The sequence below is a fragment of the Streptomyces sp. NPDC002698 genome (assembly GCF_042888945.1).
Lineage (GTDB): Bacteria > Actinomycetota > Actinomycetes > Streptomycetales > Streptomycetaceae > Streptomyces.
The window spans coordinates 42,102-99,229 of record NZ_JBIAQM010000029.1 but is presented as its reverse complement, the minus strand read 5'-3'; the positions used below and the strand labels follow the sequence as shown (position 1 = coordinate 99,229).

Annotated in this window: 46 protein-coding genes and 1 pseudogene (1 of these 47 only partly in view); 15 read left to right on the top strand and 32 right to left on the bottom strand. The window is 71.9% G+C overall.

Translation table 11 applies throughout. The features are described 5' to 3' along the window. From ACFYW9_RS30875 to ACFYW9_RS30840, 8 genes are all read right to left on the bottom strand, one after another. Positions 1-491, bottom strand: partial view of a 4-carboxy-4-hydroxy-2-oxoadipate aldolase/oxaloacetate decarboxylase gene (locus ACFYW9_RS30875; protein WP_389157208.1) — the 5' portion only. The gene continues 220 nt to the left of window position 1, outside the view; the window shows 491 of its 711 coding nt (coding positions 1-491); it begins with the start codon at positions 489-491; the stop codon falls past the left edge of the window. Continuing rightward, positions 488-1,276 carry a PIG-L deacetylase family protein gene (locus ACFYW9_RS30870; protein ID WP_351865224.1) on the bottom strand — a complete coding sequence of 263 codons (789 nt, stop codon included), beginning with the start codon at positions 1,274-1,276 and terminating at the stop codon, positions 488-490. The genes ACFYW9_RS30875 and ACFYW9_RS30870 overlap by 4 nt, the downstream gene beginning before the upstream one ends. A gap of 75 nt (positions 1,277-1,351) precedes the next feature. Next, the gene (locus ACFYW9_RS30865) at positions 1,352-2,002 is read right to left on the bottom strand and encodes a GntR family transcriptional regulator (RefSeq protein ID WP_389157205.1); all 651 of its coding nucleotides are present in this window, start codon (positions 2,000-2,002) and stop codon (positions 1,352-1,354) included. A gap of 341 nt (positions 2,003-2,343) precedes the next feature. After that, on the bottom strand, positions 2,344-3,417 hold the full coding sequence (locus tag ACFYW9_RS30860; protein WP_389157202.1) for an Ldh family oxidoreductase: 1,074 nt from the start codon (positions 3,415-3,417) through the stop codon (positions 2,344-2,346). Positions 3,418-3,437: 20 nt separating this feature from the next. Then, positions 3,438-5,171 carry a thiamine pyrophosphate-dependent enzyme gene (locus tag ACFYW9_RS30855; RefSeq protein WP_389157199.1) on the bottom strand — a complete coding sequence of 578 codons (1,734 nt, stop codon included), beginning with the start codon at positions 5,169-5,171 and terminating at the stop codon, positions 3,438-3,440. A gap of 13 nt (positions 5,172-5,184) precedes the next feature. Continuing rightward, positions 5,185-6,045, bottom strand: coding sequence for an amidohydrolase family protein (locus tag ACFYW9_RS30850; protein ID WP_326789632.1), 861 nt, complete (start codon positions 6,043-6,045; stop codon positions 5,185-5,187). A gap of 130 nt (positions 6,046-6,175) precedes the next feature. After that, positions 6,176-7,387 (bottom strand): L-2-hydroxyglutarate oxidase, encoded by a 1,212-nt coding sequence (gene lhgO, locus ACFYW9_RS30845; RefSeq protein WP_389157196.1) that lies wholly within the window; start codon positions 7,385-7,387, stop codon positions 6,176-6,178. 32 nt (positions 7,388-7,419) lie between these two features. Next, positions 7,420-8,868 (bottom strand): aldehyde dehydrogenase family protein, encoded by a 1,449-nt coding sequence (locus ACFYW9_RS30840; protein WP_389157193.1) that lies wholly within the window; start codon positions 8,866-8,868, stop codon positions 7,420-7,422. Between the two features lie 208 nt (positions 8,869-9,076). Between ACFYW9_RS30840 and ACFYW9_RS30835 the strand changes: the two genes are divergently transcribed. Then, positions 9,077-9,364, top strand: coding sequence for a putative quinol monooxygenase (locus ACFYW9_RS30835; protein WP_389157190.1), 288 nt, complete (start codon positions 9,077-9,079; stop codon positions 9,362-9,364). A 102-nt stretch (positions 9,365-9,466) separates the two neighbouring features. Here ACFYW9_RS30835 and ACFYW9_RS30830 read toward each other — a convergent pair whose 3' ends face one another. From ACFYW9_RS30830 to ACFYW9_RS30775, 12 genes are all read right to left on the bottom strand, one after another. Next, positions 9,467-10,489, bottom strand: a complete 1,023-nt coding sequence (locus tag ACFYW9_RS30830) for a methionine synthase II (cobalamin-independent)-like protein (protein WP_389157187.1) — start codon at positions 10,487-10,489, stop codon at positions 9,467-9,469. A 3-nt stretch (positions 10,490-10,492) separates the two neighbouring features. Further along, positions 10,493-11,116, bottom strand: coding sequence for a heme-binding protein (locus ACFYW9_RS30825; RefSeq protein ID WP_389157184.1), 624 nt, complete (start codon positions 11,114-11,116; stop codon positions 10,493-10,495). After that, entirely contained in the window at positions 11,113-11,895 is a 783-nt protein-coding gene (locus ACFYW9_RS30820) for an alpha/beta hydrolase (RefSeq protein ID WP_351865248.1), read from the bottom strand. The genes ACFYW9_RS30825 and ACFYW9_RS30820 overlap by 4 nt, the downstream gene beginning before the upstream one ends. A 50-nt stretch (positions 11,896-11,945) precedes the next feature. Then, the gene (locus ACFYW9_RS30815) at positions 11,946-12,317 is read right to left on the bottom strand and encodes a VOC family protein (protein ID WP_351865251.1); all 372 of its coding nucleotides are present in this window, start codon (positions 12,315-12,317) and stop codon (positions 11,946-11,948) included. Continuing rightward, the gene (locus tag ACFYW9_RS30810; protein WP_389157179.1) at positions 12,314-13,111 is read right to left on the bottom strand and encodes a fumarylacetoacetate hydrolase family protein; all 798 of its coding nucleotides are present in this window, start codon (positions 13,109-13,111) and stop codon (positions 12,314-12,316) included. Before ACFYW9_RS30810 ends, ACFYW9_RS30815 begins: the two co-directional genes overlap by 4 nt. Before the next feature lie 5 nt (positions 13,112-13,116). Next, on the bottom strand, positions 13,117-14,565 hold the full coding sequence (locus ACFYW9_RS30805) for an NAD-dependent succinate-semialdehyde dehydrogenase (protein ID WP_351865256.1): 1,449 nt from the start codon (positions 14,563-14,565) through the stop codon (positions 13,117-13,119). 88 nt (positions 14,566-14,653) lie between these two features. Continuing rightward, entirely contained in the window at positions 14,654-15,577 is a 924-nt protein-coding gene (locus ACFYW9_RS30800) for a VOC family protein (protein ID WP_389157175.1), read from the bottom strand. 179 nt (positions 15,578-15,756) lie between these two features. Continuing rightward, the gene (locus ACFYW9_RS30795; protein WP_389157172.1) at positions 15,757-16,668 is read right to left on the bottom strand and encodes a LysR family transcriptional regulator; all 912 of its coding nucleotides are present in this window, start codon (positions 16,666-16,668) and stop codon (positions 15,757-15,759) included. A gap of 226 nt (positions 16,669-16,894) precedes the next feature. Continuing rightward, the gene (locus ACFYW9_RS30790; RefSeq protein WP_389157169.1) at positions 16,895-17,860 is read right to left on the bottom strand and encodes a sugar ABC transporter substrate-binding protein; all 966 of its coding nucleotides are present in this window, start codon (positions 17,858-17,860) and stop codon (positions 16,895-16,897) included. Positions 17,861-17,969: 109 nt separating this feature from the next. Next, on the bottom strand, positions 17,970-18,983 hold the full coding sequence (locus tag ACFYW9_RS30785; RefSeq protein WP_389157166.1) for an ABC transporter permease: 1,014 nt from the start codon (positions 18,981-18,983) through the stop codon (positions 17,970-17,972). After that, positions 18,980-20,518 (bottom strand): sugar ABC transporter ATP-binding protein, encoded by a 1,539-nt coding sequence (locus ACFYW9_RS30780; RefSeq protein ID WP_389157162.1) that lies wholly within the window; start codon positions 20,516-20,518, stop codon positions 18,980-18,982. Before ACFYW9_RS30780 ends, ACFYW9_RS30785 begins: the two co-directional genes overlap by 4 nt. A gap of 38 nt (positions 20,519-20,556) precedes the next feature. Next, a complete protein-coding gene (locus tag ACFYW9_RS30775) occupies positions 20,557-21,114 on the bottom strand; it encodes a carboxymuconolactone decarboxylase family protein (RefSeq protein ID WP_389157233.1) in 558 nt (185 codons plus the stop codon). A 233-nt stretch (positions 21,115-21,347) separates the two neighbouring features. On the opposite strand from ACFYW9_RS30775, the gene ACFYW9_RS30770 reads away from it, so the two are divergent. Next, positions 21,348-21,752, top strand: a complete 405-nt coding sequence (locus ACFYW9_RS30770; RefSeq protein WP_351865270.1) for a cupin domain-containing protein — start codon at positions 21,348-21,350, stop codon at positions 21,750-21,752. A gap of 122 nt (positions 21,753-21,874) precedes the next feature. On the opposite strand, the gene fusA is transcribed toward ACFYW9_RS30770, so the two are convergent. Both fusA and ACFYW9_RS30760 read right to left on the bottom strand, forming a co-directional pair. Then, on the bottom strand, positions 21,875-23,977 hold the full coding sequence (gene fusA / locus ACFYW9_RS30765; RefSeq protein ID WP_389157159.1) for an elongation factor G: 2,103 nt from the start codon (positions 23,975-23,977) through the stop codon (positions 21,875-21,877). A gap of 397 nt (positions 23,978-24,374) precedes the next feature. Beyond that, on the bottom strand, positions 24,375-24,884 hold the full coding sequence (locus tag ACFYW9_RS30760) for a lectin (RefSeq protein ID WP_389157230.1): 510 nt from the start codon (positions 24,882-24,884) through the stop codon (positions 24,375-24,377). Between the two features lie 41 nt (positions 24,885-24,925). On the opposite strand from ACFYW9_RS30760, the gene ACFYW9_RS30755 reads away from it, so the two are divergent. Then, complete coding sequence (locus tag ACFYW9_RS30755; RefSeq protein ID WP_389157156.1) at positions 24,926-25,675, top strand: MBL fold metallo-hydrolase; 750 nt, start codon at positions 24,926-24,928, stop codon at positions 25,673-25,675. Between the two features lie 286 nt (positions 25,676-25,961). Beyond that, positions 25,962-27,017, top strand: a complete 1,056-nt coding sequence (galE, locus tag ACFYW9_RS30750) for a UDP-glucose 4-epimerase GalE (RefSeq protein WP_389157153.1) — start codon at positions 25,962-25,964, stop codon at positions 27,015-27,017. Between the two features lie 183 nt (positions 27,018-27,200). Here galE and ACFYW9_RS30745 read toward each other — a convergent pair whose 3' ends face one another. The 4 genes from ACFYW9_RS30745 to ACFYW9_RS30730 all read right to left on the bottom strand — a co-directional run bounded on the left by ACFYW9_RS30745 (position 27,201) and on the right by ACFYW9_RS30730 (position 32,875). Further along, positions 27,201-28,994, bottom strand: coding sequence for a glycoside hydrolase family 15 protein (locus ACFYW9_RS30745; protein ID WP_389157150.1), 1,794 nt, complete (start codon positions 28,992-28,994; stop codon positions 27,201-27,203). Positions 28,995-29,113: 119 nt separating this feature from the next. After that, positions 29,114-30,091, bottom strand: a complete 978-nt coding sequence (locus ACFYW9_RS30740) for a UDP-glucuronic acid decarboxylase family protein (RefSeq protein ID WP_389157147.1) — start codon at positions 30,089-30,091, stop codon at positions 29,114-29,116. A gap of 17 nt (positions 30,092-30,108) precedes the next feature. Then, positions 30,109-31,494 (bottom strand): UDP-glucose dehydrogenase family protein, encoded by a 1,386-nt coding sequence (locus tag ACFYW9_RS30735; protein ID WP_389157144.1) that lies wholly within the window; start codon positions 31,492-31,494, stop codon positions 30,109-30,111. A 70-nt stretch (positions 31,495-31,564) separates the two neighbouring features. Then, a complete protein-coding gene (locus tag ACFYW9_RS30730; protein ID WP_389157141.1) occupies positions 31,565-32,875 on the bottom strand; it encodes a glycosyltransferase family 4 protein in 1,311 nt (436 codons plus the stop codon). Between the two features lie 334 nt (positions 32,876-33,209). Here ACFYW9_RS30730 and ACFYW9_RS30725 point away from each other — a divergent pair, with 334 nt between their 5' ends. The 3 genes from ACFYW9_RS30725 to ACFYW9_RS30715 all read left to right on the top strand — a co-directional run bounded on the left by ACFYW9_RS30725 (position 33,210) and on the right by ACFYW9_RS30715 (position 39,487). Next, entirely contained in the window at positions 33,210-33,968 is a 759-nt protein-coding gene (locus tag ACFYW9_RS30725; protein WP_389157138.1) for a TetR/AcrR family transcriptional regulator, read from the top strand. A 373-nt stretch (positions 33,969-34,341) separates the two neighbouring features. After that, positions 34,342-38,763 carry an aminotransferase class I/II-fold pyridoxal phosphate-dependent enzyme gene (locus ACFYW9_RS30720; RefSeq protein WP_389157227.1) on the top strand — a complete coding sequence of 1,474 codons (4,422 nt, stop codon included), beginning with the start codon at positions 34,342-34,344 and terminating at the stop codon, positions 38,761-38,763. Next, complete coding sequence (locus ACFYW9_RS30715) at positions 38,747-39,487, top strand: class I SAM-dependent methyltransferase (protein WP_389157135.1); 741 nt, start codon at positions 38,747-38,749, stop codon at positions 39,485-39,487. The genes ACFYW9_RS30720 and ACFYW9_RS30715 overlap by 17 nt, the downstream gene beginning before the upstream one ends. Before the next feature lie 75 nt (positions 39,488-39,562). Here the strand turns inward: ACFYW9_RS30715 and ACFYW9_RS30710 are convergent, their stop codons facing one another. After that, a complete protein-coding gene (locus ACFYW9_RS30710; protein ID WP_389157133.1) occupies positions 39,563-40,420 on the bottom strand; it encodes a GNAT family N-acetyltransferase in 858 nt (285 codons plus the stop codon). 362 nt (positions 40,421-40,782) lie between these two features. Next, positions 40,783-41,538, bottom strand: coding sequence for a chaplin family protein (locus ACFYW9_RS30705; protein WP_389157130.1), 756 nt, complete (start codon positions 41,536-41,538; stop codon positions 40,783-40,785). A 260-nt stretch (positions 41,539-41,798) separates the two neighbouring features. Between ACFYW9_RS30705 and ACFYW9_RS30700 the strand changes: the two genes are divergently transcribed. Both ACFYW9_RS30700 and ACFYW9_RS30695 read left to right on the top strand, forming a co-directional pair. After that, a complete protein-coding gene (locus ACFYW9_RS30700) occupies positions 41,799-43,376 on the top strand; it encodes an alpha/beta hydrolase (protein ID WP_389157127.1) in 1,578 nt (525 codons plus the stop codon). 93 nt (positions 43,377-43,469) lie between these two features. Further along, a complete protein-coding gene (locus tag ACFYW9_RS30695) occupies positions 43,470-45,038 on the top strand; it encodes an FMN-binding glutamate synthase family protein (protein ID WP_389157124.1) in 1,569 nt (522 codons plus the stop codon). Between the two features lie 29 nt (positions 45,039-45,067). Here the strand turns inward: ACFYW9_RS30695 and ACFYW9_RS30690 are convergent, their stop codons facing one another. Together ACFYW9_RS30690 and ACFYW9_RS30685 are read right to left on the bottom strand one after the other, a co-directional pair. Further along, on the bottom strand, positions 45,068-46,330 hold the full coding sequence (locus tag ACFYW9_RS30690) for an arginine deiminase (protein ID WP_389157121.1): 1,263 nt from the start codon (positions 46,328-46,330) through the stop codon (positions 45,068-45,070). A 78-nt stretch (positions 46,331-46,408) separates the two neighbouring features. Continuing rightward, a pseudogene (locus ACFYW9_RS30685) lies at positions 46,409-47,315 on the bottom strand (amino acid permease); the annotation flags it as partial. A gap of 201 nt (positions 47,316-47,516) precedes the next feature. On the opposite strand from ACFYW9_RS30685, the gene ACFYW9_RS30680 reads away from it, so the two are divergent. The 3 genes from ACFYW9_RS30680 (at position 47,517) to ACFYW9_RS30670 (ending at position 51,189) form a co-directional block, all read left to right on the top strand. Further along, positions 47,517-48,530, top strand: a complete 1,014-nt coding sequence (locus ACFYW9_RS30680; RefSeq protein ID WP_389157118.1) for a Gfo/Idh/MocA family protein — start codon at positions 47,517-47,519, stop codon at positions 48,528-48,530. A 227-nt stretch (positions 48,531-48,757) separates the two neighbouring features. Then, the gene (locus tag ACFYW9_RS30675) at positions 48,758-49,441 is read left to right on the top strand and encodes a TetR/AcrR family transcriptional regulator (RefSeq protein ID WP_389157115.1); all 684 of its coding nucleotides are present in this window, start codon (positions 48,758-48,760) and stop codon (positions 49,439-49,441) included. A 281-nt stretch (positions 49,442-49,722) separates the two neighbouring features. Then, positions 49,723-51,189 (top strand): PP2C family protein-serine/threonine phosphatase, encoded by a 1,467-nt coding sequence (locus ACFYW9_RS30670; protein WP_389157112.1) that lies wholly within the window; start codon positions 49,723-49,725, stop codon positions 51,187-51,189. A gap of 242 nt (positions 51,190-51,431) precedes the next feature. Here ACFYW9_RS30670 and ACFYW9_RS30665 read toward each other — a convergent pair whose 3' ends face one another. Next, complete coding sequence (locus tag ACFYW9_RS30665; protein ID WP_389157109.1) at positions 51,432-52,934, bottom strand: hypothetical protein; 1,503 nt, start codon at positions 52,932-52,934, stop codon at positions 51,432-51,434. 59 nt (positions 52,935-52,993) lie between these two features. Continuing rightward, entirely contained in the window at positions 52,994-53,167 is a 174-nt protein-coding gene (locus tag ACFYW9_RS30660) for a hypothetical protein (protein ID WP_326789599.1), read from the bottom strand. On the opposite strand from ACFYW9_RS30660, the gene ACFYW9_RS30655 reads away from it, so the two are divergent. The 3 genes from ACFYW9_RS30655 to ACFYW9_RS30645 all read left to right on the top strand — a co-directional run. Beyond that, a complete protein-coding gene (locus ACFYW9_RS30655; protein ID WP_389157106.1) occupies positions 53,166-54,305 on the top strand; it encodes an aminoglycoside phosphotransferase family protein in 1,140 nt (379 codons plus the stop codon). The two genes, ACFYW9_RS30660 and ACFYW9_RS30655, sit on opposite strands and share 2 nt — an antisense overlap. A gap of 262 nt (positions 54,306-54,567) precedes the next feature. Continuing rightward, the gene (locus ACFYW9_RS30650; RefSeq protein WP_389157103.1) at positions 54,568-56,544 is read left to right on the top strand and encodes an N-acetylmuramoyl-L-alanine amidase; all 1,977 of its coding nucleotides are present in this window, start codon (positions 54,568-54,570) and stop codon (positions 56,542-56,544) included. A 358-nt stretch (positions 56,545-56,902) separates the two neighbouring features. Continuing rightward, the coding region (locus tag ACFYW9_RS30645; protein ID WP_389157100.1) for a PAS domain S-box protein at positions 56,903-57,128 on the top strand (226 nt) is incomplete at its 3' end.

Here is a 57,128-nt window from a genome sequence, read left to right as displayed (position 1 = left end):
ATCACGTCGCCGGGCCGGACGATCTGGCCGCCGATGGCCACCGGCACGTTCACGGAGCCGCCGGTCGCCTTCACGGTGCCCTGCGGGCTGACGGCGGCGGACCAGGCGGCGAAGCCCATCTCCCGCAGTTCGGCGGTGTCCCGGATGCCGGCGTTGATGACCAGACCGCGCACACCGCGGCGCTGGAGCGCGGTGGCGAACAGTTCGCCGAACATGCCGTCGGTGGAGGGCGAGGTGGTGGTGACGACGAGGACGTCGCCCTCTGCGCACTGCTCCACAGCGGCGTGGATCATGAGGTTGTCGCCGGGCCAGGACAGGACGGTGACCGCGGTGCCCGCGACCCGGACGCCCTGCTGGACGGGGCGCAGACGCGTGCCGAGCAGGCCGGTGCGGCCCATGGCCTCGTGCACGGTCGCGGTGCCGTATCCGGCGATCGCCTCGACGTCCTTCGCGTCCGCCTTCGGCGGGCCGGTGACGATCACGCCGCTCATGCCAGCTCCTTCGCGATCTGCGGGTAGGGACGCATGAACGCCTCGGCCATGGTCTTGTGGGCCAGGCCCAGGTTGGGGCCGGCGTTGCGCTTGAGCTGGACGCCTCGGCGCACGGCGAGGTCGGTGTAGTAGTCCCACAGGTGCTGCTGGGCGCCGAGGCACTCCATCGCCTTGCGCTTGGTCTCCCACACCTCGGTGATGTCGAGGAGGACCTCGGGCCTGAAGCCGCTCATCTCGGGCTGGTGGGGCTCGAAGCAGAAGACGGGCGGGGCGCCGATGATCTCGCCGTCGCCGGGGTAGCCGATGGCCTGGGCGAGGACCCGGGCCTCCAGCGCCATGCGGTTGGCGGCGGGGTGGTCGCCGTTGTACGGGTCCTCGGCCGGGTGGGTGAGCACGACGTCCGGCTGGGTCTCGCGGTAGACCGCCACCAGGCGGTCGGTGAGCTCGGCGGTGGCGGTCAGCGGGTAGTCGCCGGCGTCGAAGAAGCGGACCGCGGCGCCGAGCGTGGCGGCGGCCTTCTCGGCCTCCTCGCGGCGTATCGCCTTGATCTCGTCGAGCTTCTTGCCCTCGCGCCAGGCCTTGGCGGACTCACCGCGCTCGCCGAAGGTCAGACACGCGATGGTGACCTTCTCCCCGCGGGACGCGGCCAGGGCGATCGCGCCCCCTGCCCGCCACACGAAGTCTCCGGCGTGCGCGGTGACGACGAGCGTCGATCGTGACGGGCTCCCCCCGGGCTCGGGCGGGGCCGGGGGCTCGGGGGTGGCGGGCGCGTAGCCGTGCGTCATTGCAGCAATCTCCTTGGTGGACAGGTGGGCGCCCGCCTCGGCTGTCCGTCGCACCGCGCGGCGACACGCGGTGCGTCAGTCGCGCAGCGCTTCGATCACACTGCCGAGGTGAGCGCGGACGGCCGCTTCGGCCGCCTGCGGGTCCCTGGCCTCGATCGCCTCGATCATGGCCAGGTGTTCACTCAGGGACTGCTGCGCACGACCGGGACGCAAAGCCAGCTGGAAGCGGTGGCGAACCAGCTGGGCGTTGAGCCGTTCCAGGAGTTCCACGGCCGTCCGCTGGCCGGAGAACTCCCTGATCCGGGCGTGTACTTCGTGGTTCAGTTCGGAGTAGGTGATGGGTTCACCGTCGCCGACCGCCTTGACCATGGCGGCGCCCAGGCCGGCCAGCTCGGCGAGCTGGTCGTCGGTGGCCAGGACGGCCGCCTTGGCGGCGCAGAGGCCTTCGAGGGCCATACGGCACTCGGTGATGGCGACCGCTTCCTCCACGGTCACCACCCGGACGCGTGATCCGCGGTTGCGGATCCGTTCGACCAGTCCCTCCGATTCCAGCTCGATCAACGCCGCCCGCGCGCTGGCCCGGGTGACACCGAACTGCTCGGCGAGTTCGTTCTCCACCAGCCGCTGGGCCGGTGCCATCTCTCCGCGCAGAATCGCCTGCCGCAGCTGCACCAACGCGTGCTGCTTGGCCTGCTCGCCGGTGCCTGGACGGGCTTCCGTCTGCATTGCGCCCTCCCTGAGTGAGTGCCTGTCGAACGTAAATCTAGACCAACAAGATTGTCAACAATTTTGTTCGGCATGTTGCCGACCGTGCGGCGGCGGAACCCACGGGTCCGCCGCCGCTCCGGGAGACGCGGGGGCCCGTGCCGGGAGCCGGGGCGGACCCGGGGCCGGCCAAAGGGGCGCTCGTCTCGTGCGACGCGACCGGGCGGGCCCGCCGCGTTCACGTACAGGCCCGCGCGTTCACGGCACCGGCCGGGCGGCGACAGCGGAGCGGCCCGGTGCCGCGGCAGACCCTGTCCGTCTGCCGCGGCACCGGGCCGCCTGGGTGAGAAGTCGTCCGGGAGCTACCCCTGGACCTCGGGCACGGCGATGCCGAACCCGGCCGCGCTCTCGGTCAGTTCGCGCCACACCTTGGCAGCCACGGGCACCCCCTCCCCCGCGCGCCGCGCCGCGACCGAGGCGCTGCGCTCCCCCGGATAGAACACGCCCTGCGCTCCGTCCGCCGGAGTCAGCGCCTTGAGCGTGGCGAGCGTGGCGTCGACGGCCGCGGTGAACTCTCCGGCGTCACCGAAGGCCGCCGGGTCGATGGCGACGATCAGCGCGTTCTGGCGGTGTCTGCGGCCTTCGGGATCGTCGGAGTGGAAGGCGGCGAAGATGGGAGCGCCGACGAGGACGCTGGTCAGCAGCTCGAAGGCGAGCGACATGCCGGACCCCTTGGCGCCGCCCAGCGGCAGCGGCATGACCGCCTTGTCCGGATCGGTGGTGGGGGTGCCGTCCCCGGTGGCGGCGGCGCCCTCGGGCAGCGCGGTCCCGTTCGCCCTGGCCTGCCTGATCCGGCCCAGGGCGATGGTGGCGGTGGCCATGTCCAGAAGCAGTGGGGCATGACTGTTCGCGGGTACGGCGACGGCGAGCGGGCTGGTCGCGACCGCCGCGCCCTTGACTCCGGTGTAGCCCATGTTGGGCATGCCGGCGACGAACGCGATGCCGATCAGGCCCTGTTCGGCGATCTTCGAGACGTAGTAGCCGATGGCACCGGTGTGCACGGTGCGGCGCACCCCGACGGCCGCGATTCCACTCGTCCTGGCCCGGGCGACCGCCTCCTCGGCGGCGGCGGTGAGGGCCACCGGGCCCGGCGCGCGGTCGGCGTCGAGGACGGCGACGGCCGGGGTGCTCGACTCGACCGTGATCTCGGGACGGGCGTTGGCCACCCCCTTGGAGAGCAGTTCCAGGTAGGCGGGGACACGCGCGGTGCCGTGGGAGTCGACGCCGCGCAGTGCGGCCCAGACGAACACGTCGGCGGTGGTACGGGCGTGCTCGGCGCCGAGGCCGCCCTTCTCGAGGAGGGCCGCGGCGAATCCGCGGAGCTCCTCGGCGGGGACGAGCACCTTGCCCGGCTCGGGCGTTGGGGTGTCGGTCATGGTGGCGGGTGCCTCCTGGGTCAGCGGGTGACGAGGACGTCGACGACGGCGGTGGTGCCCTCCGCCACGGCCTTGAGCGCGCGCTCCAGGGCGGGGGCGAGCGCGTCCGGCGCGTCGACGGTCTCGGTGTGCATGCCGAACGGCTCGGCGAACCGGGCGAGCCGGGGCAGCCGGCGCAGGTCGGTGCCGAGCCACTCGCCGGTCTCGGCCGCCGCACCCTCGGGGTAGAACCGGCGATGGTTGAGGTTCATCGACTTGTAGACACGGTTGTTGAAGACCACGATCAGCAGCGGCAGTCCGTACGCGTTCGAGGCGTCGTACGACGGGATGACCGGGTTGTACGTGAAGGCGCCGTCGCCGATCGTGAGGACCACGGGCCGTTCCCGCGCGGCGAGTTTGACGCCGAGCGCGACCGCGATGCCCTGGCCGAGTCCGCCCTGGACGTAGAAGTACGCGTCGGGCTCGGAGGTCCGCAGATGGCGTTTGACGACACGGCTGTGCGTGATCGTCTCGTCGACGACGATCGCGTCCTGGCCCTCCAGGAGCCCGCGCAGGGTGGCGGCGACGTGCACGGGGTCGACGCCCTCGGATCGCGCCGCCTTCGCCTCGGCGGCCGCGATGGCGGACTGTTCGTCCGCGTGCCGCTCCTCGTGCTCCGCCCGGCGCGCGGTGAGGGCGGCCGTGGCCTCGGGGTCCGGCGGCCGTGCGTGCGCCCGCTTGGCGAGCTGGCGCAGGGTGTTGGTGACGTTTCCCTCCAGATAGCGGTCGGCGAAGAGGACTTGGTAGGCGACGTGCGGGCGTTGCGGCACCTCGTCGATGACCACGATCCGCGCCTTGGACGGGCGGCGCGACGGCGGATAGAAGGGGGCGCGGCAGTTGACGAGGAGGATGAGATCGGCCTCGTCCATCCAGGGGCCGATGTCCGAGCCCGCGTGCAGCGGGTGGGTGCGCGGGAAGTTGCCGCACACCGCCGAGTCGGGTTCGACGACCGGGAGGTTCCAGGCCTCGGCGAAGGCGACCAGGGCCTCGAAGCCGCCCGCCTCGCGGCCCGCCGTCTCGGTGACGATCACCGGGACGGCCGCTTCGCGGATCAACTCGGCGACGAGGTCGGCCTCTTCGGGGGAGCTGTGGGTCGAACCCGGTGGGACGACGGGCTTGGCCTCGCGGCCGTCCCACTCCTCCAGCAGGATCTCCAGCGGGATGTCGAGGTAGACCGGTCCGGCCGGTGCCCGCCAGGCCAGCTCGGCCGCCCGCGTGACCATGGAGGGCAGGGTGTGCACCCCGGCGGCCTCGTTGGACCACTTGGTGAACGGCCTTGCGATGCCGTGCGGTCCGCCCACGACGGACAGGTTGCGGTACCACTGACCTCCGGGGTCCTGTCCGGGTCCGTCGCCGTAGGTGGTCGACTCCGAGGAGGCGACCACCATGGGGACGCCGGCCAGCAGGGCTCCGTGGACGGCCATGGAGCCCTGGAGCAGGCCGGGGGCCGCGTGCAGGAGCACGGCCTGCGGGCGGCGGGCGAGCAGGCCGTAGCCGGTGGCCATCCCGACCGCCACGGTCTCGTGGGTGAGGTCCAGGTATTCCGGTGCGGGCTCGCCGTCGCGGTGGCGCCGGGCCAGGGATTCCCAGACCGGGGCCCATTCCGACCCGGACGAGCAGAAGACGTAGTCGGCGCCGACGGCGTTGAAGGCCGATACGAGCGCTTCACCGCCGTCCTTGCCGCCGGCACCCGGTGTGTTCTCGGTGTCCGTCATCTCCGGTGTGTCCTCAGCCTTCGATCGGCCAGTCGAGGACCTCGGAGATGCCGCGGCCCAGGATCCACTCCAGTTCCTCGGGCGTGAAGTCCCAGTGCTGGGTGAACTGTTCGATGGTGTCGGTGTAGGTGATGCCGTGGCCCAGCAGACGGGTGATGTCGGTGCCGTAGAAGCACCGCTGGGGGCCCAGCTTGTCGACCATCTCGCGCACGTACTTCTCGATGTTCTTGTTCGGGAAGGGCTGCGTCGAGTAGCCGGGGAGCGCCGAGACCTTGACGTAGATGTTCGGGTGCACGGCCAGGTCGGCGGTCTCCTGGACCCAGTAGCCGATCGCGTCGTCCACGCAGCGGGCCATGATGCCCATGTGGTCGATGATGATCTTCAGGCCGGGGTGCTTGGCGGCGATCTCGCCGAGCTCGCGCTTCCAGATCGGGGCGTGGACCATGGTGGGGATGCCGAGTTCCTCGGCGATCGGCCAGTACCAGTCGTTGGTGCCGTCGATCATCCAGTTGCGGTCCTGCGGGCGGTGGAAGGTGAGCCGGGTCCCCTTGATGTGCGGGTTCCGCGCGAAGTCCTTCAGCATCGCGGTGCCCTCGACGGCGTCGTCCTGCGGGACTCGGGCCATGATGCCGAAGCGGTCCGGGTGGGCCTCGCAGGCCTCGAGGGCGTAGTCGATGCGGTTGCCCTCCCAGGACGGGGGCAGGATCAGCGCCCGGTTGACGCCCGCCTCGTCCATCAGCTCGAGGGCCTCCTCGTAGGAGAACGGGTCCTCGCGGTGCCCGTTGAGGCGGATGCGCTCCCGTGCGCCGGGGACCCAGGGGCGGTCCGGGGTCTCTTCCTTCCAGATGTGGATCTGGGTGTCGACAACGAACATGTCATCTGCCGTTTCTCTGCGGAGGGGTGCCGGGTGGTGCGGAGGGAACGCTAGGTCGGCGAAAGGCCTTTGCCGAGCGCTGGGGGCGCAAGCAGTTCTTGCGCGGAAGTGCCCTGCGCACGGGGCATGTTCAGGTTGCGCGGGTGTCGCCGAGGACGGTGTCGGCGATGTGTTCCGCGATCGCCATCGAGGAGGTCGCGGCGGGCGAGGGGGCGTTGCGTACGGCGGTGACGCCACCGGCCTGGTGGATGACGAAGTCGTCCACCAGCGAGCCGTCCCTGCCGAGCGCCTGGGCGCGTACGCCGGCCCCGCCGCGCACCACGTCGCCGGCGTGGAGGGCGGGGACGTACGCCCTGGCGGCGTTCATGTAGGCGTCCACCGACAGTGAGCCGCGTATCTCCTTGACGCCGGTGCGCCAGTGTTCCCTGGCCAGGCGCCACATGCCGGGGAAGCGGGCGATGCGGGCGAGTTCGCGGACGTCGATGTCGGAGCGGCGGTATCCCTCGCGGGCGAGGGCGAGGACCGCGTTGGGTCCCACCTCCACGTCGCCGTTCACGCGGCGGGTGAAGTGCACGCCGAGGAAGGGGTAACGCGGGTCGGGCACGGGGTAGATGAGGCCGCGGACCATGTGCGCCCTGCTCGGTGTGACGGTCATGTACTCGCCGCGGAAGGGGACGATGCGCGGCTCGTCCCCGTCGTCGGCCAGCCGGGCGACACGGTCGCTCTGGAGTCCCGCGCAGAGCACCAGGCGGCCGGCGCGCAGGGTTTCGGCACCGGAGGCGACCTCGATGCCCCCGCCGGTGAGGCGGGTGACGCGGGTGACCGGGAAGCCGAGCCGCACCTCGCCGTCGGAGTCCACGACGTCCCGGGCGAACGACCGGGCGATCGCGGTGTAGTCGGTGATGGCGGTGCGCGGAGAGTGCAGGGCCGCCCGGCCCACGGCGTACGGCTCGATCTCATGGATCTCGTCCGCGTGGACCCGGCGCAGGCCCGGCACCCCGTTCTCCAGGGACTTGGCGTACAGGGCCTGAAGACGCGGCACCTCGTCGTCCGTGACGGCGACGACGAGCTTGCCGCACTCGTCGTAGGGCAGCCGCCGTTCCCGGCAGTACGCGCGGAGCATCGTCATCCCCCGGGTGCACAGGCGGGCCTTGAGGCTGCCGGGCCGGTAGTAGATACCGGCGTGCACCACACCCGAGTTGTGGCCGGTCTGATGGACGGCGACCTCCTGCTCCTTGTCCAGGACCACGACCCGCGTACCGGGCCGGCGCAGGGCGATCTCCCGTGCCGTGGCCAGACCCACGATCCCGGCGCCGACGACGGCGATCGTCTCGTCAGCCATCCGCTCTCCTCCTCTCACCGCTCACGGCACCGTCAGGCACCGAAGTGGATGGCGACGGTCTTGACCCGGGTGTAGAAGCGCAGCCCTTCCTCGCCCTGCTCCTTGAACGGCGAGCCGGAGTCACGGAAACCCCCGAACGGGTGGTGGACGTCCCATCCGGAGGTGGTGGTGTTCACCGCGATCTGGCCGCACTCCACCTCGTCCGCGAACCGGTGGGCGGCGCCCAGGTCCTGGGTGAACACGGCGGCGGCGAGGCCGAAGACCGAGTCGTTGACCGCTTCGACCGCCTCGTCGAAGGAGTCCACCGCGCGCAACGCGACGACCGGTCCGAACACCTCCTCGCGCCAGATGTCGAGGTCCGGGGCCACGTCCGCGAGCACGGTCGGATTGACGTAACAGCCGTGGCTCAGGACCTCGTCCGTGGGCCGGTCGCCGCCGGCGAGGACCGTCGCGCCCTGCTTGACGGCGCGCTCGATGCCGGAGAGGACGCCGTCCCGCTGCCGGGCGCTGACCAGCGGCCCCATCGTGGTGCCCGCGGCGAGTCCCGGTCCGACGCGCAGGGTGGCGGCCTCGGCGAGCAGCAGCGCGGTGAACTCCTCGTACACCGGCCGCTCGACGATCACCCGGCTGGTGGCCGTGCAGCGCTGTCCGGCCTGGGCGAAGCCGGCGGCGGCCACGGCCTCGGCGGCGGCGCCCAGGTCGGCGTCGGCGAGGACCACGGTGGCGTTCTTGCCGCCGAGTTCGCCCTGGAAGCGGACGTTCGTGTGGGCGAGCGCGGCCCGCAGTCCCTCGCCGACCTCGTTGCTGCCGGTGAAGGTGACGGCGGTGAGGCGCGGGTCTCCGAGCAGCGCGTCGGAGATCTCCGCGCCGCGTCCGGTGACCACGCCCAGGACACCGGCGGGCAGCCCCGCGTCGTGCAGGGCACGGGCCAGGTGCAGGGCTGCCTGGGGGGTGTCGGTGGCCGGTTTGAGGATCGCCGCGTTGCCCGCGGCGAGGCACGGGGCCAGCTTGCGGGCCGGGGTGATCAGCGGGTCGTTCCAGGGGGTGATCGCGAGGACGACGCCGACCGGCTCGCGCTGGTGGTGCGTGCGGGTGTCCGGGCGTACGTCGTGCACGAGCGTGCCGTAGCCCTGGCGGGCGAGACCCGCGTAGTACTCCAGGAAGTCGGCGGCCTTGAGGGTCTCCCCGGTCGCCTCGGCACGGGTCTTGCCCATCTCGGTACTGAGGTCCTCGGCGATCTCCGCGACGCGCTCGCGCAGCAGCCGGGCCGCGTCCGTCATGATCCGGGCGCGCTCGAACGGGCTGGTGCGCTTCCAGACGGCGAAGCCCCGCTCGGCGTGGTCGTAGGCGTCGGTGACATCGGCCGCCCTCAGCGCGGGAACGCGGGCCACGGGGGCGCGCAGGTCGGCGGGGTCGTGGACGTCGATCCACGCGCCGGTCGCCACCCACTCCCCACCGATGAGGGTTTCCAGGGTTCGCATCAAGATCACTTCTCTCGTCCGCCGCGGTGCGGGGCCGCGGTCAACCGGATGGGACGGCCGCAGGGGCCGCACCGACAACACACGAGCGGGGACCCGGTCGGCCAGTCCCGCGGCGGCAGACATTGCTTGCGCGCCGCGCGGGTCGCTCATCAGGGGATTCGTGCTGGAATCGGCGGGTCCGACGACCCCGCTCCTACGGAGGAAACACATGGCTCTCGCCGTCGTCGCCCACTACCGCTGCGCGCCCGCCGACGCGGACACCGTGCGCGCGGCGCTGCTGAAGATGCGCGAACTCACCCCCGGCGAGCCGGCGAACCTCGCCTACGAGGTGCACGCCGAGGTGGACCGGCCGGGGTCGTTCGTGCTCTACGAGCGGTACACGGACCGCGCGGGCTTCGAGGCGCACCGGGCGGCGGACCACTTCACGGAGTTCGTCGTGGGCGTCGTCCTGCCGCTGCTCACGGAACGTACGGTGACGTTCGCCGAGGTGCTGTGAACCGCCGGGCCCGGTGTGCGACCGTCGGCCGGGAAGCCACCGATCCCCCGCGTCCGTCGGCCGGGAGACCCCCGTGGCTCCCGGCCGGCGTCGGTCACCGGGTCAGAACTCGTTGCCCCAGCAGTAGCGGGCGAGAGTCTCCACGAGGACCAGTTTGCGGCGCTGGTCCTCGGCGCCGAGGAGCGGTCGCGTCGCGACGTCGGCGAAGCCGCGGGACGGCGAGAGGGCCATGTCCTCGATGTCCTTGATCTCGGCGCCGGCGTCGATGCGGGCCAGCACCGTGTCGATCGCCTCCAGTTCGGGGGTGGCCGCGTCCACGACCCCGAGGCACGCGTCCCGGTCCTCCGGCAGTGCCCTGAGCAGGTCGAGTTCGGCGGCCGTCCCCCGGTCGCACGGGAGGATCCAGCGGTCGGCCGGGATCTCGCCGTACAGCCGCTCGGCCCTGGCCCGGTCCACCGCGTCCGGTGCCCGCCGGCCGGGGCAGACGCCGATCCGTACCCCCTCGGGGCGCTCGTCCAGGCGCACCGCGAGTGCCTCCACGGCGAGCGCGTCCTCGAAGGCCAGCGCGCCGGCGGTGTCCGGCCCGGCCGCGATGTGGCCGAGCAGCAGGGGGTTGTCGAGCTGGATCAGCCGGACTCCGTGGGAGACGAGCAGTCCGATCTCCGCGTGGATGATCTCCGCCAGGGCCTCGCCGAGTTCGCGGGCCGAGGCCGGACCGCCGGAACCCGCGAGAGCGGGGTCGAAGGTGGTGGCGGCGAGGTAGGCCGGGGACGGCAGGGACACCTTGGGCGCGATGACCGTCAGCTCGGCCAGCCGGGCCGCCCGGTCGGCCAGGAGGGGACCGTCGGCCTTGGGCAGGGACTCGGCCACCCAGCGGGCCAGGCCGTCTGGCCCGGTGTCCCCCGTACGGCGGAAACCGGACACGCCGCCGAGGACGGCACCGCGGAAGTCCTCGTACGGGAAGTCGCCGTCCGTGACGACGGTGGAACGCACCCCGCGCTGGAGGGCCACCGCCTCCTTGACGGCGTCGTCCAGTGCCGCGGGGTCGTCGCCCCGGTCCGTGAGGCCGGCCGGGCGGACCAGGCTGCCGTGGTGGTCGATGCGGTAGTTGAACGTGTCCGCCATGGCTCAGGCACCCTTCTCGGTTTTCTCGGCGTTCCGTGCGTTCTCGGCGCTGTCGGCGCTGTCGGCGCTCCGTGCCGTCCCGGCGTGTTCGGAGTCCCGTGCCGTCCCGGCGTGTCCGGCGTTCCGGGGCGCCCCCGCGTGCCCGGTGTCCCGGGGCTTCTCGTGGTCGCCGGACGCCGTGCCCGCGACGCCCCAGGCCGCGAACTCCAGTTCGTAGCCGAGGGATCCGAGGACCTCGTCGGCGACCCGCTGGTCCTCGTCCGCGGTGCCGCCCGCGATGCCGAGTCCGCCGATGATCTCGCCGTCCTTCTTGATGGTGACGCTGCCCTCGGTGGCCATGATGGGCAGGGCGGCGCCCGGCAGTTGGGAGAGCTGGGCGAAGAAGACCGGCTGGCTCTCCTGCCACTTCTTCAGCATCTTTCCGGGGCGCTGCATCACGGCCGCGGTGTACGCCTTGGCGCGGGCGATGTCCGGGGTCAGGGGGCGGGCGCCGTCGCAGCGGCGGACACTGACGACGAAGCCGCCCGCGTCCACCACGGCGACGCTGACCGCCTTCCCGAGCGCCTGGGCCCGCTTCAGCGCGGCGGCGACGATCTCATCGGCGGCGTCGAGGGTGAGGCTGCTCATGCGGCGTCCTTCCGTCCGAGGGTGCGGCGCAGGTGCGCGACGGCCCGGTTGTAGGGGCCGGGTGTCTCCCAGTACATGGAGTGCGGGGCCTCCGGGACGATCTCCAGCCGGGAGCCCGGGAGCAGTTCGTGGGCGCGGGTCACGGTCTTCACGCTGAGCACCGCGTCCTTCTCGCCGAGCAGGAAGGCGATCTCGACGCCCGACTCCTCGATGTCCCGCAGCGAGGGACCGTCCGTGTCGAGGTTGCGCAGGTCGGCCATCCTGGCGACGTTGAAGGTGCCCATCTGCTGGAAGAGGAAGGTGCGGTCGGCGTGTTCCCGCTGGAAGCGCCGGGTGAGCAGCCGGTCGATGACGGGCAGCTTGACGGCCTCGGCGCGGTCGGCCGCGGCCAGTTCGCGCAGTTCGGGGTGGCTGATGCCGCCGAGGGAGTGGCCGAGGACGACGGCCCCGACCCGGTCGGGGCGCAGCAGGCCGGCGCGCAGGGCGGCCACCGAGCCGATGGACTGGCCCACCAGCATCACGTCGGTGAGGTCCTCGGCGTCCAGGACGGCGAGGACGTCGCCGGGGAAGTCCTGGCCGTCGAACTCCGGCATCGAGGAGTCGGACTTGCCGAAGCCGCGCAGGTCCAGGGTGACGACGGTGAACTCCTCGCGCAGGGCGGCCACTTGCTGCCACCAGGCGGCGTGGTTGCCGCCGCTGCCGTGCACGAAGAGGATCACCGGACCGCTGCCGTGGCGCTCGTAGTAGAGGGAGGTGCCGTCGGAGTCGGCGAAAGGCATGGGAGGGAACTCCTGGAACTTCGGGGGAAGGGAATCCGGGCGGCGCGAACTCAGTCGGTGCGCCTGCCGTGGAAGACCAGCTCGATCATGGTGTGGTCGGGGTCGTGGATGTAGCAGAACTTGGACTGGTTCTCGGGGCGTTCGATGGGGCGGGTGTGCCGGATGCCCAGGTCCTTCAGATGGGCGAGGAACTCGTCCCAGTCGTCGACCTCGACGGCGAAGTGGTAGGGCGCCATGCGCTCCATCTCCTCGACCGGGGTGAAGTGGAGGTCGAAGTTGCCGCGGGTCATCAGGACGACCCGGGTGTTGGACTTGGGCATGATCCGCTTCATCCCGAAGACCTTCGTGTACCACTCGGCGGTGCGGTCGGGGTCGGTGGTGGGGAAGTTGACGTGGTGGATGTAGCGCGGGGCCTTGCTCATACGGAATTCCCTTCTGGATGTACGGGGTTGGAGAGCACGCCGATACCGCTGATCTCGATGTCGACGGTGTCCCCGGGCTCGATCCGGCAGGTCGACTCGGCGCCCATCCACAGCACGTCGCCGGGGCGCATGGTGATGTGCCGGGTGATCTCGACGATGTAGTCGTACGGGTCGAAGACCATGTCGCCGGTCGGGAACACGGCCCGTTCCTCGCCGTTGACCCGGAGTGTGGTCGTCTGCGCGAGGGCGTCGACGTCCGTCTGGATCCAGGGACCCATCGGCTTGAACGTGTCGCTGTTCTTGCTGCGCCAGAACGTGCGGTCCCGGTGCTGCCAGTCACGGGCGCTGACGTCGTTGCCGATCGTCCAGCCGAAGACCGAGGCGCGGGCCTGTTCGTACGTGGCGTGCCGCAGCGTACGGCCGATGACGGCGACGAGTTCGGGTTCGGCCTCGAACCGGCCGGACACGTCCGCCGGTTTGACGATGGGCGATCCGTGGCCGGTCAGCGCGCTGTTGGCCCGGTAGCCCACTTCGGGGCGTGCGGGGACCTCGGCTCCGCAATGCGCGATGTGGCGTGGGTAGTTCAGGCCCACGGCGTAGAACACGGGCGGGACGACGACCGGCAGCCAGACGGCCTCGGCCCGGGGCACGGTGCCGATGACGGTGAGGCCGGGATCGTCGTACCCGTGCCGGTCCATGGCCTTCAGGGGGGACCCGGAGAGCAGCTCGATGTCCTGCTCCCCCACGCGGCCCCACACCGCCCGGCCGCCGGCCGACACACGGGTGTACCTCATGGTGTTCAGCCCGCCAGGAGGTGGGAGACGCGCTTGGTGACCAGATAGGCCTCCAGCGCCTCGGGCCCGCCCTCCCTGCCGTAACCGCTCTCCTTGACGCCGCCCGAGGGTGCCTCGGGGACCGAGCCGCCGCAGTGGTTGACCGAGAGGATGCCCGCCTCCAGTTCGCGCACCAGGTGTTCGGCGGTGGCCGCGGACTCGGTGAAGGCGTACGCGGCGAGCCCGTAGGGCAGTTCGTTGGCGGTGCGCAGCGCGTCGTCGAGGTCGCCGAACGCGGTGACGGGCGCGAGCGGCCCGAACGGTTCCTCGCGCATCAGGTCCGCGTCCGGGGGCACGTCGGTGAGGACGGTCGGCGCGAAGAAGTAGCCCGCGCGGTCCAGGCGTTCGCCGCCGGTGCGCACGGTGGCGCCGCGGCGTACGGCGTCGGCGGTCAGCCGCTCCATCGCCCGCAGCCGGCGTTCGTTGGCGAGGGGGCCCATGGTCGTGCCCTCGGCCAGGCCGTCGCCGACGACGACCGCCTCGGCCGCCTTCACGAACTCGGCGGTGAAGTCGTCGACGAGGCTCTCGTGGACGAGGAAGCGGCTCGGCGAGGTGCAGACCTGGCCGGCGTTGGCGAACTTGGCCTGGGCGGCGCGGCGGGCGGCGCGGGCGGGGTCGGCGTCCGCGCACACGATCACGGGGGCGTGGCCGCCGAGCTCCATCAGGGACGGCTTCATGACCTCGCCCGCGGCGGCGGCCAGCAGCTTGCCCACGGGGACCGAGCCGGTGAAGGCGACGAGACGGATGACGGGCGAGGCGATCAGGTGGGCCGACACCTCGGCCGGTTCGCCGAAGACGAGGTTGAGGACGCCGTCCGGCAGTCCGGCGTCCACGAAGCAGCCGACGAGGGCGGCGGCCGTGGCCGGGGTCTCCTCGGACGCCTTGATGACGATGGAGCAGCCCGCGGCGAGGGCCGAGGAGATCTTGCGCATCGGTCCGCCCGCCGGGAAGTTCCAGGGGACGAACGCGGCGACGGGGCCGACCGGTTCACGGCGTACGGACAGCAGGGTGCCCGGGGCGGAGGGGATGATGCGGCCGTAGGCGCGGCGGGCGTCGTCGGCGTGCCAGCGCAGGGTGTCCGCGACGCGGCGGGCCTCCCCGGTGGCCTCGGCCAGGGGCTTGCCCTGTTCGAGGGTCATGATCCGGCCGACCTCGGCGGCCCGCTCGGTGAGCAGGTCGGCGGCGGTGTGCAGGATCGCGGTGCGCCGGGCGACGGGGGTGTCGCGCCAGGTCCGAAATCCCCGCGCGGCGGCGTCGAGGGCGCGGTCCAGGTCGTCGGTGGTGGCGAGGGGGACCTCTCCGATCACCTCTTCGGTGGCCGGGTTGACGATCGGGGCGGTGCGTCCGGTGCCGCCCGGGCACCATTGCCCCGCTATGTACAGGCGGACGGCGGGATAGCCGTGGTCGGTGGTCATGGGTGGGAGCCCTCTCAGGCCGGCGGACGAGACGGTGGGAGCCCACGGCTCGGAGGCCGGGGCGGCGGGGCGGGAGGCGGAGCGCGGGTCAGGTGACGGGGGCGGTGTCCTGCTGGTCGCGGTTGGTGCGCAGGGCCCAGATGTGGTGCGGCGGGGTGACCGGGTGGACGCGCGTCTCGTAGGAGTCGTCGACGCGGTCCATGTCGGCGGCGTACTCGACGCGCCCGCCGCAGGGCGCGTGCACGAAACGGAAGACGTTGGAGCCGACCGTGTGGCGGCCGAGTCTGCGGGCCTCGCGCCAGCCCCGGTCGATCATGTGGTTGCCGCCCTCGACGACGTCGTCGAAGCCGGGGACCTCGTAGGCGACGTGGTTGACGCCCGCCCTGTCGGGGCGGTGGCAGAGCAGCATGGTGTGCTGGTCGTCGTCGCCCGGTGCCTTCATGAAGACGCCCATGGGTTCGACGACGTCGGTCGGCCGGAAGCCGAGGCGGTCCACGTAGAAGGCGACGGCCTCCTCGCGGCCCTCCTTGGGGATGTTGAGCGCGACATGGCACATGCGGAGCGGGTGGACGCGGGTGATCGGCTCCAGCGCGGTGTTCCAGCGGGTGACGCTGCCCAGCGCGTTGGCGGGCCGGGGGGTGACGTCGGCGGGCCGGGGCCGGGCGAGGGTCAGACCGGCTCCGAAGCCCGTCTCGTCCACGGTGTGGAACACGCCCGCGGCGTCCTGCCGGACCGGGCGGTCACGGCCGGCCGCGGCGGCCAGGCGCTCCAGCTCCTGGGGGGTGTCGACGCCCCAGACCACCTCCCGCAGGGTGGGCCCGTCCTCCACCGGGGGCGGGAGCGGTGCGCCCGGTGCGGTGTCGAGGTGGAGGGTCTGGCCGGTGCGGGTCTCGAACACGGCGTGTTCGTCGGTCCGTTCCAGAAGGAAGAGCCCGAAGTCGTCGAAGAACCGGACGCATTCCCCGAGGTCGTCGATGCTGTAGGTGACCGATTCGATTCTCTGGATTCCCATGGGTTCCTCGTTTCGCGGGTCGCCCGGTGAGCGTAGGTTTCGGGCGGCAGCGGGTTCAACGGTCACGGCTCGACCGAATGCGCAATCGTTTCTTGCGGCCGGAGAACGCCGTGCGGACAGCTCCGTGCGGACAGCTCCGTGCGGGCGGCTCGGTACGGACAGTTCCGTGCGGACGTCTTCTAGGAACGGATCACCGGAATGGGATTCTGGGAGAACCAGGTGGTGAGGAAATCCAGGAATACGCTGACCTTGCGCGGAGTTCCCTGACCGGGGCCGTAGATCGCGTACAAGGGGCGGTCGGGGACCGCGAGTTCGGGCAGCAGGACCTGAAGAGCACCGGAGATGAGGTCGTCGTACGCCGGCCGCTGGGGCAGCAGGGCGATACCGCGCCCGTGCACGGCGGCCTTCTGCAGGGCGATGTAGGAGTTCGACGAGAAGGCGACGTTGCGGATCTTGTGGAGGGTGGAGGCGTGGCCGTGGCCGATGCGCCAGACCGGGTCGTTGACGTGCACGAGGCACTCGTGGGCGGCGATCCCGTTCGGCTCGGTGAGCGGGCCGCCGCGTTCGAGGTACTTCTCGGAGGCGCACAGGACGAACGGCAGTGAGGCGATCTTCTTGAGCCGGACGCTGGAGTCCCTGAGGTCCCGGGTGTGGAAGGCCACGTCGAATCCGCTGTCGAGGAAGTCGTAGGTCCGGTCGGACATGCCCCCCAGTTCGAAGCGGACCTGGATCTTCGGGTGGGAGGCGGAGAACGCCGCGATGGCGTCACCGAGATCCAGACTCCCGATCCACTTGGGGCAGATGATGCTGAGCGTGCCCTCGGCACGGTCGTGCAGCTGGGCTATCCCCGCGTCCTCGGCCTCGATCTCCTCCAGGATGCGCGCAGCGAAGTCGGCGTAGCGCTGGCCGGGTTCGGTGAGGCTGACGGAACGGGCCGTGCGGTTGACCAGCCTGACGCCCACCTGCCGTTCCAGTTCGGCGACATGGCGCGACACCAGGGAGCCGGAGGAGCCCAGCTTCTTGGCGGCGCCGTTGAAGCTGCCGACCTGCGCGACGGTGACGAAGCTGTGCATGAGGAGCAAGCGGTCCATGTTTTCCTCCGGAGGCCCACTACGGCCAGGGGTGGGCCCCGGCGGCGGTGCCGGTCGTTCGGGTGTGCGGGCGGTACTTCCTTCCCCGGGGCAGGCCTCACCGCGGTGCGGGCCCGGGTCGCGCCGGTCCGGAATGCCCTGACGAGCGGCTCCGTGAGGACATTCCTGGGACGACGGGACGGCGGCTCGGGACGCGCTGAGGAAGGCGCCGCTCACCGTGCGGGCGCTACGGCGTGGGGCAGTACTGCGGGGCCTTGGTCAGGTTGTCCTTGGTGACCAAGAGAAGTGGAATGTTGGCAATCTTGTCAACCTTTTCTTTGCCCAGCAGACCGATGGCGCTCTTCACCGCCGTCCGGCCGATGACCATGGCCGAGTTGGCCACCGTGGCGGAGAAGCGGCCGTCCTTCACGGCGGCCAGCCCCTCGTCGGTGCCGTTGACGGTCACGATCCGGACGTCCTCGGCGCCGGCCGCGTCGAACGCCTTGCGGACGGCGAAGCCCATCTCCTCGTTGGCGACGAAGGCGTAGTCCAGGTCGGGGTGCGCCTGGATCATGTTCTCGGCGACCTCCTGGGCCTTGACCGGGTTGAACATGCCGGGCTGGTTCGCGACGACCTTCGCGGTGGACGGCAGCTCGTTGGTGAACCCGCCGACGAGAAGGTCGGAGGCGGCACCGGGCGCGCCCGCGATCACACCGACCTTCACGTTCTTGCCGTCGGCGTCCTTGCCGACCCAGTCGGCGTCCAGGGCGCCCACCTTCTGGAGGTCGACGACGGCCGCGCCCAGGATGCCGTTCGCGTCGTTGGGGGCCACCGAGGTCAGGTAGATCGGGATGCCGGAAGCCTTGGCCTTGGCTATGTCGCCGTCGAGCGAGTCGACATTGACGGTCTGCACGATCAGCGCACTGACCTTGCGGGAGATCATGTCCTCGATGTTCGACAGTTCGGTTCCCGCGTTCTGGTGGGAATTGGCCGTGTACACCTTGGCCCCTTCCGACTTCGCCGTCCCCTCGACGGCTTTCTGCAGACACGTGTGGAACGCGGTGTCGGCGCCATTGACGAATCCGATGGTGACGGATCCGGAACTCGACCCGGCCGAACCGGTGTTGTCGTTCTTCGCGCAGCCACTCAGCACCAGGGTGGTGCCGGCGGCCGCGGCGATCAGTGCGCGGCGGGAACGGACGGAAAGTCTCATGGTCGTACGCCTTTCATGACGGGCGAGGGCAGGGGGGAGCGCATGCGGAAAACGGTGAGGGGGAAATCGCCCGCGGAAAACGGGGAGATGGATATGCGGGAGGGGCGCGTCAGTTCCGCGCGGACCGGGACTTGTGGAACTCGTTGGCGACGGCCGCGACGAGCAGCACCCCGCCGACGGAGACCGGCTGGTAGTTGCTGGAGACCTGAAGGAGGTTCAGCGCGTTGGCCACGACGCCGAGGAGCACGACGCCGAGCGCGGTACCGGTCACGGTGCCGTGGCCGCCGGCCAGCGAGGTACCGCCGATGACCACCGCGGCCACGGCGGTGAGCTGGAGGGAGAGACCGCCCGTGCCGGGGCTGCTGGAGCCGAGCCGGGACAGCAGCATCAGGCCGGCCAGACCGGACAGGGCGCCGGTGAGGGCGTACAGCGTGAGCTTGCGCGCGGTGACGTCGATACCGCTGAGCCGGGCGACGTGCTCGTTGCCGCCGATGGCGTAGGCGTCGCGGCCGAACACGGTGAACCGCATGACCAGGGCCGTCGCGACGAGGACCAGGACGGCCAGGACCAGCAGATAGGGGATGCCGAGGATCTTGTCGTTGCCCAGCGGGAACATCCTGGTGCCGATGGAGACGCTGACGCTGTCGAGCACCAGCAGCGCGACGCCGTCGAGCAGGGTGGCCGTGGCCAGGGTGACGACGAACGGGGCGACGTTCGTGAACGTCACCACCAGCCCGTTCACCAGGCCGATCACCGTGGCGAGAACGATCGTGGCGGCCACGGTGAAGACGGTGGAGTGACCGTGCGACAGGAGCTGCGCCCCGAGCGCGGTCGTGACGGAGACGTTGCTGCCCATGGAGAAGTCCATGCCGCCCGCGGTCATGAGCAGGGTCAGACCGGCGGCGATCACGGCGGTGACACTCACCTGCCGCAGGATGTTGATCACGTTCGTGTCGGTGGCGAACGCGTCGGTCCGCAGCACGGTGGCCACCACCACGACGACCAGGACGGCGGTCAGGCCGGTGTGCGGGGCGCGGCGCAGGGCACCGAGCCGGTTCCCCGGCCTCCTCCGGCCGTGCGGGTCGGCGGTCCCCGGGGCATCGGGAAGTGTCTTGACGCTCACTGGGGCTGACCTCCGAGTGCGGTGGCGACGAGTTCGTCGCGGGTGATGGCGGTGATGTCGTGCTCGGCGACCGCGCGGCCCGCGCTGACGACGATCACCCGGTCGGCGAGCCGCATGACCTCCTCGGCGGACGAGGACGCGAGCAGCACGGCCGCGCCGCGGGAGGCGAGGTCGTCGATCAGGGTGTGGATGTCGGCCATGGCGGCGATGTCCACGCCGTTCGTGGGGTCTTCGAGGAAGCAGGCGACCGGCTCGGTCTGGAGCCACTTGGCGAGCAGCACCTTCTGCTGGTTGCCGCCGGACAGGGCGCTCACGGGCGGATTGCCCGCGAGTGAGACGACTCCGTAGCTGCGCCGCAACGGCCTTGCGCGGCGGGCGAGTTCGCCTCGGCGGTGCAGTCGTCTGCGGGCGAAGCGGTCGCCGGCGAGCATCAGGTTCTCGTCCAGGGACATGCCCGGGACCAGTCCGAGCGCCCGCCGGTCGCCCGTGACGCAGCGCAGACCGCCGGCGAGTGAGGCGTTCACCCGGCCGAACGGCACCGGGGCGCCGTCGACGAGGAGTTCCCCGGTGTCGGGGCGGCGCCGGCCGGAGAGCAGGTCGAAGAGGCGGGACTGCGCGTCGCCGGCCGGTCCGAGGACCGCGACGATCTCGCCCCTGCGCACCTCGACGTCCAGGCCCCGGACGGCCCGGCCGTCGCGGAGCGCGCGCACCGCGAGGCCGATCTCGTCCTTGGGGGCGGGACGTTCGGAGCGCCGCGAGACGACGTCCCGGCCCACCATGGCGCGCACCAGCGACTCCGGGTCGAGTTCGGCGGCCGGCGCGCTGCGCACGACGGCTCCGTCGCGGAGCACGGTGAGCCGGTCCGCGACGGCCATCACCTCGTCGATGTAGTGCGAGATGTAGACGACGGCGACACCGTCGTCGCGCAGGGTGCGCACCAACTCCCTGATCTGCCGGGTGGCTTCCGCGCTCAGACAGGCGGTCGGCTCGTCGAGGACCAGGATCCGGCCGCCGCGGCGTACCTCGCGGGCCACCTCGACCATGGTCTGCTCGGCGACGCTCAGCGAACCCGCGGTCCGTTCCACGTCGATGTCGATGCCGAGCCCCGAAAGAGCGTTCGCCGCCTCGGACTTGAGGGCCCTCCAGTGCACGGTGCCGCGCCGGGTGGGCAGGTCGCCCAGCATCACGTTCTCCGCGACGGTCAGGCCCATCACCAGTTCGCGGCGCTGGGGGACCGAGGCGATGCCGAGCCGTCGCGCCCTGCGTACGGTCAGTCCGTGCTGGGCGTGGCCGTCGACCTCGACGGTGCCGGAGTCCGCCTGGTGCACCCCGGAGAGGATCTGTACCAGCGTCGACTTCCCGGCGCCGTTCATGCCCATCAGCGCGTGGACTTCGCCGGGGTACAGGTCGAGGTCCACGTCCGTGAGCGCGGCCGCCCCGCCGAAGCTCTTGGTGACTCCGCGGACGCGGAGCACGGGTCCGCGGGCGGTCCCGGCGTCGCCGGCGGGCGTCGTCGTCGGATTCCTCGGGGTCACGGCGGCGCCTCCTTGCGCGTCCCGGTCCGTGAGGGTGGTCACGGCCGCGGTCCGTCGTGGCCGAGCCGCCCGTAGCCGCGGATGTCGGGGAACGGGGGTTCGCGGTCGGCCTGGAGGTCCACCTGGAAGGTGTTCAGGCACATCCCGAGCATGGTGAAGTTGCCGAGCGCGCCGATCGTGTCCACCAGGCCCTTGGGACCGAAGTGGCCGAGCGCCCGGGCGAAGGTCTCGTCGCGCACGAAGTGCTCGTCGAGGACCTCCCGGCAGAACTGGTAGAAGGCCTGGTCGGCTTCGTCCTCGAAGACCGCCTCCCGGTTCTCGGCGACGGCCTTGACCGCGGCCTCGGGGACACCGGCCTCGATCGCCCGGTCCACGTGCGCGTTCCAGGAGTACTGCGCGTCCCAGTTCCGGGCGGCCATCAACAGCGTGAGTTCGCGCAGGTGCTCGGGCAGACTGCAGTCGAACCGGGCGAAGGCGCCGAGGGATTCGGCGCGCTCGCACATCTCCGGGCTGTGCAGCCAGACCCGGAAGGGACCACGGACGGCGCCGCGCCGGCCGGCGATGCGGGCGGCCAGTTCCCGCTGGCGCGGTTCCATGTCCTCATCGGTCAGAACGGGGAGCCTCATGTGGCTGCTACCTGCCTTTTCTTTCCGGCGTGTTTCCGGCACGTACGGGAATGCCGTGCGATGCCAGCCGACGGTACAGCCGGGTACGGGAAGCTCACCCTTCCCGGAACGCAAGGTAAAACTGCACGCCGGACGGCACCCGTTCACGGGGACGCGACCTAACGTCGGTCGACGCATCACCGTCGACGGGAGAGGAACTCCGGATGACCACGATCATCGAAGCCGCGTCCGTGCCCCTGCTGGACCGGGGCGGGGCCGTCGTGACGACGCCGCTCATCACCACGCGCTCCGCGGGCGGGGAGAACCGTGTCACCAGCGGGATGAGCGTCTACCCGGTCGGCTCCGGAGCGCCTTTGCACTCGCACAACTGCGACGAGCACGTGACGGTCCTGGAGGGCGAGGCGGAGGTGGTCGTCGACGGCGAGGTGACGAGGCTGGGGCGATTCGACACCACCTACGTCCCCTCCCCCGTCCCCCATCTCTTCAGGAACGTCGGCGACCGCCCGCTGCGCATCCTGTGGGTCTACTCCTCGGGCCATGTGACACGCACCTTCACCGAGACCGGGAAGACGGTCGAACACCTCTCGGACGAGGACCAGATGGGCTGAGCGGCCGCGAGGGGGCCGCCGGTGGCCGCGCCCCGCGGGGTTGCGGCCATCGGCGGCGAGGGGGGCGGACGGCCCCGCCCTCGTCGGGGCGGGGCCGTCGTCAGGAGCGGGACCGCGCCGGGTTACCGGGCGGGCGCGCCCTGGGAGGGGGCCGGGGCGAGACCGGCGGGACGGGTGGTGAACACGCCCCGGCCCTGGGTCCGGCTGCGCAACCGGGTCGCGTAGCCGAAGAGTTCGGCCAGCGGCACGGTGGCGGTGATCACCGACGTGCTCCCACGGCTGAGCGAGCCCGAGACCCGGCCGCGCCGGGCCGCGAGGTCGCCGAGCACCCCGCCCACCGCGTCCTCGGGCACGGTGACGGTGACCTCGGCCACCGGTTCCAGCAGGAGCAGGGCACTGGCGCGCAGCGCCTCACGCAGCCCGAACCGGCCGGCCGCGCGGAACGCCGTTTCCGAGGAGTCCTTCACGTGGGTCGCCCCGTCGGTGAGGGTGACGCGCAGCCCGGTCACCGGGTGACCGCCGAGGGGACCCTCGGCGAGCGCGTCCCGGCAGCCCGCCTCCACGGCACGGACGTACTCCTGAGGCACCCGGCCGCCGGCCACCGCCGAACGGAAGACGAAGTCCGCCGCCGTCCCCTCCGGACCGCCGGGGTCCGTCCCCAGCGGCTCCACGTCGAGGACGACATGGGCGAACTGCCCCGCGCCGCCGTCCTGTTTGACGTGCCGGTACACCAGGCCCGACACCCCGCGGGCCACCGTCTCCCGGTAGGACACCCTCGGCCGCCCGACGGCGACGTCGAGTCCGTGGGCGCGCCGGATCTTCTCCACCGCCACCTCCAGATGCAGTTCTCCCATGCCCGACAGCACCGTCTGCCCGGTCTCGGGGTCGGTGCGGACGACCAGTGAGGGGTCCTCCTCGGCCAGCCGGGCCAGCGCCGACACCAGTCGGTCGGTCTCGGTGCTCCTGCGCGCCTCGACCGCCACGGACACCACCGGATCGGCGACGACCGGCGGTTCGAGGAGCAGCGGTGCCCCGGGGGCGCACAGGGTCGCCCCGGCCCGGGCGGACTTCGGCCCGATCACGGCGACGATGTCACCGGCCACCGCGCGCTCCAGCTCCGCGTGGCGGTCGGCCCGTACGCGCAGGATGCGGGCGATCCGCTCGGTGCGTCCCGTTCCTACGTCCAGCACCGTCTGTCCCTTCTCCACCGTGCCCGCGTAGACACGCAGGTACGTCATCCGTCCGGTGGCGGTGGCGTTCACCTTGAACACCAGCCCGGCGAACGGCGCTTGCGGGTCCGCCGCCCGTTCCCGCTCCGCGCCGTCGTGCGTGCCGCGGACGGCGGGCACGTCCAGCGGCGAGGGCAGGTAGGCCACCATGGCGTCCAGCAGCGGTTCGACACCGCGGTTGCGGTAGGCCGAGCCGCACAGCACGACCACGCCCTCGCCGGTCCGGGTCAGGTCGCGGAGCGCGGCCGTGAGGGTCCCCGCCGTCAGGGTGGAGCGGGCGCAGAACTCCTCCAGGGCCGCCGGATGGAGTTCCGCCACCGCCTCCTCCAGCAGCCGGCGTCGCCGTCGGGCCTCCTCCAGCAGCTCGGGCGGCACCGGGATCTCCTCGGCCGACTCGGCGCCGTCGGCCCACACCAGCGCGCGCATCCGCGGCAGATCCACCACGCCCGTGAAGGCGTCCTCCGTGCCGATCGGCAACTGGACGACCAGCGGCGCCGGATGCAGCCGTTCACGGATCGAGTCGACGGCGGTGTCCAGGTCGGCTCCGGCGCGGTCCAGCTTGTTCACGAAGGCGATCCGCGGGACGCCGTGCCGGTCGGCCCGCCGCCACACCGACTCGCTCTGCGGCTCGACGCCCGCCACGGCGTCGAACACCGCGACGGCTCCGTCGAGGACGCGGAGCGAGCGCTCCACCTCGTCGGAGAAGTCGACGTGGCCCGGGGTGTCGATCAGGTTGATCCGGTGGCCGTCCCAGGCGCAGGTGACGGCCGCGGCGAAGATGGTGATGCCGCGGTCGCGCTCCTGGGAGTCGAAGTCGGTGACGGTGGTGCCGTCATGGACCTCGCCCCGTTTGTGGATGGTGCCGGTGAGGTAGAGGATCCGTTCGGTCACGGTGGTCTTCCCGGCGTCGACATGGGCGAGGATGCCCAGGTTGCGGACGGCGGCGAGGGGGCCGGTGACGGGGGCGGTGAGGTGACGGTGCAGGTCGGTACGCATGGCCCAGGGCCTTTCGGACGATCCGGAATCGGGTCGGCGCGATTCCCGGACGACACGCCTGGGGTCAGGCGGTGGTGGGCCTCCTGCGGGCACGGCGCACGGCGACCGGGCATGCGGTCGCCGCCGTGCGGGCGGAGGTCAGAAGGTCGTCGCGGGCGTCCGGTTCCGGCCGCGCAGCCGGTACCGGGCCCACGAGGACACGAGGATCACCTCGTACTGTGACGGGGGGACGACGACAGCGGTGCGGTAACGCACGGCCCGGCTCCCCTCGTTCGTCACGGCACACACGGCACCCGGAGCGCCGGTGTGTGATTCCTCGGCGAGTGTAGGGAACCGGGCACGGGTCAGGCACCGGGTTTTCCGTGAGCGGTCCGGTGGGCGGGTGCGGTGTGCCGGCTCAGTCGCGGCTCCACCGCTGGTTCGAGCCGCCGTTGCACGACCACAGGACGACCGGTGTTCCGTTCGCCGTGCCGTTGCCCGACGCGTCGAGGCACAGGCCGGAGACGTTGCTGGTGACGGTACCGCCGGAGGTGAAGGTCCACTTCTGGTTGGTGCCGCCGTTGCAGTCCCGCAGGACGGCCCGGGTGCCGTTCGCGGTCCCGCTGTCGTAGGCGTCCAGGCATTTGTCGCCGTAGACGACGAGTTCGCCGCGGGAGGTGGCGGTGAACGTCTGGTTCTGGCCTCCGCCGCAGTCCCAGAGTTCGGCCTGGGTGTTGTCGGCGATGGCGCTCTTGAAGAAGTCGAGGCAGCGCCCTGACCATATGGCAGCGCCTTGACCGCGCCACGTCAAGTCCCGTGCCGCACGAGGCGGTTCGCCTCGGCGCCTCCCTCCTGGGCGCGCAGCGGGGCGGGGAGCGACGGCCGTGCGCCGCCGGAAAGGCGCTCGCGATACCTTTCGCCCTGTCAGAGCCCCCTGGGCATCAGCGGTTGTCCGACGTCAGGATGGTCATGCGCGAGGAAGCGATCGTCGAAGCAGCGCCCGGAGTGCATCTGGTGCACGGCAGCAACACGAACTGGGTGGTGCTGTCCGAGGGCGACTCGGTCACCCTGATCGACACGGGCTATCCGGGCGACCGCGAGAACCTTCTGGCGTCACTGAAGGCCCTCGGGCACGCGCCGGAGGCGGTGACGGCCGTGCTCATCACCCACGCGCACAGCGACCACCTCGGCTCCGCCGAGTTCCTGAACCGCGCCTACGGCACTCCGGTGCGGCTGCACGCGACGGAGGTGCCGCACGCGCGCCGCGAGTTCCTCCACCAGGTGAGCATCGGGCAGGTCATGCGGCAGGCATGGCGCCCCGGCGTGCTGCCCTGGGCGGTGCACGCCATCCGCTCCGGCGGCACGGCGGACGTGGCCATGACGAAGCCCGAGGCGTTCCCGCACGAGGGTCCGCTCGACCTTCCCGGCCGGCCCGTCCCGGTGCACACTCCGGGCCACACGCCCGGCCACTGCGTCTACCACCTGCCGGAGGCCGGAGTACTGATCTCCGGTGACGCCCTGGTGAGCGGTCACCCCACCTCGCGGACACAGGGGCCCCAGCTGCTGCCGAGGATGTTCGACACCGAGCGCGCCGAAGCGCTCGCCTCGCTCGACCGCATCGAGGCCCTCGCCGCCGATGTGCTGCTGCCCGGACACGGGCCCGTGCACCGTGCCCCGGTGCGCGAGGCCGCGCGTCGCGCCCGGGAGCTGGCCGGCTGACGGAACCCGGCGGCGACGGGTGCCGTAGCCGCTTGACGCAAGGGGCAGCCGGGGGCAGAGTGGTACATATACGTCGTATATATACGTCGTCTGTCCATTGGTTTCACTCAGGAGCGTCACACCATGGCGCACGGCAAGCCCAGTCGCGCGGAATCCTCCGGGAGCGGGGCCGCCGGAGCCGGGATCCCCGCGCACCGGTCCGCCCCTCCCCCGGGCACCGGGCCCGCCGTGCCGATGCGACGCTCGCCTTCCGATCGCCGCCCGCGCGCACGAAGGAGCCGGGCCCATGAGCGCCCCCTCGACCATTCTCGTCACGGGCGGCGCAGGATTCATCGGTAGTCACGCCTGCGTCGAACTGCTCGACCACGGTTACGAGTTGATCGTGGTCGACGACTATTCCAACAGCAGCCCCCAGGTCTTCGCCCGTGTGGAACGCATCGCGGGCCGTTTCCTCGGCACCGTCTACGAACTGGACATCCGTGATCGACGCGCCCTGTCGGCCGTCTTCGACCGCCACTCCGTGGACGCCGTCGTGCACTTCGCCGCGCACAAGGCCGTCGGTACGTCGACACGGATGCCCATCGACTACTACGACACCAACGTCGGCGGAACGACCGCGCTGCTGAACGCCATGCACGAGCACGACGTGCACCAGCTCGTCTTCTCCTCGTCCTGCTCCGTGTACGGCGACGCCGGCCACGGACCGCTCGACGAGTCGGCCCCGGCGCGGCCGACGAATCCGTACGCCGCCTCCAAGTTCATCTGCGAGCAGATCCTCGCCGACGTCTGCCACCGTCACCCCGAGTACACCGTGCTGTGCCTGCGGTACTTCAATCCGGCGGGCGCCCATCCCAGCGGGCTTCTCGGCGAGGACCCCGCCGGCTCTCCGGAGAACCTGCTGCCGAACCTGGCCCAGGTGGCCATCGGGCGACGGGAACGCCTCCGTGTCTTCGGCGACGACTACCCCACGGCGGACGGGACGGCGATCCGCGACTATCTGCACGTCATGGACACCGTCGAGGCGCATCGCGTCGCCCTCGACCGTCTCGCCGACGAACAGGGCATGCGCGTGTACAACCTCGGTATAGGCAGGGGAAGTTCGGTCCTCGACGTGATCGCCGCCTTCTCCGCGGAGTGCGGCAGGCCCGTGCCCTACGAGATGGCCGCGCGCCGCCCCGGCGATGTCGCCGAACTCGTGGCGGACGCCTCGGCCGTGGGGCGCGCCTGGGGCTGGCACCCTTCGCGGGACCTCGCCGACATGTGCCGGGACGCGTGGCGGTTCCAGCGACTGAACCCGCAGGGCTACGCCGGGTCCGCCCGGCGCCCGTCCGGCAAGGGCTGACACCCGCCGGGCTCCGACTTGGCTGCTCCGGCTCCGACTCGGTGGCTGTGGCTCCGGCTCCGGTTCCCGTTCGGTGAAGGGGCTCCGGCTCTGCGGCTGCGGCTGTGACTGCGGCTCCGGCAGCGGGAATTCGGTCTCCACCGGTCGCTCCGACAGCCCGACAGCGGGACCTCGGTCTCCCCGTCACTCCTCCGACAGCAGGAACGCGGTCTCCACCAGTGCGATGTGGCTGAACGCCTGCGGTGCGTTGCCCAGTTGGCGGCCCGCGTCGGGATCCCACTGCTCCGAGAGCAGACCGAGGTCGTTGCGGATCTCCAGCACCCGCTCGAACACCTCCGTCGCCTCCTCCCGGTGTCCGGTCGTGGCGAGCGCGTCGGCGTACCAGAGGGAGCACGCCACGAACGCGCCCTCGCCGCCGCGCATCCCGTCCACGCCGTGTGGGCCGTGCCCGTTCGGGGCGTACCGCCGCACGAACCCGCCGTGGGTCAGCTCCCGCATCGCCCGCACGGTGCCGAGCACCCTCTCGTCCTCGGCGGGCAGGAAACCCAGCCGCGGAATCAGCAGCGCCGAGGCGTCCAGCGCCGGCGAACCGTAGGACTGGACGAAGGACCCGCGTCCCGCGTCCCACCCCTCCCGGCACACCTCCCGGTGCACGTCGTCCCGCAGGGCCCGCCAGACGTCCGAGGGCCCGTTCCTGCCGAGCAGTTCCCCCATCCGCAGCGCGCGGTCGGCGGCCACCCAGGCCATCACCTTGGAGTGCACGAACTGCCGCGCCGGGCCGCGCACTTGCCACAGCCCCTGGTCCGGCCGGCGCCACTGGCGGCGGAGTTGGCCCATCATGGCCTCCACCAGGCTCCACACATGGCCCGGCATGGGGATGCCGGCCCGCAGCGACAGCAGGAGCGCGTCGAGCACCTCGCCGTACACGTCGAGCTGGAACTGGCTCATGGCGGAGTTCCCGAAGCGGACCGGCCGCGAGCCCTCGTAGCCCGGCAGCCACGGCGCCTCCGTCTCCCGGAGCAGCCGCTGTCCGCCGACGCCGTACACGGACTGGAGATCGGCGGGTTGCCCCGCGATGGCCCGCACCAGCCAGCCCAGCCAGGCCGTCGCCTCGTCGCGGTAGCCGCATCGAAGCAGGCAGGACAGCGTCAGCGCGGAGTCGCGCAGCCAGCAGAAGCGGTGGTCCCAGTTGCGTTCGCCGCCGATGCGGCCGGGCAGCGAGGTCGTCGGGGCCGCGACGATGCCCCCGGTGGGCGCGTAGGTGAGCGCCTTGAGCGTGATCAGGGACCGCACCACGGCGTCGCGCCAGGGCCCTTGGTAGTGGCACTGGGCGGTCCAGCGCCGCCAGAAGTCGGTGGTCTCCTTGAGCACCGTCTCCGGCGGAACGGACAACGGGGTGGGCGGCTCGGGCACGTACGAGGGGGCCCACACGAACGTCAGGGTCGTCCTGCGCCCGGCCACGACGGTGAAGTCGTGGACGATGGAGCGCTCGCCGCCGGGTTCCGCCTCCAGGTCCTCGGTGTTCAGCCAGACGGCGTCCGGCCCGGCGACCGCGACCGTGCAGGCCTCACCGACCTGGACCCACGGCACCACCCTGCCCTGGTGGAAGCGCAGCCGTAGCTCGCTGCGCATGGTCACGGAGCCCGACAGTCCTTCCACCATGCGCACGACGCACGGCAGTTGACTGCGCGGCGGCATGAAGTCGGTGACCCGCACGACGCCCGTGGGCGTCTCCCAGCGGGACTCCAGGACGAGTGTGTCCGGCCGGTAGGCGCGGCCGGCGCAGGGAACACGCACCGCTCGTGAGGCCGGCGCGACGCGCCAGAAGCCGTTGTCCTGTGTGCCCAGCATCGCGGCCAGACAGGCCGGGGAGTCGAACCGGGGCAGACACAGCCAGTCGATGGAACCGTCCCTGCCAACCATGGCGGCGGTTTCCAGATCGCTGATGAGGGCGTAGTCCTCGATGGGTGCGTTCATGATCGAAGCCACGCCGATGTGTTCTTCGCCGCCTGTTCAGGATATGTCCACAGCACCGGAGTTCGCATCCTGACCAGGTGATCCATGAAGCGCGCTCCGCCGCGCGGGGCGAGTCCCTTTCATGATCTCCGCCCCACCGGGGACCGCTGCGAAGGCCGCAGGGGTCCCCGCGACTCCGCCGTGAACCAGTCGATCGTGTGCCGCAGTCCTTCCTCCAGGGACACCCGCGGGTACCACCCGAGCGCCTCTCGCGCGCGGGAGATGACGGGGCGCCGGCGGACCGGGTCGTCGACGGGCAGGGGGCGGAAGCGCAGTCCGCTGCGCGATCCGGTGATCATGACGACGAGGTCCGCGAGCTCCCGCACGGTCCGCTCGCCTGGATTCCCGAGGTTGAACGGGCCCGGCCGGTGTGAATCGATCATGGCGATCAGACCCCGGACCAGGTCGTCGACGTAGCAGAAACTCCGGGTCTGGCTGCCGTCCCCGAACAGGGTCAGGGGCTCGCCGCGGAGCGCCTGCCGGATGAAGCTGGAGACCACCCGGCCGTCGTACGAACGCATGCGGGGGCCGTAGGTGTTGAAGATCCGGACGATTCCCACGTCGACCGCCCGGTTCCGCCGGTACGCCATGGACAGGGCCTCGGCGTACCGCTTGGCCTCGTCGTAGACGCTGCGCGGGCCGATGGGGTTGACGTGTCCCCAGTACGTCTCGTCCTGCGGATGCGCCTTGGGATCGCCGTAGACCTCGCTGGTGGACGCCATGACGAACCGGGCGGAGTGACGGTCGGCGAGGCGCAGCATGTTCTCGGTCCCCCTGCTGCCCGCGGCCAGTGTCTCCAGCGGGAAGCGCTGGTAGTCGACGGGCGACGCGGGGCTCGCGAGGTTCACCACGGCGTCCACGTCGCCCGCGACGCCGAACGTCTCGGTGATGTCCCGGGCCTCGAAGGCGAACCGGGGGTCGTGCCGGAGCCCGGCGATGTTGGCCGGTCTGCCCGAGGAGAGGTTGTCCAGACAGCAGACGCTGTCGCCCCTGTTCAGCAGGGCCTCGCACAGATGTGATCCCAGGAAGCCGCTTCCGCCGGACACGACGACGCGCATGCCTCTCCTCCCGCCGGTCAGGTGAGCCCCGGACGGCCCGGCGCGTGCAGCGCCCATCCCGCCGAGCGCCACCGGGCCGGGTCCAGTGTGTTCCGTGCGTCCACGAGGACCGGCGAACGCACCACCGTCGCGAGCGCGGCGGGATCCACGTCCTGGTACTGGGGCCACTCGGTGAGGTGCAGGACGACATCGGCCCGCTCGCAGGCCTTGGCCACGTCCAGGGCGAACTGGAGCGCGGGGTAGGCCTCCCGGGCGTTGTCGATCGCCTCGGGGTCGTGCACGCGGACCTGTGCTCCGCGGCGGCGGATCTCGTCGGCGACCACGAGGGCGGGCGAGTCCCGGACGTCGTCGCTGCCGGGCTTGAAGGCGGCACCGAGCACCGCGACGCTCCGGCCGCCGAAGGAGCCTCCCAGGAGGCGTGCGGCGAGGCCGACGGTGCGCAGGCGCTGTCGCGTGTTGATCTCGTCGACCTGGCGCAGGAAGGCGACGGAGCCGCCGAGCCCCAGTTCCTCGCCGCGGGTGGCGAAGGCCCGGATGTCCTTGGGCAGACAACTGCCGCCGAAACCGAGTCCGGGGGCGAGGAAGCGGGACCCGATGCGGGAGTCCCGGCCCATCGCCTCGGCCAGGGTGAGGACGTCCGCCCCGGTGGCCTCGCAGATCTCGGCCATGGCGTTGATGAAGGAGATCTTGGTGGCGAGGAAGGAGTTGGAGGCGACCTTGACCAGTTCGGCGGTGGCCGGGTCGGTGGCGATGAACGGGGTGCCCGCTTCCAGGAGCGGTGCGTAGATCTCTCTGAGCCGCGCCACGGCCCAGTCGGTGCCGTTCTCCGCGGCGGCGCCCGCCCCGGTCCCGGTGGGCGTCCCGGTGCCGGTGCCCTTCCTCGTACCGACCACGATGCGTTCGGGCCGCAGGGTGTCCCGGACGGCACGGCCCTCCCGCAGGAACTCCGGGTTCCAGGCCACTTCGGCCCCCGGCACGGTGGCGCGCAGCCGTTCGCCCAGGCGGGCCGCGGTGCCGACCGGAACGGTGGACTTGCCGACCACCAGGACCCGTTCGTGACCACTGTCGCGGAGCCGGGGTGCCAGGGCGTCGACGGCCGCCTCGACATGGCGCAGGTCCGCGGCGCCCGTTTCGGGGTGCTGGGGTGTGCCGACGCAGACGAAGTGCGTGTCGGCGAAGCGGGCGGCCTCGGCCGGTGAGGTGGTGAAACGCAGCCGGCCGGAGTCCACGGCTCGCACGAGCGTCTCCGACAGGCCTGGTTCGAAGAACGGGGGCGTGCCCGCGGTCAGCGCGGCGATCCTGTCGGTGTCGACGTCGACGCCGAGCACTTCGTGCCCGATGTCGGCCATGCAGGCGGCGTGCACCGCGCCGACGTATCCCGTGCCGATGACTGTCAGACGCATGTCGTTCTCCGTGGTCGGCCTGTGGTCGGCTCGTGACCGGCAGGCTGGTGGGTGTCGGTGGGGTGAGGGGTCAGGGGCGGGGGACGCCTCCAGGGGCGCGCCCGATGACGGGCGGGTTCGACAGGCCGCGGCGCCCGGTGGCGGGCAGGCCCGGCAGGCCGCGGCAGCAGTCGTCGACGGCCCCGCGCAGGGCCTCGGGCGCGAGCGCGGCGCGGACCCGGCGGCTGCCCTGCCGGCCCATCTCCGCGGCCTCGCGCGGATGGCCGAGGAGCCAGCCGACCGCGCGTGCGGCGCCCGCCGGGTCCGCCGGTGCCACGAGCAGTCCCGTGGCCCCGTGCTCCACCAGGTCGGGCACCCCGTTCACGGCCGTGGCGACGACGGGCCGGGCGGCGGCGAGCGCCTCGGTGAGCGCCCGGCCCGGCCCCGGGTACAGGAAGGTGGTCACGAAGACGTCCAGTCCGGCCACGAGCCGCTCGGCGCCCGGACGCTGTCCGGTGAGCGTCACCTCGACGTCCAGGTCCGCGGCGAGCCGTCGTACCTCCTCCGCCAGCGGACCGTCCCCGATCATGACGAACGCGGTGTCCGGGTGTTCCGCCCGGATCGCGGCCGCCATGCGGACGAAGGCGAGGGGGTCGTTCCGGGTGTCGACGCGGCCGACGGTGCCGACGAGTGCCGTCTCCCGGGGGACCCCGAGCAGGGCGCGGGCGGCGGGGTCGAAGCTTTCGGGGACGGCTCCCAGCCGTACGGCCGAGGGCACCACGTCTCCCCGGTCCGGCGTGGCCCGGCGCTCCTCGGCCGCCGCGGTGGCCGCGCGCGGGGCCACCACGGGGAACCGCGCGGCCAGTCGGCGTGTCACACGCCGCAGGCCGCGGCGCGCCGTGCGCCGGGGGCGAGCGGTGTACGGGTGGAAGCTCTGTCCGTGAAGGGTGTGCACGACCACGGGGGTACGGCACAACCGTGCCGCGACCCGGCCGAGAGACCCGCCCTTCGCGGAGTGGGTGTGCACGACCGTGAACCGCTCGCGGCGGATGAGCCGCACGAGCCGTCCCAGGACGAGCATGTCCGCGGGGCCCAGGGTGTGCCGGAACCCCGGTGTCTCGAGAGTGCGCACCCCCGCAACCCGCGCCGGTTCCCACAGGTCGGCACTCGGCACGCCGGCGACCCACACCTCGTAGCGGTCGGGGTCCATGCCCTCGGCCGCCAGCAGCGTGCCGTCCCCGGTTCCCGCCCAGAAGCGGGTGATGACGTGCAGAACCTTGATCCGCGGCAGGACCGGCGCCGGGGGCAGCGCCTCGAGGGGCGCCACCAGCGGCGGCGTGGTCCCGCTTCCGGCCGTACCGTCCGGCCGCCCCGAGCGGGGTACGAGGGTCCTGTACAGCATCAACGATCACCACCGATGAGCAGGTGAGAAATACGTATATTTACGACGTATACGTACATCTTTACTCCTAGGGTCGTTCCGGTCAATCCGGCCGGTCGGTCCCGGCCGCGGACCGCCCCGGCCGAGCCGGGACCGGAACGGCGCGCGGCGACCGCCCGGACCGCGCCACGAGGGAGAACACCGACGCCACCCGCGCCCGAACAGCCAGGACGGCCGGAACGGCACCTTTTTCCTCCATATACGTCGTATACGTACACTTGACTTCGTAGACGACTTCGTCGGCGCATGGAGTCGACGGGCAGGATTTCGGGCGGCGGGCCATAGGGAGGCAGTCATGGCCGGGCAACGGACGCGGGACGAGGACGACGAGGACGGCAAGGCGGTCGAGCCGGCACGACGGGCCGGCGACCGGGGCCACTACGGCCGGCTGAGCCGGAAACTCGTGCTCGCCGCCGCCCTCGGTCTGGTGGACGAGGAGGGCCTGTCGGCTCTGAGCATGCGCCGCCTCGGCGCCCGCCTCGGAGTCGAGGCCATGGCGCTGTACCGCTACGCGGACGGCAAGGACGCCCTGCTGGACGGACTGGTCGAGGCCCTCCACCTCGAACTGGAGGAGCGCCTCACCGCCGGTTCCGCGCCGGAGGGCTCCACGACGCCCGGCCCGGCCGCGTGGCGCGACGAACTCCACCGGATCGCGCGGGTGAGTTACGAGGTCTGCCTCGCCCATCCCCAGGTCGTGCCGCTGCTCGCCACCCGCATGCTCGCCGTCCCGCTGGCCCGCAGACCGCCGGCCGTGCTCAGGACGCACGAGCGGGTGCTCGCGCTGCTCCATGAGGCGGGGCTCGGCCGTGACCGCTCGGCGGCCGTCTTCCGCGCCTTCACCGGTTGGGTGCTCGGATACGTGTCCGTGGAACTGCGCGCCATGGTGGACAACCCCGACGAGGAGGACACCGCCTTCCGGCTGGGCCTGCACAGGATGCCGCCCCAGGAGCTGCCCCGGCTCCGCGAGATCGCCTCGCCCCTCGCCGAGCGGGGCGGCCAGGACGGCCTGGACGCCGGCCTGGACGCCCTGCTGGACCGCTTCGCACAGGACTGAACAGATGCGGCGCCGGATGCCGGGACGGCTTCGCACAGGAGCGGACCCGGGCGCGCGCGGACGCCGGGGCGCTTCGCACAGGAACGAACAGTGGCCCGAGGACGCGGAGTCCCGCGGCGGCTGTCCGGAAGGGCCCGGGCGAACCCCCCGGAAGCGCGGCTCCGTCGCACGGCGCCACCCGGGCGAAGATGCACCGGTCCACCCCACGGGCCTACGATCGGCAATGCCCCGTAACCCGGCGAACGGTCCAGTGCCGTCCGACGTAGGGAGGCGGTTCGGCTTGCTGCGGGTACATCGCCTCACCGGCGGCCTCCTGCGGCCACGACGCCTCGGTGTGTACGCCCTCCTGGTGACAGCCACCACCGTCGTCTACATGGCCGTTCGCACGACCCGGACCCCCCTGTGGGCGGTCATCGGACTCGGCGGGGTCGCGGCCATGCTCACGGGAATCCTCGTCAACCGCCCGAACCACCGCTGGCCTTGGCTCCTGCTGGCCGCCGGGCTGCTGGCCTTCTCCGCGGGCGACACGTCGTACAACGTGATGGAGTCGTACTTCGACTTCAACAATCCGTTCCCGTCCGTCGCGGACGCCTGCTACCTCGCCACGTATCCGCTGTTCGCCGCCGGTCTCTACGGCCTCGTCCGCTACCGCTGGCCGGGGCACGACCTGCCGAGTCTGCTCGACGCGCTGATCTTCGCGCTGGGGCTCGCCCTGCCGGTCTGGGTCTTCCTGGTGCAGCCGCTCGCCCACGTGCCGGGCCTGACGTGGCAGCAACGCGCCATCAGCATCGCGTACCCGCTCGGCGACGTCCTCGTCCTCGCGATGCTGGCCCGCCTGCTGTCCGCGAGCCCGGGCTCCGGCCGAATCCGCTCCGTGCAGCTCCTCGTGCTGGGAACCGCGACCCTGCTCACCTTCGACATCGCGTACGGGATTCTCCAGCTGAACGACCTGTGGCAGACCGGGACCGCGCTCGACGCCGGCTGGATCGTGTTCTACACCGCCTGGGGGCTCGCCGGACTGCATCCCTCGATGGTGGAACTGACCCGGCCCGTGGAGCGGCAGGAGTCCCTGCGGCCGACACCCCGTCGCCTGCTCATGCTCGCCGCGGCCACCCTGGTGGCACCCGGGATCCTGCTGTACGAGGGACGGCGGGGCGACGCCCAGGACGCCGCCGTGATCGCGGTCTTCTCCGCCGCGCTCTTCCTGCTGGTGATCCTCAGGCTCTCCGGGATGGTGGTGGCCCACCGCAACGCCGTGGCACGCGAGCAGGCGCTGCGCACGGCGGCCACGTCCCTCGTCGCGGCGGTCCGGCCACAGGACGTGGCGCGGGCGTGCGACACCACCGTCAGCACCCTGTTCGGGCCCAAGGTCGCGCACCGGAGTCTGGTCCTGCCGGCCGAGTACGCGAGCGGGCTGACGACACGCCGCTCGCACCTGGTCCCCACGGCGGAGCTCGGGGCGGACATCGCGGGCCGGCTCCACGGTCTGCCGACCACCCTGGTGTGCCCGATGATCCCGCCCGACGAGCCGGCCGGTGAACTGCCGGGCGTGCTGATGGCGGCGGGCCCCGAGCATCAACTCCGCGAGATCCAGAGCTCGCTGGAGATCCTGGCCTCGCACGCCGGACTGGCCGTGGAACGGATCGCGCTGCGCCAGGAGATCATCCGCAAGGAGAGCGAGGCGTACTTCCGCACGCTGGTGCGCAACGCCTCGGACGTCATCCTGATCGTCGAGGACGACAACACGGTCCGGTACGCGAGCCCGTCCGCGCGAGCCGTCTTCGGCCAGGTGGAACTCACCGGGGCACCCCTGCCCGAGCTGGTGGACTCCAGCGACCGGACCCGGGTGGTCAGAGGACTCGCCGCCCTGCGGAACGGCGGGGGCCCCGAGACCCACGACCACTGGTGGGTGCTGCGTCACGGCAGCCGCATCGAGGTCGAGGTGCGGTGCAGCGACCTGCGCGAGGACCCCACGGTCGCCGCACTGGTCATCACCCTGCGGGACGTGACCGAGCAACGGCGCCTGGAGCACGAGCTGACGGAACGGGCGTTCCACGATCCGCTGACCGGTCTGCCCAACCGGACCCTGCTCCTGGAGCGGATCGAGCGCGCTCTCCTGCGCAGCCGCCGCGGGACGACGCTCACCTGTCTGCTCTTCATCGACCTCGACGACTTCAAGATGGTCAACGACACGATGGGGCACTCCACCGGCGACCACCTGCTGACCGCCGTCGGCGAACGGCTCTCGGGATCCCTGCGCCGCACGGACACCGCGGCCCGGCTCGGGGGCGACGAGTTCGCCGTGCTGATGGAGGACGCGAAGAAGCCGCTGGACGCCGAACTCCTGGCGGCACAGGTGATCCAGGCGCTGAGCAGGCCGTTCAGCCTCCGCGAGGGCTCGGTCAGCGTGTCCGCGAGCGTCGGCGTGGCCACCGCCAGGGACAGCACGGACGCGGAGGAACTCCTCGGCCACGCGGATCTGGCCCTCTACGCGGCCAAGGCGGCGGGCAAGCGGCAGTGGCGCAGGTTCCTCCCCCGGCTCCGGGTGCGGATGGTGGAACGGCACGATCTCCAGGCACGGCTCGACGGCGCGGTGGCCCGGTCCGAGTTCGCCCTGCGCTACCAGCCGGTCGTCGACATCGGCGCGGGCGAGGTCGTCGGCTTCGAGGCCCTGGCCCGCTGGCCGCATCCGCACCACGAGCCGGTTCCGCCGGACCAGTTCATCGCCCTCGCCGAGGAGACCGGGCACATCACGCCGCTCGGCGCCTGGGTCCTGAGGAACGCCACCACCGACATGGCCGGACTCCAGCGGACGGCCGACGGGGCGGACCCGCCGTACGTCAGCGTGAACGTCTCCCCCCGCCAGTTCCGCGACAGCGGGTTCCTGGGCGAGGTGCGCAAGGCGCTGGAGACCCCGGGGCTCGCCCCGGGGTCGCTCCAGCTGGAGCTCACCGAGACGGTGCTGATGCGCCGGGACGCGCAGATCCAGGCGGTCCTGTACTCGCTGAAGGACCTCGGGGTCCACATAGCCGTCGACGACTTCGGCAGCGGCTACTCGTCGCTGCGGTATCTGCGGGACTTCCCCGTCGACGTACTGAAGATCGACAAGACGTTCATCGACGACATCGCGCTGGACACCCGGCAGGTCGCACTCGTCGAGGGAATCGTCGGCCTGGCCGACACCCTGGGCATCCAGGTGATCGCCGAGGGGATCGAGGATCCGGTGCAGCGGGATCTCCTGGCCGGCATGGGATGCCGGTTCGGACAGGGTTTCCTCTTCGCCCGGCCCATGACCGTGCAGCAGAGCGAGTTCCTGCTGCGGCAGCGCGACGGGGTTCGCACCCCGGCGCGGTCCGCCGCCGTGACGGCGGAGACCAGGTGCGGAACGGGACAGATCGGGCCGGCGGGCGCGGACCCGGGCGAGGAGCCGTCCGCGGACCCGGGCGGGGAGCCGTCCGCGGACCCGGGCGGGGAGCCGTCCGCGGACCCGGGCGGGGAGCCGTCCGCCCCGCCCGAGGCGGCGGGGGCCGACGGCACGCAGGCGGCGAGCACACGCCGCTCCAGGCGCTGGCGCGACCTGGAACACCTGCGGCAGACCAACCCCATGAGCGACGCCGTGCTGGACGAGGTACGCGGCAGGCACATCCGCAGCGGCGACCACTGGATGATCGACTTCGCCTCCTGCAACTACCTCGGCTTCGACTGCGACCCGGAGATCATCCAGGCCATCGAGCCGGCCGTACAGCTCTGGGGCACCCACCCCAGCTGGTCCCGGCTGATCGGCAGTCCCCGCCTGTACCCCGACATCGAGGAACGGCTCGCCGACCTGCTCGGCGCGCCGGACACGCTGCTGCTGCCCACGCTGACCCTGATCCACGCCTCGGTGATCCCCGCCCTCGCGGGCCAGGGCCACGTCTTCGTCGAGGCCACGGCGCACCGGACCGTGTTCGACGGATGCGTGGGGGCACGCGGACAGGGCGCGACGCTGCACCGGTTCCACGCCGAACGCCCCGACGAACTGGCCGCCATGCTGGACGCGGCACCGGCCGACCTGCCCCGGCTGGTCTGCCTGGACGGTGTGAACAGCATGAGCGGGAACATCCCCGACCTGCCGAGGCTGACCGAGGTGTGCAGACCGCGGAACGCCCTGATGTACATCGACGACGCGCACGGCTTCGGCGTCATCGGGGAGCGCGGCCCGCAGGAGTCGTGTCCGTACGGGGACCGCGGCAACAGCATCGTGCGGCACGTGGGAGAGTCGTACGAGGGGATCGTGCTCGTCGGCGGCTTCTCCAAGGCGTACTCGTCGCTGCTGGCCTTCCTCGCGCTGCCCAGCTCGCTCAAGGACCGCCTCAAGACCGCCGCGGCCCCCTACCTCTACTCGGGTCCCTCGCCCACCGCCTCCCTCGCCACGGCGCTGGCCGGTCTCGAGGTCAACGACCGCCGCGGGGACGAGATCCGGGCCGACCTGTGCCGCAAGACCGGGCGTGTGCTCGACCACCTGGAGGAACTCGGGGTCGGCACGCTCAACACGGACCGCCTGCCGATCATCGAGATCCCCCTGGCCGACGCCGACGACCTGGACGCGGTCGGCGGGTTCCTGTGGGACAACGGCATCTACGTGACCCTGGCGGCCTACCCCCTCGTACCCCGCGACCGGGTCGGTTTCCGGGTCCAGCTCACCGCCCTCAACTCCGACGAGGACGTCGAGAGGCTCAACGACGCACTCACCCGGCTCACCGAACGCTATCGGCTGCGGCCGAGGGACGGAGTCAGCGATGGCGGTTCTCAATGACGACGTCGACTGGGACAGTTGGCCCGTCGAGGACTATCTGAGCGAGAACTACCGCGAGTTGCATCCCGCGGACGCGTCGGTCATCACCCACCACAGCGCGTTCTACCGCGAGTTCGCGCCGGGCGGCATCCGCCGGTCCGTGGAGGTCGGGGCCGGTCCCAACCTCTATCCGCTGATCCTGGCGTCCGCCGCGAGCCGCCGCATCGACGCCGTGGAGGCCGGCACCTCCAACGCCGCTTATCTGTCGCGGCAGTTGAGCGGGCCGCCGGACGAGAGCTGGCTGCCGTTCCACGCGCTGTGCCGCAGCCTCAACCCGGACATCCCCGAGACCCTGGAGGGGGCCCTGTCCCCGGTACGTCCGGTGCACGGCGACCTGAGGTCCGTCGAACCGGGCGGCTACGACCTCGCCTCCATGCACTTCGTGGCCGAGGGGGCCACCGAGGACTTCGAGGAGTTCAAGGACTTCTGTCGCCGGTTCGTCCGGTGCGCGGCACCGGGCGGGCATCTGGTCGCCGCCTTCATGGAGAACATGCCGACCTACCGGATCGGCGCGGAATCCCGCTGGCCCGGCTGCCCGGTGGACACGGACGTGATCACCGAGGTGTTCACCCCGCTCACCGACCGGCTCACGGTCAGCCGGATCCCGTCGGACCCGACCCTGCCGGACTACGGGGACTCCGGGATGATCCTGCTCACCGGGGCGGCGGCCTCACCCCCGCGGTGAGCCGCCGCCGCTCCCGTGCGTGGTCGCGCGCCCGGGGCCGAACGCCCGTGCCGGGCCGGCCGGGTTCGTGCCGGGCTAACCGAGTTCCAGCGAGGTCACCCCGTGGACGCGTTCCCGCGCGAACGCCCTGACCGGCCCGGTGTACATGCGGGCCGTCTCGAAGGAGGGGGTCAGGCCGAGCTTCTCCACCAGGGCGACGGCCGCCGTGTTCGTCCGCGGCACGTCGACGGCGAGCGCGCCGCCGTCCGCGTCGGCGGCGAGCGCGGCGAACAGGGCGCGGGCGTCGTCGGCGGTGTCGGCGAACAGGGGGCCGATCCGCAGGGAGTCACGCGCCGGACGGATCACGGCGTACCCGCTCAGCCTGCCGGCGCCGTCGTGCCGGACGAAGGTGCGGTGTCCGGGGGCGGTCAGCCACGACTCCAGGAACACCGGCCGGTCGGCCGGACAGCAGGCGCTGTCGTACGCCGTGATCGCCGCGCGATCCGCCGGCCCGGCCGCCCGCACCCCCGACGGCTCCTCCCCCACGGGGGCCACACCGGTGAACCGGGCGGTCCGGTAGGCGAGTTCGAAACCCGACTTGCGGTAGTTGTCCTGCTGCGCGACCACGCCGTCGAGGCCGACCGTCCGGCCGCCCGCGTGGGTGAGGGCCGTCTCCCAGGTGGCGAGGCCGTATCCGTTCCCGCGCAGGTCGGGGCGTACGAGATAGAAGCCCAGGAAGGCGTAGTCGGCGCTGTAGTTGACCACCGAGACGGCCGAGACCGGCTCCCCGTCGACGCGTCCGATGAAGAAGCCCCCGGGATCCTGGGCGAAGAAGCTCGCGCTGTCGGACAGGCCGGGATTCCATCCCTCGTCCGCCGCCCAGCCGCCGACGACCTTCCAGTCGTCGAGGGTGGCCTGGCTGACGACGAGGCCGTCGGGTCCCGGAGAGGTCATGGGGCGCTCCAATGCGTACGGGTCGGGTGCGCACCGGCGTTCGGGGCGCGCGGTGCGCCGGTCCGGTCGCTCGCGCAGCATCCTTCCCGATCTCCGTGCCGATCGCAGCGACGAGCGCCGCGCACGGGAGCGGATTCGGCCACTTCGGCACCCGCGGCCGGCACGACGGGGTCACCGTGCCGCACGGACCCGGCGACGCCCCGGGCGACCCGGGCCCGCGACAGCGGGACGACGCCGCTCCCCGAGGCCCCGGGAACCCAGGACGCCAGGAACCCAGGACCCCCCGGGCAGGGGGACGCTGACGGCGAGGAGGCTCCACCGTTCACCCGTCCGATGGAGCCTCCCGTCGTGACCGCCGCGGGTCAGCGCCCCGCGGCGGGCCGGAACCGGCGGTACAGGACGGCGCCGCCCAGCAGCATCGCCGCGCTCGCCGCGATGGCGGGCATCGCGGCGTCCGCGCCCGTGTGGGCGAGGGTGGCCACGGCCCCGCCGCGCGGCCGGACCCGCTCCGGCGCCGCGGTGACGGGAGTCCCGGCGGGCGGGGTGGACGGCCTCGGGGCGGGCTTCACGGCGTGGTGCTCCCGCACGGGCTCGGCACCCGAGGTGTTGACCGATTCGTTGCCGACGGCCGCGTTGCCGAGGCCGACCGCCGTCACCGAGTTGCCGCTGACGTTGACCGGAAGATCCACCGGGAGCTGCAGGCCGTTGCCCGAGAGCACACCCGGTGAATCCTTTCCGTGACCGTGCGCGACCGCGCCCCCACCGTCACGGCTGTCGGCACCGCGGCCATAAGCCGTGCCGCCCCGGCCGGCGGCGCCACCGTGCGCTCCGGCTCCCCCGTGCCGCCCGCCGCCGGTCACGGCGGCCCCGCCCCCGGCGCCCTGGTTGGCACAGCGGTTGCCCGCGGCGGGATTGAGCAGCCCGGCCACGTTCACCGTGTTCCCGCACAGGTTCACGGGGACGTGCACGGGGAGCTGGACGGTGTTGCCGGAGATCAGGCCGGGCGAGCCTGCCGCCGCGCCGTCCGCCCCGGAGTCGGCGTGCGCCGGCATGACCGCGGCCAGCGCGCCCGAGGCGGCGGCCGCGGCGATCAAACCATTTCGGGTCACCCGTTTCATACGTTCACTGCCTTCCTGACACCAACGTGGGCACTCGCCCACAGTGCCAAGAACGCCTGCGGACCATCCGAGTTATGGCTTATCGGCCTTTCACCCCATCGAGCGTCACGCATTTCGAACAGCTTCCGCACTTTTCGGGGAGGGCCCGGCCCCGGCGGGCGGCGGCCGGGCCCGCTCGCCCGGAGGCGTGCCACCGGGGCCGCGTCTATCGTGATCCGGGAGGTATCGCCGGTCCACCGCAGGCGACCCTGGAGGCAGGCATGCTGTCCGTGCACCAACGCTTCGCGGTCGTGGGAGCCGCCACCGCGACGCTGACCCTGCTGGCGGCGGGTCTGCCGACGGTGGCGACCGCCGACGACGGGCCGGGCCTGTCCCGCTTCTACCGCCAGAAGGTCACGTGGGCGGCCTGCGAGGGCGACGGCATGCCCAAGGACCTCCAGTGCGGCAGGATCACCGTCCCCCTCGACTACGCGAGGCCGGGCCGCGGCACGCTCGACCTGGCGCTGGCCCGCTATCGGGCGACGGGCCGTTCACGGGGGTCGGTGGTGCTGAACTTCGGCGGTCCCGGCGGTGCGGGCGTTCCCGGGCTCGCCGCGTCCGGCAAGGACTTCATGGGCCTGACCGACGGCTACGACGTGGTGACCTTCGACCCCCGCGGCGTCGGCCGCTCCTCGCCCGTGAGCTGCGGAGACGGTGTGGACGAGATCTTCGGGTCCACGGCCGCCGACACCGACGTGCAGGCGGCGCTCAAGGCGGTCAAGAAGGCCGCCGACACCTGCGCCCGGCACTCGGGGGCCGTCCTCCCGCACATCGGCACGGTCAACGCCTCCCGGGACCTGGACGTGTTGCGTCAGGCGCTCGGCGACAAGAAGCTCAACTACCTCGGATTCTCCTACGGGACACGGCTCGGCGCGGTGTACGCGGCCCAGTTCCCGAAGAAGACGGGACGGATGGTGCTCGACGGGGTCGACACGCTCACCGAGCCGCTCACCGAGCAGGGCCGTACCGGCGCGGAAGGCCAGCAGACCGCGCTCGACGACTTCATCACCTGGTGCGCGAAGAACATGGCCTGCCCGTTCGGACAGGACCGGCGCAGCGCGAGCGAACAGGTGGTCGAGCTCGTCAAGTCGCTCGACCGGGACCCGGTGCCGTCGGACTACGGCCAGGCGTTCTCCGGACAGGACCTGGTGGGCGCGATCAGCCAGGCGCTCTACAGCAAGGAGATGTGGCCCGTCCTCGAACAGGCCCTCAGTCTGCTGGTCCAGGACGGCGACACCCACGGACTCACCCAGCTCTACGGCGGCGCCTCCCTGCCGGCCACCTCCACGCCCGTCCGGCAGGAGCCCCGGCGGAACGGCGGGCTCGTCGACGCCGAGGACGTCCCGCTCGACAACCTCCCGGCCGCCCTGATGGCCGTCAACTGTGCCGACGACCCCGACCGGCCCAGCGCCGGCCGGATCGCCGAGCAGGTCGCCGGACTGCGCGCCGCCTACGAGGAGGCGTCGCCCGTCTTCGGCCGGTACCGGCTCGCCCAGGTGCTGATGTGCTACGGCCGCCCGAAGGGCACCGACTACATACGCGAGAAGGTCCGCGACGTACCCGCCTCGAAGATTCTGCTCGTCGGTACCCGCGGGGACCCGGCGACCCCCTACCGCTGGACCGTGGAGACCGCCAGGCGTCTGGGTTCCTCGGCGGTGGTGCTCGACAACAAGGGCGACGGGCACACCGGGTACGCGTCCTCGAAGTGCGTGCACCGCAAGGTCGACGACTTCCTGCTGTACGGGTCGCTGCCGGCCGGCGGCAGCTCCTGCGGTCCGCAGGACACGGACGGCTACTGACGGGCAACCCCACCGGGTGAGCGTGACGGCCCGCGCGGGTGTCCCCGATCAGCGGCTTTCGCCTCCATGGGTTTGACTCCTGGTGTGCGCCGGATGCTCCCACTGCTGCTCGTCGCCCTCGGTGCGGCCGGGGCGCTGCTTCTGGTGGGCGCCGTCTCCGCGTGGTGGTGGTGCGCGGCGGGCCCGCTGCTGGCACTGACCTCGCTCGGCGGCCATGACCTGACGCAGCGCCGCCACTCCGTGCCGCGCAACTATCCGCTGCTCGGCCGTCTGGGCTTCCCGCCGGAGGCGCGGCGCCCGGAGCGACGGCGGCACTTCGCCGGGCGCCGCGTCGAAGGGCGGCCCTTCGACCGTGCGGTCCGCACCCTCGTGTACGAGCGGGCGAAGGGCGTCGAGGCCGGGGAGCCGTTCGGCACGGAGCGTGACGTGTACGGGGACGGCTATGAGTTCCTGGAGCCGTCGATGCGCCCGGTCGAGGTTCCGGACGAACCGCCCGTGGTCCGGGTGGGCGGCCCCGACTGCGCCCAGCCCTATGACATGGCTCTGCTGAACGTCTCCGCGATGAGCTTCGGAGCCCTGTCCCCGAACGCCGTCCTGGCCCTCAACAGGGGCGCCGCGCTGGGGGGTTTCGCCCAGGACACCGGCGAGGGCGGCCTGTCGGACCATCACCTGCGCGGGGGCGGTGACCTCATCTGGGAGATCGGTACGGGGTACTTCGGGTGCCGTACCGCCGAAGGGGACTTCGAGGAGCGGGAGTTCAAGGACAAGGCCGCGCTGCCCGAGGTGAAGTGCGTGTCGCTGAAGCTCTCCCAGGGGGCGAACCCGGGGTTCGGCGGGGTGCTGCCCGGGGTGAAGGTGAGCGCGGAGATCGCGCGGGCGCGCGGGGTGTCCGAGGGCGTCACCGTGGTGTCGCCTCCGTACCACCGGATGTTCTCGACCCCGAGGGAGCTGGTGCTGTTCGTCGCCCGGATGCGCGAGCTGGCGGGCGGCAAGCCGACCGGCCTGAAGCTCTGTGTCGGCTCGCGGCGCCAGTTCCTCGCCGTCTGCAAGGCGATGCTCGCCGAGGGGGTGACACCCGACTTCGTCGTCGTGGACGGCTCCGAGGGCGGCACGGGGGCCGCGCCCCCGGAGTTCGCCGGCACGATCGGCACACCGCTGACCGAGGGTCTGATCACGGTGCACAACGCGCTGGTCGGCACCGGCCTGCGCGACCGGGTCCGGATCGGTGCGAGCGGCAGGGTCGCGACCGGCTCGGACATCGTCAGACGCCTTCTCCAGGGTGCCGACTACACCAACTCCGCCCGCGCGATGATGTTCGCCGTCGGCTGCGTCCAGGCCCGGCGGTGCCACACGAACACCTGCCCGGCCGGTGTGACGACCCAGGATCCGCGCCGGTTCCGCGCGCTGGACGTGGCCGACAAGGCCGAGCGGGTGCGGCGCTACCAGCGGGCCACCGTGCACAGCGCGAGCCGGATCATGGCCGCGATGGGCGTGCGGGATCCCGGCGAGCTCACACCTCACCGGCTGCTGCGGCGCGTCGGACCGACGACGGTGAGGTCGTACGCGGAACTCTACGAGTGGCTCGCGCCCGGGGTGCTGCCGGCCGCGGCTCCCCCGGCCTGGGCGGCGGACTGGGCCGCCGCCGATCCGGACTCCTTCTGAGCCGCCGGGCGGCCGGCCCGCGCCGGCGGTCAGAAGTCCACGGGGTCCCGCACGATGGGGCAGGTCATGCAGTGACCGCCGCCGCGCCCTCGTCCCAGCTCGGACCCGACGATGGTGATGACCTCGATGCCGGCCTCGCGCAGCAGGGTGTTGGTCTGGGTGTTGCGGTCGTAGGTGAAGACCACGCCGGGCTCCAGGGCGACGGCGTTGTTGCCGCTGTCCCACTGCTGCCGCTCGGAGGCGTACACGTCGCCGCCGGTCTCGACGACCCGCAGTCCGGACAGTCCCAGCGCCTCGGCCACGACGTCGGTGAACGCGCGGGAGCCCTCGTCGGTGAGTTCGACCCCGGGGGCCTTGTCACTGGGCCGCAGGGAGAAGGTGTGCACCGAGTCCATGATGGCCGGATAGAGGGTGACGAGGTCGCGGTCGGCGAAGGTGAAGACGGTGTCGAGGTGCATCGCGGAGCGCAGCCTGGGCATGCCCGCGACGACGACGCGCTCGGCCGCGCCGCCCTGGAACAGGGCGGCCGCGACCTGGCTGATGGCCTGCCGTGAGGTGCGCTCGCTCATGCCCATGAGGACGACGCCGTTGCCGACCGGCATGATGTCGCCGCCCTCGAACGTGGCCTGGCCCCAGGAGAGTTCGGGGTCGCCCCACCACACCTTGGAGCCCGTGAAGTCCGGATGGAAGGAGTAGACGGCCTTCATCAGGAGCGTCTCGTCGTGCCGGGCCGGCCAGTAGAGCGGGTTGAGGGTCACCCCCTCGTAGAGCCAGCACGTGGTGTCGCGGGTGTAGAGGGTGTTGGGCAGCGGCGGCATGAGGTACTCGCGCGCACCGGTCGACTCGCGGGCCAGCGAGAGGTAGCCGGTGCGGAACTCGTCGGGCAGGTCCGCGGTGGAGAGTCCGCCGATCAGGAACTGGGCGAGGGCGGCGGGTTCGAGGGATTCCAGGAAGGCCCGCGTGCCGTCGACGAGTCCGAGTCCGACCTCGTTCGCGGTGATCTTCCGGTCGAGGAGCCAGTCCTTCGCCGCGGGCAGGGCCATGGTCCGGGCGAGCAGGTCGTGCAGCTCCACGACCTCCACCCCGCGCCCGCGCAGCTTGTCGACGAAGTCGGCGTGGTCGCGCTGGGCGTTCTCCACCCACATCACGTCGTCGAAGAGCAGGTCGTCGGCGTTGGTGGGGGTGAGCCGGCGGTGGGCGAGGCCGGGTGCGCAGACCAGGACCTTGCGCAGCCTGCCGACCTCGGAGTGGACGCCGTACGCGGGACGGCTCGTGGTGTCTTCACTGGTCACGGTGTGCCTTTCTCCAGGCCGGAGGCCGACGGGTCACAGACTGATCCAGCCCAGCGCCAGGGCGGCGATCCCCGTGACGGCACCGGCGGCCGAGACGATGAGGCCGACGCTGACGAAGACCTGGCCCCAGTCGCCGACCGCGCTCTCCAGGACTCCGGCCATCGACGGCTGCCTGAGCTCCGCGATCTCGGCCATGGGCAGGAGCCCGTACGACACGATCGTGACCGAGGCGAAGACGGCGAACACGCTGAGGAAGCCGAGGACGGTGGCCCGGCCGACGTCCTCGCGGCGCTTCGCGTGCCGCGAGTAGACGCTCGCCCCCTCGACACCGAGGAACACGAAGACGGTGGCCAGCATGGTGCCCCTGACCTGCTCGAAGAGTGAGCCCGCGTAGGCGGCGCCGCCCCAGTTCTCGGCGAAGACACCGGGCTTCAGATAGAAGAGCGCCAGCACGATGAAGACGAGGATCGGAACGATCTTGGCCACGGTGACGATCCGGTTGATGGCCGCCGCTTCCTTCACCCCGCGCCGGATCAGGAAGAAGAAGGCCCACAGACCGACCGAGGAGAGCACGACGGCCAGGACGGTGTCCCCGTCGCCGAGCGCGGGCGCGACGGGCCCCGATCGTCGACATGATGAGCACCCAGTAGGTCACGTTGCCGACGCAGGCGCTGGCCCAGTAGCCGAACGCCGAGAAGAATCCGAGGTACTCGCCGAAGCCGGCCTTGGCGTAGGCGTGGACACCCGCGTCGAGGTCGGGCCTGCTGACGGCGAGCGTCTGGAAGACGAAGGCGAGCATCAGCATGCCGGTACCGGCGACGGCCCAGGCGATCAGCGCGCCCGCCACACCCGTCTCCTGGGCGAACCGCCGCGGGAGGGAGAACACCCCGGCGCCGACCATGGAGCCGACGACCATCATGGAGAGCGTGACCAGGGTCAGCTTGGCGGCCGGTGCCGCCTCGGATTCCGTGTCGGCCTGCGTCATGGGTGTCCTGCGGGAAGGGCATCGTCGTGCGCGACCACGATGCGGCAACGTCAATCGGCGACGCGGGTGAGATTAGCAACCGATTGCCCGGATTGTGCGACCAAAGGCCGGCGTCAGGGTGCTGCGTCATCGATCTTCGCGGCCGACAATCGGACCACCGGGACGGAACGGCCCGGCAGTCGTCGGAGAGGTGCGCACCGCGTGAGTGAGCTGTTGGGTGTGGCGGTACTGGGTGCCGGCCACATGGGAGCCGACCATGTACGCCGCTTGGACCAGGTGGTGAGCGGTGCGAGAGTCGCCGCTGTGGCGGATCCCGACACCGGTCGCGCCGAGGAGGCGGCGGCCGGCATCGACGGCGTGTCGGTCCACGCCGAGGCGGCGGCCGCGCTCGACGCTCCCGGGGTGGATGCCGTACTGGTCGCCTCCCCCGGCCCCGCGCACGAGGAGGCCCTGCTCGCGGCGTTCGCCCGGGGTCTTCCCGTGCTGTGCGAGAAGCCGCTGGTGCCGGAGTCGGCCGGGGCGCTGCGGGTGATGGAGGCGGAGGTACGACTCGGGCGGCGGCTGGCGCAGGTCGGGTTCATGCGCCGGTACGACGCCGAGTACAGGCGCCTCAAGTCCCTGCTGGACAGCGGCCGGCTGGGCCGCCCGCTCATGCTGCACTGCACCCACCGCAATGTGTCCTCGCCGCCCGGCTTCACCTCGGAGATGCTGGTCAACAGTTCCGTCTCGCACGAGATAGACGCGGCGCGCTGGCTGCTGGGGCAGGAGCTCACGGCGGTGACCGTGCTGCGCCCCCGGTCGTCCTCGACCGCGCCCGAGGGGCTGATCGACCCTCAGTTCGTCCTGTTCGAGACGGCCGGCGGCGCCCTGGTCGATGTCGAGGTCTTCGTGAACTGCGGGTTCGGCTACCAGGTGGCGTGCGAGGCGGTGTGCGAGTCGGGGAGCGCCCTGATCGGGGACGAGCGCTCCATGGCCGTCACGACGGCGGACGGCAGACACGAGGAGGTGGCGCAGGACTATCTCGTGCGCTTCGCCGACGCCTACGACCGTGAGGTGCAGGCCTGGGTGGACGCCACCCGGGCCGGCCGGGTCACCGGGCCCGGGGTCTGGGACGGGTACGCGGCGTCCGCCGTCGCCGAGGCGGGAGTCCGGGCGCTGGAGAGCGGCGGCCGGGTGACCGTCGAACTCGCCCCGCGCCCGGACCTCTACGCCTGACCGAGCCACCGACGCGCGGTGGCCGCGACGCTCCCGGGCGGGCCGGTCCGGTGGACCGGCCCGCCCGCCGCGCCACCGCATCCGGGACGAGCCACCGGATGGCATATGCCAGTACGGGCCCCGGCCATCGCGTATCACGTGCGTGAGACTCTTCCGTTACCGACTGTCTCGTTCGTGATAGGCTCTAACAGAACCAGCTTCCGCACCCGACACGAAGAGGCGACGACGTGGCCGCAGACACCCGGAGCGGGACCGGCCCGCGCGACCGGTTCCGCGCACAGGTGCGCCAGGAGGTGAAGACCGCGGCGCTGCGCCAGCTCGCCGAGGGCGGCCCGGAGGGGCTGTCGCTCAACGCGATCGCCAAGCAGCTGGGCATGACGGGCCCCGCGCTCTACCGCTACTTCGCCAACCGCGACAGCCTGCTGACCGACCTCGTCGTCGACGCCTACGGAGACCTGGCGTCGGCGCTCGCCCGGGCGGCCGCCGAGGCCGGCCCGGCGGACCCGGCCGCCCGGCTGACCGGGCTGGTCCACGCCTACCGGGCCTGGGCACTGGCCGAGCCGCACCGCTACCGGCTGCTCTTCCGCGCACCGCTCCAGGGCTACGACGCCCAGGCCGCGAGCCTGGTCGAGGCCTCACAGCCGGCCATGACCGTACTCCTGGACGCGGTGAGCGCCCTGACCGAGCCGGAGCCGCACGTCCCGCGCGGCACGGCGGCGCAGTTCACCGAGTGGCGGGAGCGGCACGGCTTCGAGGACGTGCCGGAGGCGGTCGCCGCACGCTCCACGCTGCTGTGGGCTCATCTGCACGGCATCGTCGCCCTGGAGATCGAGGGCAACTTCACGTCGATGGGCATCGACCCGTCCCCTCTCTACGAGGCCGAGGTGGCGGAGTTCACGCGCTCGCCCTGAACGGGCCCCGAGCACTCGCACAAACGCCCCTCGAACAGCAGAGTGAAAGCCTCGCACGGGACCGCCCGCGACCGTCAACTCGCGTACGGTGTCTACGACTTGACGCCGAACGGCGACTACTTCATCGGGACCGGTCACCCACTCCGGGAGGACTGCGGCATATACCAGAAGCATGACCGTATCGGGTGTTGCCAAATCACTTACAGTGCGTCGCGGGCTGTGCGACAGTCGTGATGGTCCTTCCGTCGCCCAGGTCGTACCGTCCCGCATCGGAGTACGTCATGCCACCCCATCTCTCTGCGGACCGCCCAGCCGCCCAGCCGCCCCGGCGCGGCACGGTCGACGCGCTCATCTCGCAGACGCGGCGCCTTCGTGGTGAGGTGGACGCCGTACGGCGTGAGGCACCCGTCGACGAAGAGGACGCGCAGGGACGCTGGCAGCGCGCGCTGTGCAATCTGGCACTGCATCAATTGAACGATCTGGACGCGCACTTGGCCCAACTTCGGGACGGACCGACGGAGCTGCCCGTCCCGCCCGAGGCCACCGCCGCCGCCCGGACCGCGCCGGCCGCACCCCGGCAGGGCTCCCTGCTGAGCCGGGTCGGCAGCGCCGAGTGGAACCTGCTGACGGACGAGGCGAGCTGGTCCGGCGAGCTCTACCAACTCCTGGGCCGCGACGCCGCCGCTCCCCCGCTCACGCTCGACGAGCTGCCCTCACTGGTCCTCGACGAGGACCGGCCGATGCTGACGACGATGGTCACCGACTGCCTCATCGACGCCAAACCCATCGACGGGGAGTTCCGCATCGTGCGACCCGACGGTGGAGTGCGGACCGTGCACATGATGGGCGAGCCCGTGCTCGACGCCGACGGCAGCACCGCCTCGATGTGGGCCGTGCTGCGCGATGTCAGCGAACTGCGCCGCAGCCAGCGGACGGTGGGCGAGACCCGGGAATCCCTCCAGCGCCAGCAGCACGCCGCACGGACCGAGCACCGGCTCGCGGTCGAACTCCAGGAGGCCGTGCTGCCGCCCTGGCGCGGCTCCCTGCGTTTCCCGCGCCAGGGACCCCGGGCGCTGGACGTGGCGGCCCGCTATCTGCCGTCGTCGAGCAGCGCGCTGATCGGTGGCAACTGGTACGACGCCCTCGAACTCCCCGACGGGGAAACCCTGTTGAGCGTCGGCGACCTCACCGGCCACGGAGTCGGCGTGACGTCGGGAATGGCGATGCTGCTCGGTGCCCTGCGCGGCATGGCGGTGGCGGGCACCCAGCCCGGTCAACTCCTCTCCTGGCTCAATCAGTTGCTCGACGCCACCGTCCAGCCCGCCCTGGGCAGCGCCGTCTGCTGCCGCTATCTCCCCGAGACCCGCACCCTCAGCTGGGCGCAGGCAGGACACCCCGTCCCGCTGCTGTACCGCGACGGGACGGGGCGCGCGCTGGCCGCACCGGACGGCGTCCTGCTCGGAGCCACCTCCGGCGCGGTCTACGGGCAGGCCGAGGAAACCCTCCGCGCGGGCGACCTGCTGCTCCTGCACACCGAGGGGCTGGTCCCCCGGCGGTCAGGGGCCCCTCACCCGGACGAAACCGGACGTCAGGAAGCGGTGACGGCCGTCCAGAGGCTGCTCGACCTGGCCCCACGCTTCGGCGAGGCCCGTACGGCCCAGGACTGTATTCGGATGGTTGTCGAGGAATGCGGCGCGGCCGAGCGCGAGGACGACGCCTGTGTCCTCATCGCCCGGATCGGATCCTGACGCCGAGGACGCCGGGAACGCCTGGAACACCGGAGCCCGACGGCACCGGAGCACAACGAGGGGGAGCCGGACGAGACCGAGCCGGACGAGACCGAGCCGGACAAGACGGAGAGACGGCCGGGACCGGCATCCTCCCTGACGGCGGCTGACGCCGTTGTCAGCCGAACCGCCGCGGCACTGCCGGCGCCGAACACCCGCTCGCGCGGGAGACGTAGAGCACTTAGGCCCCCGCGGTCGGCGCCCTAGACTCGCGCGCCGTCGCCGCGCCGGGGCTTGAGCGAACCCTTCGGCAGCGCGAGCTTGATCTCCTCACGCAGATCGCTGATCTTCGGATAGCTGGAGTACTGACCGGTGAGCCGGTACATCTCGCGCAGCCGGTCCCAGGTGCGATGGGAGGAGTTGGCGCCCATCGACGTCAGGGCCAGTCGCGCGTAGCGGTCGGCCTGTTCGGGATCGTCGGCGATGAAGCAGGCCGAGGCGAGCGAGATGTGGTCGAAGATCTTCGACCGGTCCCGCCCCGACTCCCGCAGCTTCAGCGCCTCCTTGGCGTGACGCTGCGCGGTCGCCGCGGCGGCCGGCTCGTGCTCGGCGAGCGTGCGGTAGGCGAGCGCCTGCATACCGTGCATGTCGGCCTCGTCGAACAGCTGCATCCAGCTGGGCGGAGGGACGTCACCCCGGTCGGAGACGAACAGGTCCTCCGCCACACCCAGGGTGCGCCGCATGGCCTGCCCCTTGCCCAGGGACGCCTGCGCCCAGGCCTCGATGGTGTGCAGCATCGCCTGGGTGCGGGGCAGCACCTCGTCCCCGGACCCGGACTTGGCGAGCTTCATGAGGTCGAGCGCGTCGTCCGGCCGGCCCAGGTGCACCATCTGACGGGCCGCCCGGGAGAGCGCCTCCCCCGCGCGGGGCCGGTCGCCGCCCTCGCGGGCCGCGTGGGCGGCGATGACGAAGTACTTCTGGGCCGTGGGCTCCAGGCCGACGTCGTGCGACATCCAGCCCGCGAGGACGGCGAGGTTGGCGGCGACGCCCCACAGGCGCCGCTGGAGATGGTCGGGGTGCCGGTAGGAGAGCATGCCTCCCACTTCGTTGAGCTGGCCCACCACGGCCTTGCGTTGCAGCCCGCCACCGCGGGCCGCGTCCCAGGCCCGGAACACCTCGACGGAGCGCTCCAGTTCCTCGATCTCCTGCGACCCGATGGGGGCGGCCTCGTATCGGTCGAACCCGGCGGGGTCGGCGTGCAGGGGGTTCTCGAACTTCGGAGCGTCGGCCGCGAGGGCCGGATCGTTGCGGAGCCAGTCGTGCATGGCAGGGCTGAGTGCGGATCCCGCGGCGAGCGCGGCACCCGCGCCCACCAAGCCGCGTCGGTTGAGCATGAGGTCCATTCCCGTGAATTCGGTGAGGACCGCGGCGGTTCGGTCGGGCGCCCACGGCACTCCGTCGGGATGTTCCGCACTCCCGGCGGCGCCTTGCCGTTTCCCCGCGCGCCCGTGCCGGACCAGACCGAGGTCCTCGATGGTCACGACACGGCCGAGACGCTCGGTGAACAGAGCCGCCAGCACCCGCGGCACCGGATCACGCGGGATCTCTCCCATGTCGATCCACCGCCGCACCCGCGAGGTGTCGGTCGCCAGCTGGGGGTGGCCCATGGCCGCCGCCTGCCGGTTGACCAGCCTCGCGAGTTCACCCTTGGACCAGCCGGCCAGGCCGAACAGGTCCGACAGACGAGTGTTGGGTTGTCCGTTCACGTCAAGCCCCCAGGTTCTCGGCTGATTTCGACAGTAACCGCCTGTCAGTTGCTGAGCGACTATTCGCCAGGGTTCGCCAGGGTGCGCCAGATGGTGTGCCAGTGGACGTCGGGTGTCAGGTAGGAACGCGCCACCCCGACCCGGTTGCCAGGGACATTCCCCAGGATGAACCAGGCGGCCGGGGCGGGCAGCGCGGCAACTCGCAGGCACACGAAGGGATCTGTTTCGCCCATGTACACAGCATCGTCCTCCGTGTCCGCTCCGCCCCGGTCGTTGCACCCCCGCCCGGTGGGCAGCGGCCCTTACCTCGACCCCGCACGTCAGGCGGCCCCCGTGCTCGGTGCCGGCCGGACGCGGCGCGTGCCGGGGCTCGGCACCCAACCGCTCAGCGGGAGACTCGACTTGTCCGGCCCTCAGGGCGCCCAGCTGCGCACGGCGATCGCGTCGGTGCACCGGATCTGTCCGGAGTTCGCTCCGGTCCAGGTGCTGCGCCGCAGCGGACGCTCCGTGCTCCTCGTCGGCACGACGGGACGCAGTACGGCCGTCGCCAAGTGCTTACTGGACCACTCCCCCGTCTGGGCCGAGCGGATCAGGCACGAAATAGCTGCATACCGTCTGTTCGTCCGGCACCGCCCGCCTGTTCGGGTGCCCCGGCTGATCGCGGCGGATCCGGACAACTGCACACTGGTGATCGAGCGCATGCCGGGCCGGGTGGCCGCGCTCCAGCGCCACCCGGTCGAGGCCCCGCCCCGCGCGGACATCCGCGCCGCGCTGAGCGCGGTCTGCCGGCTGAACGCCTGGCGGCCGCCGGCCGGGACCTTCAACGCCCCGCTGGACTACGCGGAACGGATCTCCCGCTTCCACGAGCTGGGGCTGCTCACCGACCGGGACATGGGTGACCTCCAGAAACTGGTGCACGGCATCGCGACGTCCTCCGGCCGCCAGGGCATGGGCCAGTTCTGCCACGGCGACGCCCTCCTGTCCAACATGCTTCTCTCACCGGCCGGTCCAGTGCTGGTGGACTGGGAGCACGCGGGCTGGTATCTGCCGGGCTACGACCTGGCGACACTGTGGGCGGTCCTCGGCGACGCTCCCGTGGCGCGACGTCAGATCAGCCAGCTCGCGCAGTCGGCGGGCCCGACGGCCCGGGACGCCTTCCTGGTGAACCTGATGATCGTCCTGACCCGCGAGATCCGTACGTACGAGATGGCCGTGCAGCGTTCCCTGCACGACGCGGCCCCGGCGGCAGCGGGCCCCGCCCACCCGGCTGCTGCGCCGTCCGGCGAGGAACAGCGGCTGCTGCTGAGGCGGCTGCACGACGACTGCCAGCTGGCCCGCCGGGCCGTGCGTGCGGCGGTCGGCACTCGCTGAAGGGGACGGAGGTCCGCGGTGACGCCGGCACACCGGCGCACCGCGGACCTCCCTCGTGCACGACCCGCCGTTCGGGGCATTGGTCCAGGCCACTGACGCCCCGCAGGCCGGGAGGCCGCCGCCACGAAACCCCGCTCACCCCACGCTGACATGGGAAATCGCCTCCTGCTGCGCATGATTGACGGATCGTCGGAGAGCCGATAGCACTGACGCGTTCGGCTCTCGCACGCCCCACCGCGCTCGACCGTCCCAGGAGGCTGCTTTGCATCGGTCCGCCACCGAACCCAAGGGCACCGACACCACCAGGCACAGACGCGCGCGCAGAACCGCAGGAGCCGTCGCCTCGGCGGCGCTGCTGCTGCCGCTGCTCGGCGCGGCCCCTTCGGGCTCGGCCGAGGAAGTGCCCACGACCCGGTTGCAGCAGGCTTTCGCCGCCGCGGCCGGCGAGTACCACGTCCCGCAGAGTGTGCTGCTCGCGGTTTCCTATCTCCAGTCCCGCTGGGACACGCACGACGGTGCTCCGAGCGTCACCGGCGGCTACGGCCCCATGCACCTGACCGACGCCCGGACGGCGATCGCCGCGACTCCGCATCACGGCGACGGCGCGGAGGACGCCCGTGGCGACAGTTCGCGCCCCGCGCTCCTGCCGGACACCCAGGTACCCGGTGAGTCCCGGCTCCCGGCCCGGCTCACGACACTGGCCAAGGCCGCCGGCCTGACCGGCCTGCCGGCAAAGCTGCTGCGCACCGACGCGGCGGCGAACGTCGCGGGCGGCGCGGCGCTCCTGGCCGCCGCGCAGCGGGACCTCGGCGAGCCCCTGAGCGACGACCCCTCCGACTGGTACGGAGCGGTGGCACGTTTCTCGGGAGCGGACGACAGCGGCACCGCCGCGGCCTACGCCGACGACGCGTACGACGTGATGCGCACCGGCGAGCGGCGCACCACGGACGCCGGCCAGCAGGTGACGCTCGCCGCTCGGCCCGGGCTGGACCCGGACACCGCTCAGCTGCGCCGTGCGGGACTGCGGACGGCCTCCGCCGACGGCACCGAGTGCCCGAGGACCGTGTCCTGCGAGTGGATCCCCGCCCCGTACGAGGAGTTCGGCGAGGGCGACTACGGCAACCACGACCTGGGCGACCGCCCCGCGTCGCAGAGCATCAAGTACATCGTCATCCATGACACGGAAGGCACCTGGGACGGTGTGCTGAACCTCGTCCAGGACCCGACCTATGTGTCGTGGAACTACACCCTGCGCTCGACCGACGGGCACATCGCCCAGCATGTGAAGGCCAAGGACGTGGCCTGGCACGCGGGCAACTGGTACATCAACGCGAAGTCGATCGGCCTGGAGCACGAGGGCTTCCTGACCGCGCCCGACACCTGGTACACCGAGGAGATGTACCGGGCCTCCGCCCGTCTGGTCCGCTACCTCGCCCGGAAGTACGACATCCCGCTGGACCGGCAGCACATTCTCGGGCACGACAACGTACCGGGCCCCACGGCCTCCACCATCCCGGGGATGCACACGGACCCGGGCCCGTACTGGGACTGGCAGCACTACTTCACCCTGCTCGGGCACCCGTTCCACCCCACGCTCGGCAAGGGCGGTGACCTGGTGACGGTCCTGCCCGACTTCGACGCGAACCAGCCGGTGTACACGGGCTGCGTCACCAAGGGCGAGCCCTGCGCCGCACACGGCTCCAGCGAGGTCCGGCTGTACTCCCGGCCGGACGAGAACGCGCCGCTGGTCCAGGACATCGGCCTGTACCCGAAGGGCGACGCCTCGACGACCGGGGTGAACGACGTCGGCTCGCGTGTCTCCACCGGACAGCGGTACGCGCTCGCCGGACGCGACGGCGACTGGACGGCGATCTGGTACCTGGGCCAGAAGGCCTGGTTCGAGAACCCGCGCGAGCAGCCGACCGCGGTGAGGGCGTCGGGGCCGGCCGTGACACCCAAGGCGGGCCTGGCGGAGATCCCCGTGTACGGCAGGGCGTACCCGGAGAAGGAGGCGTACCCGGCGGGCGTGCCCGTCCAGGTGGTCTCACCCCTGCCGTACAAGATCCTCGCCGGCCAGCGCTACGCGGCCGGCGACAAGGTGCCCGGCGAGTACTTCTACGCGCCGACCTTCGACACCGCACCGCACCGGGTCGTGATCGGCACGGACATGTACTACGAGATCCAGTTCGGGCACCGGGTGCAGTTCGTGCGGGCGGCGGACGTGGACCTGGTCCCGTAGGGCGTCCGGCGGTCCGGGGCCGGGCCCGTGCGGGGCGGGCCCGGCGTCCGGATCGCCGAAGACAATGACTGACACCGGCAACCGGCCAGGGAAAGCGCCGTCGAGGACAGGTTCGGCCGCGGTCGGGCCAGTTAACGACATGTAACGGCGCGGCTTCTCTCCGTGCGCTCTGATGGGCCGTTCACGGAACACGGAACACCCTGGGGCAGGCATGGGCAACTTCGTCAAAGAGACTTCAACGCGGCCGGCCGGTGCGGCGGCCCCCCGGCGATGCGAGTGCGGTGGCGAACCGCGCAACGACGCGCCGGCGGGGGCCGAGGAAAGGTTTCGGGGTCTGCTGGAGGCGGCACCGGACGCCATGGTCATCGTCGACGACACCGGAACCATCAAACTCGTCAACGCCCAGACCGAAGCCCTCTTCGGCTACACCCGCGAGGAGCTTCTGGGCCACCCGGTGGAACTGCTCGTACCGGGGCGCTTCCGCGGTCACCACCACCGTCACCGCGACGGATACGCCGACAACCGGCAGGTCCGCCCGATGGGCGCGGGACTCGAACTCCACGGACTGCGCAAGAACGGCACCG

What these genes read in the sequence shown, in the direction of transcription:
- ACFYW9_RS30870 (WP_351865224.1), bottom strand. Translation starts at nt 1,276, where the DNA reads ATGACGCACGGCTACGCGCCCGCCACCCCCGAGCCCCCGGCCCCGCCC.
- ACFYW9_RS30865 (WP_389157205.1), bottom strand. Translation starts at nt 2,002, where the DNA reads ATGCAGACGGAAGCCCGTCCAGGCACCGGCGAGCAGGCCAAGCAGCAC.
- ACFYW9_RS30860 (WP_389157202.1), bottom strand. Translation starts at nt 3,417, where the DNA reads ATGACCGACACCCCAACGCCCGAGCCGGGCAAGGTGCTCGTCCCCGCC.
- ACFYW9_RS30855 (WP_389157199.1), bottom strand. Translation starts at nt 5,171, where the DNA reads ATGACGGACACCGAGAACACACCGGGTGCCGGCGGCAAGGACGGCGGT.
- ACFYW9_RS30850 (WP_326789632.1), bottom strand. Translation starts at nt 6,045, where the DNA reads ATGTTCGTTGTCGACACCCAGATCCACATCTGGAAGGAAGAGACCCCG.
- lhgO (WP_389157196.1), bottom strand. Translation starts at nt 7,387, where the DNA reads ATGGCTGACGAGACGATCGCCGTCGTCGGCGCCGGGATCGTGGGTCTG.
- ACFYW9_RS30840 (WP_389157193.1), bottom strand. Translation starts at nt 8,868, where the DNA reads ATGCGAACCCTGGAAACCCTCATCGGTGGGGAGTGGGTGGCGACCGGC.
- ACFYW9_RS30835 (WP_389157190.1), top strand. Translation starts at nt 9,077, where the DNA reads ATGGCTCTCGCCGTCGTCGCCCACTACCGCTGCGCGCCCGCCGACGCG.
- ACFYW9_RS30830 (WP_389157187.1), bottom strand. Translation starts at nt 10,489, where the DNA reads ATGGCGGACACGTTCAACTACCGCATCGACCACCACGGCAGCCTGGTC.
- ACFYW9_RS30825 (WP_389157184.1), bottom strand. Translation starts at nt 11,116, where the DNA reads ATGAGCAGCCTCACCCTCGACGCCGCCGATGAGATCGTCGCCGCCGCG.
- ACFYW9_RS30820 (WP_351865248.1), bottom strand. Translation starts at nt 11,895, where the DNA reads ATGCCTTTCGCCGACTCCGACGGCACCTCCCTCTACTACGAGCGCCAC.
- ACFYW9_RS30815 (WP_351865251.1), bottom strand. Translation starts at nt 12,317, where the DNA reads ATGAGCAAGGCCCCGCGCTACATCCACCACGTCAACTTCCCCACCACC.
- ACFYW9_RS30810 (WP_389157179.1), bottom strand. Translation starts at nt 13,111, where the DNA reads ATGAGGTACACCCGTGTGTCGGCCGGCGGCCGGGCGGTGTGGGGCCGC.
- ACFYW9_RS30805 (WP_351865256.1), bottom strand. Translation starts at nt 14,565, where the DNA reads ATGACCACCGACCACGGCTATCCCGCCGTCCGCCTGTACATAGCGGGG.
- ACFYW9_RS30800 (WP_389157175.1), bottom strand. Translation starts at nt 15,577, where the DNA reads ATGGGAATCCAGAGAATCGAATCGGTCACCTACAGCATCGACGACCTC.
- ACFYW9_RS30795 (WP_389157172.1), bottom strand. Translation starts at nt 16,668, where the DNA reads ATGGACCGCTTGCTCCTCATGCACAGCTTCGTCACCGTCGCGCAGGTC.
- ACFYW9_RS30790 (WP_389157169.1), bottom strand. Translation starts at nt 17,860, where the DNA reads ATGAGACTTTCCGTCCGTTCCCGCCGCGCACTGATCGCCGCGGCCGCC.
- ACFYW9_RS30775 (WP_389157233.1), bottom strand. Translation starts at nt 21,114, where the DNA reads ATGGAACCGCGCCAGCGGGAACTGGCCGCCCGCATCGCCGGCCGGCGC.
- ACFYW9_RS30770 (WP_351865270.1), top strand. Translation starts at nt 21,348, where the DNA reads ATGACCACGATCATCGAAGCCGCGTCCGTGCCCCTGCTGGACCGGGGC.
- fusA (WP_389157159.1), bottom strand. Translation starts at nt 23,977, where the DNA reads ATGCGTACCGACCTGCACCGTCACCTCACCGCCCCCGTCACCGGCCCC.
- ACFYW9_RS30755 (WP_389157156.1), top strand. Translation starts at nt 24,926, where the DNA reads ATGCGCGAGGAAGCGATCGTCGAAGCAGCGCCCGGAGTGCATCTGGTG.
- galE (WP_389157153.1), top strand. Translation starts at nt 25,962, where the DNA reads ATGAGCGCCCCCTCGACCATTCTCGTCACGGGCGGCGCAGGATTCATC.
- ACFYW9_RS30745 (WP_389157150.1), bottom strand. Translation starts at nt 28,994, where the DNA reads ATGAACGCACCCATCGAGGACTACGCCCTCATCAGCGATCTGGAAACC.
- ACFYW9_RS30740 (WP_389157147.1), bottom strand. Translation starts at nt 30,091, where the DNA reads ATGCGCGTCGTCGTGTCCGGCGGAAGCGGCTTCCTGGGATCACATCTG.
- ACFYW9_RS30735 (WP_389157144.1), bottom strand. Translation starts at nt 31,494, where the DNA reads ATGCGTCTGACAGTCATCGGCACGGGATACGTCGGCGCGGTGCACGCC.
- ACFYW9_RS30730 (WP_389157141.1), bottom strand. Translation starts at nt 32,875, where the DNA reads ATGCTGTACAGGACCCTCGTACCCCGCTCGGGGCGGCCGGACGGTACG.
- ACFYW9_RS30725 (WP_389157138.1), top strand. Translation starts at nt 33,210, where the DNA reads ATGGCCGGGCAACGGACGCGGGACGAGGACGACGAGGACGGCAAGGCG.
- ACFYW9_RS30720 (WP_389157227.1), top strand. Translation starts at nt 34,342, where the DNA reads ATGGCCGTTCGCACGACCCGGACCCCCCTGTGGGCGGTCATCGGACTC.
- ACFYW9_RS30715 (WP_389157135.1), top strand. Translation starts at nt 38,747, where the DNA reads ATGGCGGTTCTCAATGACGACGTCGACTGGGACAGTTGGCCCGTCGAG.
- ACFYW9_RS30710 (WP_389157133.1), bottom strand. Translation starts at nt 40,420, where the DNA reads ATGACCTCTCCGGGACCCGACGGCCTCGTCGTCAGCCAGGCCACCCTC.
- ACFYW9_RS30705 (WP_389157130.1), bottom strand. Translation starts at nt 41,538, where the DNA reads ATGAAACGGGTGACCCGAAATGGTTTGATCGCCGCGGCCGCCGCCTCG.
- ACFYW9_RS30700 (WP_389157127.1), top strand. Translation starts at nt 41,799, where the DNA reads ATGCTGTCCGTGCACCAACGCTTCGCGGTCGTGGGAGCCGCCACCGCG.
- ACFYW9_RS30695 (WP_389157124.1), top strand. Translation starts at nt 43,470, where the DNA reads ATGCTCCCACTGCTGCTCGTCGCCCTCGGTGCGGCCGGGGCGCTGCTT.
- ACFYW9_RS30670 (WP_389157112.1), top strand. Translation starts at nt 49,723, where the DNA reads ATGCCACCCCATCTCTCTGCGGACCGCCCAGCCGCCCAGCCGCCCCGG.
- ACFYW9_RS30655 (WP_389157106.1), top strand. Translation starts at nt 53,166, where the DNA reads ATGTACACAGCATCGTCCTCCGTGTCCGCTCCGCCCCGGTCGTTGCAC.
- ACFYW9_RS30660 (WP_326789599.1), bottom strand. Translation starts at nt 53,167, where the DNA reads ATGGGCGAAACAGATCCCTTCGTGTGCCTGCGAGTTGCCGCGCTGCCC.